The 52,738-nt window shown below is 67.3% G+C and carries 49 protein-coding genes, 1 tRNA gene, 2 pseudogenes and 1 riboswitch; of the genes and pseudogenes, 24 read left to right on the forward strand and 28 right to left on the reverse strand.

Features of this window, described 5'->3' with window-relative positions; translation table 11 throughout:
• Window positions 1-650 (reverse strand): annotated as a pseudogene (locus tag M3C25_RS05655) (hypothetical protein); the annotation flags it as partial.
• Window positions 651-1,123: 473 nt separating this feature from the next.
• Here M3C25_RS05655 and M3C25_RS05660 point away from each other — a divergent pair.
• Both M3C25_RS05660 and M3C25_RS05665 read left to right on the forward strand, forming a co-directional pair.
• Window positions 1,124-1,297 carry a CsbD family protein gene (locus M3C25_RS05660; protein ID WP_102160963.1) on the forward strand — a complete coding sequence of 58 codons (174 nt, stop codon included), beginning with the start codon at window positions 1,124-1,126 and terminating at the stop codon, window positions 1,295-1,297.
• Window positions 1,298-1,386: 89 nt separating this feature from the next.
• A complete protein-coding gene (locus M3C25_RS05665) occupies window positions 1,387-1,734 on the forward strand; it encodes a VanZ family protein (protein ID WP_175293264.1) in 348 nt (115 codons plus the stop codon).
• Between the two features lie 24 nt (window positions 1,735-1,758).
• On the opposite strand, the gene M3C25_RS05670 is transcribed toward M3C25_RS05665, so the two are convergent.
• Window positions 1,759-1,986 carry a hypothetical protein gene (locus M3C25_RS05670; RefSeq protein ID WP_102160960.1) on the reverse strand — a complete coding sequence of 76 codons (228 nt, stop codon included), beginning with the start codon at window positions 1,984-1,986 and terminating at the stop codon, window positions 1,759-1,761.
• A gap of 156 nt (window positions 1,987-2,142) precedes the next feature.
• Window positions 2,143-2,538: an ArsR/SmtB family transcription factor gene (locus M3C25_RS05675; RefSeq protein ID WP_375545102.1), complete on the reverse strand. Its 396-nt coding sequence runs from the start codon at window positions 2,536-2,538 to the stop codon at window positions 2,143-2,145.
• Between the two features lie 228 nt (window positions 2,539-2,766).
• On the opposite strand from M3C25_RS05675, the gene arsB reads away from it, so the two are divergent.
• Window positions 2,767-3,825 (forward strand): ACR3 family arsenite efflux transporter, encoded by a 1,059-nt coding sequence (gene arsB / locus M3C25_RS05680; RefSeq protein WP_102161748.1) that lies wholly within the window; start codon window positions 2,767-2,769, stop codon window positions 3,823-3,825.
• Window positions 3,826-3,835: 10 nt separating this feature from the next.
• Window positions 3,836-4,255 carry an arsenate reductase ArsC gene (locus M3C25_RS05685; protein WP_207948751.1) on the forward strand — a complete coding sequence of 140 codons (420 nt, stop codon included), beginning with the start codon at window positions 3,836-3,838 and terminating at the stop codon, window positions 4,253-4,255.
• A 32-nt stretch (window positions 4,256-4,287) separates the two neighbouring features.
• Here the strand turns inward: M3C25_RS05685 and M3C25_RS05690 are convergent.
• The 7 genes and pseudogenes from M3C25_RS05690 to M3C25_RS05720 all read right to left on the reverse strand — a co-directional run.
• Window positions 4,288-5,420 (reverse strand): annotated as a pseudogene (locus M3C25_RS05690) (SulP family inorganic anion transporter); the annotation flags it as partial.
• A gap of 7 nt (window positions 5,421-5,427) precedes the next feature.
• Window positions 5,428-6,084: a Crp/Fnr family transcriptional regulator gene (locus M3C25_RS05695; RefSeq protein WP_259855320.1), complete on the reverse strand. Its 657-nt coding sequence runs from the start codon at window positions 6,082-6,084 to the stop codon at window positions 5,428-5,430.
• A gap of 125 nt (window positions 6,085-6,209) precedes the next feature.
• Window positions 6,210-6,863 carry a class I SAM-dependent DNA methyltransferase gene (locus M3C25_RS05700; protein ID WP_102160956.1) on the reverse strand — a complete coding sequence of 218 codons (654 nt, stop codon included), beginning with the start codon at window positions 6,861-6,863 and terminating at the stop codon, window positions 6,210-6,212.
• Window positions 6,860-8,914, reverse strand: a complete 2,055-nt coding sequence (locus M3C25_RS05705; RefSeq protein WP_259855321.1) for a heavy metal translocating P-type ATPase — start codon at window positions 8,912-8,914, stop codon at window positions 6,860-6,862. The genes M3C25_RS05700 and M3C25_RS05705 overlap by 4 nt, the downstream gene beginning before the upstream one ends.
• Window positions 8,915-9,035: 121 nt before the next feature.
• A complete protein-coding gene (locus M3C25_RS05710) occupies window positions 9,036-9,272 on the reverse strand; it encodes a heavy-metal-associated domain-containing protein (protein ID WP_102160952.1) in 237 nt (78 codons plus the stop codon).
• A 236-nt stretch (window positions 9,273-9,508) separates the two neighbouring features.
• Window positions 9,509-9,599: transfer RNA gene (locus tag M3C25_RS05715), tRNA-Ser, on the reverse strand.
• Window positions 9,600-9,653: 54 nt separating this feature from the next.
• The gene (locus M3C25_RS05720) at window positions 9,654-11,744 is read right to left on the reverse strand and encodes a maltokinase N-terminal cap-like domain-containing protein (RefSeq protein ID WP_259855322.1); all 2,091 of its coding nucleotides are present in this window, start codon (window positions 11,742-11,744) and stop codon (window positions 9,654-9,656) included.
• Window positions 11,745-12,011: 267 nt separating this feature from the next.
• Here M3C25_RS05720 and ilvA point away from each other — a divergent pair, with 267 nt between their 5' ends.
• From ilvA to M3C25_RS05760, 8 genes are all read left to right on the forward strand, one after another.
• Window positions 12,012-13,298, forward strand: a complete 1,287-nt coding sequence (gene ilvA, locus M3C25_RS05725; RefSeq protein WP_170273030.1) for a threonine ammonia-lyase IlvA — start codon at window positions 12,012-12,014, stop codon at window positions 13,296-13,298.
• Window positions 13,299-13,378: 80 nt separating this feature from the next.
• Entirely contained in the window at window positions 13,379-14,416 is a 1,038-nt protein-coding gene (locus tag M3C25_RS05730; protein WP_170273029.1) for an NAD(P)H-quinone oxidoreductase, read from the forward strand.
• A gap of 27 nt (window positions 14,417-14,443) precedes the next feature.
• Complete coding sequence (locus M3C25_RS05735) at window positions 14,444-15,148, forward strand: proteasome activator (RefSeq protein ID WP_102160948.1); 705 nt, start codon at window positions 14,444-14,446, stop codon at window positions 15,146-15,148.
• A 7-nt stretch (window positions 15,149-15,155) separates the two neighbouring features.
• Complete coding sequence (locus tag M3C25_RS05740) at window positions 15,156-15,671, forward strand: hypothetical protein (RefSeq protein WP_102160946.1); 516 nt, start codon at window positions 15,156-15,158, stop codon at window positions 15,669-15,671.
• A gap of 117 nt (window positions 15,672-15,788) precedes the next feature.
• On the forward strand, window positions 15,789-16,673 hold the full coding sequence (locus M3C25_RS05745; RefSeq protein WP_102160944.1) for an HAD family hydrolase: 885 nt from the start codon (window positions 15,789-15,791) through the stop codon (window positions 16,671-16,673).
• A gap of 202 nt (window positions 16,674-16,875) precedes the next feature.
• A complete protein-coding gene (locus tag M3C25_RS05750; protein ID WP_102160942.1) occupies window positions 16,876-18,828 on the forward strand; it encodes a S1 family peptidase in 1,953 nt (650 codons plus the stop codon).
• 120 nt (window positions 18,829-18,948) lie between these two features.
• Entirely contained in the window at window positions 18,949-19,296 is a 348-nt protein-coding gene (locus M3C25_RS05755; RefSeq protein WP_102160940.1) for an META domain-containing protein, read from the forward strand.
• A 53-nt stretch (window positions 19,297-19,349) separates the two neighbouring features.
• Window positions 19,350-19,841, forward strand: a complete 492-nt coding sequence (locus M3C25_RS05760; protein WP_259855323.1) for an META domain-containing protein — start codon at window positions 19,350-19,352, stop codon at window positions 19,839-19,841.
• Window positions 19,842-19,900: 59 nt separating this feature from the next.
• On the opposite strand, the gene M3C25_RS05765 is transcribed toward M3C25_RS05760, so the two are convergent.
• Both M3C25_RS05765 and serS read right to left on the reverse strand, forming a co-directional pair.
• A complete protein-coding gene (locus M3C25_RS05765) occupies window positions 19,901-20,710 on the reverse strand; it encodes an HAD family hydrolase (RefSeq protein ID WP_102160935.1) in 810 nt (269 codons plus the stop codon).
• An 8-nt stretch (window positions 20,711-20,718) separates the two neighbouring features.
• Window positions 20,719-22,008: a serine--tRNA ligase gene (serS, locus tag M3C25_RS05770; RefSeq protein WP_102160933.1), complete on the reverse strand. Its 1,290-nt coding sequence runs from the start codon at window positions 22,006-22,008 to the stop codon at window positions 20,719-20,721.
• Window positions 22,009-22,117: 109 nt separating this feature from the next.
• On the opposite strand from serS, the gene M3C25_RS05775 reads away from it, so the two are divergent.
• The 6 genes from M3C25_RS05775 (at window position 22,118) to M3C25_RS05800 (ending at window position 29,031) form a co-directional block, all read left to right on the forward strand.
• Complete coding sequence (locus M3C25_RS05775; RefSeq protein ID WP_239557117.1) at window positions 22,118-23,281, forward strand: diacylglycerol/lipid kinase family protein; 1,164 nt, start codon at window positions 22,118-22,120, stop codon at window positions 23,279-23,281.
• 67 nt (window positions 23,282-23,348) lie between these two features.
• Window positions 23,349-24,176, forward strand: coding sequence for an LPXTG cell wall anchor domain-containing protein (locus M3C25_RS05780; RefSeq protein ID WP_170273027.1), 828 nt, complete (start codon window positions 23,349-23,351; stop codon window positions 24,174-24,176).
• Window positions 24,177-24,281: 105 nt separating this feature from the next.
• Window positions 24,282-25,631 carry an LPXTG cell wall anchor domain-containing protein gene (locus M3C25_RS05785; RefSeq protein ID WP_102160927.1) on the forward strand — a complete coding sequence of 450 codons (1,350 nt, stop codon included), beginning with the start codon at window positions 24,282-24,284 and terminating at the stop codon, window positions 25,629-25,631.
• Between the two features lie 171 nt (window positions 25,632-25,802).
• On the forward strand, window positions 25,803-27,440 hold the full coding sequence (locus M3C25_RS05790; protein WP_102160925.1) for an SLC13 family permease: 1,638 nt from the start codon (window positions 25,803-25,805) through the stop codon (window positions 27,438-27,440).
• Window positions 27,441-27,490: 50 nt separating this feature from the next.
• Window positions 27,491-28,270, forward strand: a complete 780-nt coding sequence (locus M3C25_RS05795; RefSeq protein ID WP_102160922.1) for a maleylpyruvate isomerase family mycothiol-dependent enzyme — start codon at window positions 27,491-27,493, stop codon at window positions 28,268-28,270.
• A gap of 32 nt (window positions 28,271-28,302) precedes the next feature.
• Entirely contained in the window at window positions 28,303-29,031 is a 729-nt protein-coding gene (locus M3C25_RS05800) for a hypothetical protein (protein ID WP_170274803.1), read from the forward strand.
• Between the two features lie 219 nt (window positions 29,032-29,250).
• Here the strand turns inward: M3C25_RS05800 and M3C25_RS05805 are convergent, their stop codons facing one another.
• The 6 genes from M3C25_RS05805 to M3C25_RS05830 form a co-directional block, all read right to left on the reverse strand.
• Window positions 29,251-29,757, reverse strand: coding sequence for a heat shock protein transcriptional repressor HspR (locus tag M3C25_RS05805; RefSeq protein WP_102160917.1), 507 nt, complete (start codon window positions 29,755-29,757; stop codon window positions 29,251-29,253).
• 15 nt (window positions 29,758-29,772) lie between these two features.
• Window positions 29,773-30,849, reverse strand: coding sequence for a DnaJ C-terminal domain-containing protein (locus M3C25_RS05810; protein WP_102160915.1), 1,077 nt, complete (start codon window positions 30,847-30,849; stop codon window positions 29,773-29,775).
• Between the two features lie 228 nt (window positions 30,850-31,077).
• Window positions 31,078-31,866 carry a nucleotide exchange factor GrpE gene (locus M3C25_RS05815; RefSeq protein ID WP_102160914.1) on the reverse strand — a complete coding sequence of 263 codons (789 nt, stop codon included), beginning with the start codon at window positions 31,864-31,866 and terminating at the stop codon, window positions 31,078-31,080.
• Window positions 31,866-33,728, reverse strand: a complete 1,863-nt coding sequence (gene dnaK / locus M3C25_RS05820; protein WP_102160912.1) for a molecular chaperone DnaK — start codon at window positions 33,726-33,728, stop codon at window positions 31,866-31,868. The genes M3C25_RS05815 and dnaK overlap by 1 nt, the downstream gene beginning before the upstream one ends.
• Window positions 33,729-33,904: 176 nt before the next feature.
• Window positions 33,905-34,234, reverse strand: a complete 330-nt coding sequence (locus M3C25_RS05825; protein ID WP_102160910.1) for a biopolymer transporter Tol — start codon at window positions 34,232-34,234, stop codon at window positions 33,905-33,907.
• A 112-nt stretch (window positions 34,235-34,346) separates the two neighbouring features.
• Window positions 34,347-35,051: a CPBP family glutamic-type intramembrane protease gene (locus M3C25_RS05830; protein ID WP_102160907.1), complete on the reverse strand. Its 705-nt coding sequence runs from the start codon at window positions 35,049-35,051 to the stop codon at window positions 34,347-34,349.
• 21 nt (window positions 35,052-35,072) lie between these two features.
• Between M3C25_RS05830 and M3C25_RS05835 the strand changes: the two genes are divergently transcribed.
• Entirely contained in the window at window positions 35,073-36,047 is a 975-nt protein-coding gene (locus M3C25_RS05835; protein ID WP_259833165.1) for an NAD(P)H-binding protein, read from the forward strand.
• Window positions 36,048-36,053: 6 nt separating this feature from the next.
• On the opposite strand, the gene pdxR is transcribed toward M3C25_RS05835, so the two are convergent.
• Window positions 36,054-37,442: a MocR-like pyridoxine biosynthesis transcription factor PdxR gene (gene pdxR, locus M3C25_RS05840; RefSeq protein WP_146004297.1), complete on the reverse strand. Its 1,389-nt coding sequence runs from the start codon at window positions 37,440-37,442 to the stop codon at window positions 36,054-36,056.
• Between the two features lie 193 nt (window positions 37,443-37,635).
• On the opposite strand from pdxR, the gene pdxS reads away from it, so the two are divergent.
• Complete coding sequence (pdxS, locus tag M3C25_RS05845) at window positions 37,636-38,598, forward strand: pyridoxal 5'-phosphate synthase lyase subunit PdxS (RefSeq protein WP_259793922.1); 963 nt, start codon at window positions 37,636-37,638, stop codon at window positions 38,596-38,598.
• Between the two features lie 40 nt (window positions 38,599-38,638).
• Here pdxS and M3C25_RS05850 read toward each other — a convergent pair whose 3' ends face one another.
• Window positions 38,639-40,165 carry an outer membrane protein assembly factor BamB family protein gene (locus M3C25_RS05850; RefSeq protein WP_102160899.1) on the reverse strand — a complete coding sequence of 509 codons (1,527 nt, stop codon included), beginning with the start codon at window positions 40,163-40,165 and terminating at the stop codon, window positions 38,639-38,641.
• A 162-nt stretch (window positions 40,166-40,327) separates the two neighbouring features.
• Window positions 40,328-40,470, forward strand: a riboswitch (FMN riboswitch).
• Window positions 40,471-40,571: 101 nt separating this feature from the next.
• On the opposite strand from M3C25_RS05850, the gene ribD reads away from it, so the two are divergent.
• Entirely contained in the window at window positions 40,572-43,058 is a 2,487-nt protein-coding gene (gene ribD, locus M3C25_RS05855) for a bifunctional diaminohydroxyphosphoribosylaminopyrimidine deaminase/5-amino-6-(5-phosphoribosylamino)uracil reductase RibD (RefSeq protein WP_257995023.1), read from the forward strand.
• A gap of 75 nt (window positions 43,059-43,133) precedes the next feature.
• The gene (gene ribH, locus M3C25_RS05860) at window positions 43,134-43,622 is read left to right on the forward strand and encodes a 6,7-dimethyl-8-ribityllumazine synthase (protein ID WP_102160897.1); all 489 of its coding nucleotides are present in this window, start codon (window positions 43,134-43,136) and stop codon (window positions 43,620-43,622) included.
• A gap of 11 nt (window positions 43,623-43,633) precedes the next feature.
• On the opposite strand, the gene M3C25_RS05865 is transcribed toward ribH, so the two are convergent.
• Entirely contained in the window at window positions 43,634-44,641 is a 1,008-nt protein-coding gene (locus tag M3C25_RS05865) for a baeRF3 domain-containing protein (RefSeq protein WP_146004296.1), read from the reverse strand.
• A 286-nt stretch (window positions 44,642-44,927) separates the two neighbouring features.
• On the opposite strand from M3C25_RS05865, the gene M3C25_RS05870 reads away from it, so the two are divergent.
• A complete protein-coding gene (locus tag M3C25_RS05870) occupies window positions 44,928-45,227 on the forward strand; it encodes an amphi-Trp domain-containing protein (RefSeq protein WP_102160893.1) in 300 nt (99 codons plus the stop codon).
• Here M3C25_RS05870 and M3C25_RS05875 read toward each other — a convergent pair.
• The 6 genes from M3C25_RS05875 to M3C25_RS05900 all read right to left on the reverse strand — a co-directional run bounded on the left by M3C25_RS05875 (window position 45,214) and on the right by M3C25_RS05900 (window position 50,856).
• The gene (locus tag M3C25_RS05875; protein ID WP_102160891.1) at window positions 45,214-45,459 is read right to left on the reverse strand and encodes a hypothetical protein; all 246 of its coding nucleotides are present in this window, start codon (window positions 45,457-45,459) and stop codon (window positions 45,214-45,216) included. The two genes, M3C25_RS05870 and M3C25_RS05875, sit on opposite strands and share 14 nt — an antisense overlap.
• A 73-nt stretch (window positions 45,460-45,532) precedes the next feature.
• On the reverse strand, window positions 45,533-46,561 hold the full coding sequence (locus M3C25_RS05880; RefSeq protein WP_102160890.1) for a glycine betaine ABC transporter substrate-binding protein: 1,029 nt from the start codon (window positions 46,559-46,561) through the stop codon (window positions 45,533-45,535).
• Window positions 46,558-47,307: an ABC transporter permease gene (locus tag M3C25_RS05885; protein WP_102160888.1), complete on the reverse strand. Its 750-nt coding sequence runs from the start codon at window positions 47,305-47,307 to the stop codon at window positions 46,558-46,560. Before M3C25_RS05885 ends, M3C25_RS05880 begins: the two co-directional genes overlap by 4 nt.
• On the reverse strand, window positions 47,304-48,743 hold the full coding sequence (locus M3C25_RS05890) for an ABC transporter ATP-binding protein (RefSeq protein ID WP_102160886.1): 1,440 nt from the start codon (window positions 48,741-48,743) through the stop codon (window positions 47,304-47,306). The genes M3C25_RS05885 and M3C25_RS05890 overlap by 4 nt, the downstream gene beginning before the upstream one ends.
• Complete coding sequence (locus tag M3C25_RS05895) at window positions 48,736-49,377, reverse strand: ABC transporter permease (RefSeq protein ID WP_102160884.1); 642 nt, start codon at window positions 49,375-49,377, stop codon at window positions 48,736-48,738. The genes M3C25_RS05890 and M3C25_RS05895 overlap by 8 nt, the downstream gene beginning before the upstream one ends.
• A 282-nt stretch (window positions 49,378-49,659) precedes the next feature.
• A complete protein-coding gene (locus M3C25_RS05900) occupies window positions 49,660-50,856 on the reverse strand; it encodes an IS110 family RNA-guided transposase (RefSeq protein ID WP_259855324.1) in 1,197 nt (398 codons plus the stop codon).
• A gap of 450 nt (window positions 50,857-51,306) precedes the next feature.
• Between M3C25_RS05900 and M3C25_RS05905 the strand changes: the two genes are divergently transcribed.
• Window positions 51,307-51,573, forward strand: a complete 267-nt coding sequence (locus M3C25_RS05905; protein WP_259855325.1) for a hypothetical protein — start codon at window positions 51,307-51,309, stop codon at window positions 51,571-51,573.
• 118 nt (window positions 51,574-51,691) lie between these two features.
• Here the strand turns inward: M3C25_RS05905 and M3C25_RS05910 are convergent, their stop codons facing one another.
• On the reverse strand, window positions 51,692-52,585 hold the full coding sequence (locus M3C25_RS05910; RefSeq protein ID WP_375545101.1) for an IS3 family transposase: 894 nt from the start codon (window positions 52,583-52,585) through the stop codon (window positions 51,692-51,694).
• Window positions 52,586-52,738: the final 153 nt, after the last annotated feature.

Below are 52,738 nucleotides of genomic sequence, written 5' to 3' on the forward strand. Positions count from 1 at the left end.
GTGCGACGATCCCGGACCTGCTTGGCGCGCTCCTCACGTGTGACGAGTGTGGCGATCAGTTGGGTGACGGCGCGTTTGAACGCCGCCATGTCTGACACCCGGATCCAGGTGAGCCCTGCATCGAAGTCCGCCAGATGCTCAGGCTCCAGACTCGTGGCACGTGTCGCGCCGTAGAGATACCTGTCATAGCCGATCACCCCGGCCCGGGCTTGGGACGTGAAGGCCGGCAGGCCGACGAGTCCTGCTGCAGCAACCTGTACACGTGAACGGACCTGCTTGACGGTCGTGTCGAGGGCGTCTGCCATGTGCATCAGCGACGTCGACGCCGTTCGTTCAACCAGCCAGGCGTAGGCGTCCCGGCGCTGGCCGGCCTCGTTTCGGAAATCAGTCCCGTCACGGTCCGGCCGGCCCAACGCACGCGGATCGGCTGCCAGTTCACGCACCGCATCAACTTGCAGGGAGACATCCTCAGGTGAATCGGAAGCTGCCCGGGCGAGGAAGGCATCGAAGAGGAACCCGAGCCCAGTCATACGGCGCTCGTCGATGTCCCGGTTGGCAGATTCCAGCCGGTAGAGGCAGTCAGCGAAATCCGACGAATCGGCCACCGTGTCGTTGCGGCGGGGTGTGATGACCTGTTCTTCGACGAGCATCGCGGTCACCTCCTTGTGATCTACCGCGATCGTTCTGGTTTCAAGTCTAAGCGTGTTCGATATGATGTGACAATAGTTTCGACTGCGTTCACATGCAACTCACATGAACATGTGCGTGCTGCGAGTTCTGGTTCCAGTCTGCCAGCAGCCATGGACAACACTCCCCCGCGAGCGCCACCGAGACGACCACCTCGGGCCCGGCCACCACCTCGGGAACGGCAACCACAGCACACGCACGGTGCGCAACCCGCCCTGCAAACGCAACCCCACCTCGGGCACGGCAACCCCAGCACGCACACGGCGCGCAACCCACCCAACCACCACCTCGGGCACGGCCTGCGGCACGGCCACCCGCAGTCGCGTCACTGATCTGCGGCAACGCCGCAGGACACTCTTTCCAGGAAGGCTGCTTGTCACTAAGATGGAAGTGCGTCGCCTCCACCCGAGGCGATACCCAACCCGAGGAGGTTCCTATGAGTGCAGATGACAAGTTCGGAAACAAGGCTGACGAAATGCTCGGCAAGGCCAAGTCCGGCATCGGCAAGGCGACCGACGACAAGAGCATGGAAGCCGAAGGCAAGTCTCAGCAGTCCGGTGCGAACCTCAAGCAGGCCGGAGAGAAGGTCAAGGACGCGTTCAAGAAGTAAGAGCGTCTCTTCTCGGTCAGATGCGATTTGTCGCGCACCTGATCCTCTCGACACGGGCGCGGAAGTGGACCTGGTCCACTTTCGCGGCCGTGTTCTTTGTGCACCTGTTCCTCCTCTACTCCCCCAGCTCCGGCATGGCCTCGCCGTTCGCCGGGTTCGACAAGCTCATGCACGCCGTGGGCTTCACCGCACTCACCACACCCCTGCTGCTGCTCGGGTTCCGGCCGCTGGCGACGATGCTGGCGATGTCGGCCTACGCAGCCATCAGCGAGTTCATCCAGGCGTTCGCGGTGCCCGGCCGGTCCGGCGAGTTCGGCGACTGGATCGCCGACTGCCTCGGCATATTGCTGGCATTCGGCATCTGGCGGGCACTGCCAGCCGGCGATCCGCTCCTCGGTGAGAACGGAGAACCGCCGCGGCCGCCGCAGTGGCCGTGAATCCGCACCGCCACGCAGCAGCCTTCAGCGCACCGCGCTGTCGACGGGGACATCGAACCGGTAGAGCACGGGCGACCCATGCGTGAGACCGACGAAGACCGGGCCGCCCACCGGGGTGCGGCCGGAGCGCCAGACCGCATCGAGCACCTCGTCTTCGAGCCTGCTGTGCCGGTCACCTTGGCGGTAGATCGCCTCGACGCGACGCGCCTCGACCTGGTCGGTCGCCTGAATCTCAACTCTCTGCACTGCCATGCCCCGACGCTAACCGCCCGGCGCCTGAGAGTTCCCGCGGGGCATTCCTGGGAAGATCTTGGGTGCGCGTGAGCATGCTGTCTCGGCCGCTCCCGAGGCGCGGGCCGCCCTGCCCGCGATGCTCACCTGAGGCGTGGGCCGCCTCGCCGGCGATGCTCACCCGAGCGCGAGGAACGCCTGCAGTTCGGAGAAGGCGCTGCCGACGACGGTGTAATGCGCCCACTTGCCGCGCTGCTCACGCTGCAGCAGACCGGCGTCGACGAGCTTCTTGAGATGGTGGCTGACCGTCGGCTGGGTCACGTCGAGGGCTTCGAGCAGATCACAGGCGCACACCGACTCGCAGCCGCGGGCGGCGATGAGCGAGACGATGCGCAGGCGGGTCGGATCAGACAGCGCCTTGAGAGTGCCGGCCATCCGCTCGGCTTCGGCTGCCACCAGAGGACCCGTGGCGAGCGGACAGCACGAGGCGCCGGTCTGCCCGCCGCCCCGCGCGGCACCGGGGGCAGTTCCCGGGGCTTCTCCTGGCTCGCCTCCCGGCAGATCCCCCGGCACGTCTCCCGGCAGACCCCCCGGCACCTCTCCCGGCGCCTCCTCCCGCGCAACCGCAGCAGTCGCAGCAACCGCAGCGGACACCGCGGGTTTCCGAAGCTCAGTCATAGCAGCATCTTACATTGACACTCATCGATACGACCCATTACGCTTCCGATTGACAGTCATCGATATGAGGAGTTCTGCGTGCGTCAGACCGCCGATGCCACAACCCCGACCGCCACACCTGTCATGCAGGAGATGTCGTTTCTCGACCGCTGGCTGCCCGCGTGGATCCTGCTGGCGATGGCAGCAGGCCTGCTGCTCGGCCGCCTCGTGCCCGGGCTCAGCAGCGCACTCGACGCGGTGAAGATCGGGCAGGTGTCGTTGCCGATCGCCTTCGGCCTGCTCGTCATGATGTACCCGGTGCTCGCAAAGGTCCGCTACGACGAAACCCATCGTGTCACCGGCGACAAGCGTCTGCTCATCCTCTCCCTCGTCCTCAACTGGCTCGTCGGCCCGGCCCTCATGTTCACCCTGGCGTGGATGCTGCTGCCGGACTTGCCGGAGTACCGCACCGGGCTCATCATCGTCGGCCTGGCCCGCTGCATCGCGATGGTCTTCATCTGGAACGATCTGGCGTGCGGCGACCGGGAGGCCGCAGCGGTGCTCGTGGCGATCAATTCGGTCTTCCAAGTCGTCGCCTTCGGCGCCCTCGGCTGGTTCTACCTGCAGATCCTGCCCTCATGGCTGGGACTGCCGACCACCTCGGCGGATTTCTCTGTCTGGACGATCGTCGTCTCCGTCCTCGTCTTCCTCGGCATCCCGCTCATCGCCGGCTTCCTCACCCGCGTGCTCGGCGAGAAGGCCAAGGGCCGCGCGTGGTACGAGGGCACATTCCTGCCGCGCATCGGACCGTTCGCACTCTACGGACTCCTCTTCACCATCGTGCTGCTCTTCGCGCTGCAGGGCGATGCGATCATCTCCCAGCCGCTCGATGTCGCCCGCATCGCGGTGCCGCTGCTGGCCTACTTCGTCGTCATGTTCACCATCTCGCTGTTCGCAGCCAAGGCCACGGGCCTCAACTACGCGAAGTCGACGACGGTGGCGTTCACCGCGGCCGGCAACAACTTCGAGCTCGCCATCGCTGTGGCCATCGGCACCTTCGGCATCACCTCGGGTCAGGCGCTCGCCGGGGTCGTCGGCCCGCTCATCGAGGTGCCCGTCCTCGTCGCACTCGTCTACGTTGCGCTGTGGGCCGGCCGACGCATGTTCCCGCACGATCCGACCCTGCCGGACCGCATCCGCTGAGGAGACCGCCATGACCGCTGACCCGATTTCCGACACCCCCAGTGTGCTCTTCGTGTGCGTCCACAACGCCGGGCGCTCGCAGATGGCCGCCGGTTACCTCGCGGCGCTCAGCGGCGGGCGGATCGAGGTCCGCTCGGCCGGCTCGGAGCCTGCTGAGCAGCTGAATCCTGCCGCCGTCGAGGCGATGCGCGAGGACGGCGTCGACATCACCGCGGCGTCGCCGCGGATCCTCACGCCCGAGGCGGTGGAAGCCTCCGATGTCGTCGTGACGATGGGCTGCGGAGACACGTGCCCGATCTTCCCGGGCAAGCGCTACGAGGACTGGCAGCTTGCCGATCCGGCCGGGCTCGGAGTCGAGGCGGTGCGCCCGATCCGCGATGAGATCAAACGACGCGTCGAGGCCCTCATCACCGAGCTGCTGTCCGCTTAAGTGCAGCGGCGGCGATGCCGCGCACATGCGCGTCAGCCGCCGGATCGGGTCATCCCTGCCAGCCGCGCACGCATGCGCCGGCTGGCGGTGTTGAGCCCGACGATGTCGACAGACGCGCCGTATGCCGCGTATTTGTCGGTCACCGAATCGAGTGCCGCCACCGTCGAGGCGTCCCACAGATGGGAGCGATGCATATCGATGACGATGTGCTCGGGGTCGCCGGCGTAGTCGAACATCGTGTACAAGTCGTTCGATGAGGCGAAGAAGAGCTCACCTTCGACGGTGTAGTACGCGGTGGCCTGTCCGTCGACATCGCGCAGCTCCCGGTCGACGCGCACGAAGTGCGCCACCCGATTGGCGAAGGCGATCATGGCCACAAGAACTCCGAGCACCACGCCGATCGCCAGATTGTGGGTCCAGACAGTCGCCACCACGGTGACGAGCATGACCGTGGTCTCCGACTTCGGCATCCGCGACAGCGTGGACAGGCGGATCGAGTGCCAGTCGAACGTCGCCCACGACACGAAGATCATGACGGCGACGAGTGCGGCCATGGGGATCTGAGCTACGACTCCGCCGAGAGCGACGATGAGGATGAGGAGGAACACGCCGGCGAACAGCGTCGAGATCCGGGTGCGGGCGTTGGCGGCCTTGACGTTGATCATCGTCTGACCGATCATCGCGCAGCCTCCCATTCCGCCGAAGATGCCGGAGACGATGTTGGCGGCGCCCTGCGCCCAGGATTCGCGGGTCTTGTTCGACCGCGTGTCAGTAACATCGTCGACGAGCTTGGCGGTCATGAGGGACTCGAGCAGTCCGACAATGGCCATCGCCAGCGCGTACGGCGCGATGACCTGCAGGGTCTCCAGATTCAGCGGGACATCGGGGATGAAGAGGGCCGGCAGCGCGTGGGGAAGCTCGCCCTTGTCTCCGACTGAGGGCACGTCCCAGCCGAAGACGACGACCAGGAGTGTGAGCACCACAATCGCGGCCAGCACCGTGAGCGCCGCGGGCGTCAGACTGGGCAGGACGAACACGATGATGGGGCGAGCAGACACAGCGGATGGACGAGCCACGTCACTGCGACGAGCTCGGGCAGTTGCGAGAGGAAGATGAGAATCGCCAGCGCGTTGATGAAGCCGACCATCACCTGCCGCGGAATGAAGCCTTACTCAGCTGTGCATCGAGAGCGAGCTGAGCGCGGCGACATCCATAATGACGATGCGTCCGCGGCTGCGCTGCGCGATGACGCCGGCATCGGTGAGCCGGCGCAGCTGGCGGCTAAGCGATTCGGGCGTCGTCGACATGAGCGAGGCGATGTCCTTCTTCGACAGCTGCAGGGACACTTCGATGGCACCGTCCGGCCTCGGCCGCGCCGGCAGCGACAGCAGGTAGTCGGCGAAGCGGGAGCTGACGCTGCCCGAGATGACAGAGGCAAGCCGCTTCTCGGTGGCTTCAAGGCGGTTGCTGACCTCTTCGAGCATGCGCATAGCGATATTCGGGTGCTTAGCCAAGAGGCGGGAAAGGTCGGCATGACGGAAGACGCACAGCTCGGTGTCGACGAGAGCCTCGGCCTGGTGGTCGGGCCGGGCACCGGTGAGGAAGGCGGATTCGCCGATGAAGTCCCCGGGGCCGAGGATGCGGATGACCTGTTCACTTCCATCGGCGTTGGAACGGGAGATCTTGACCTGTCCGGTGTGCACGACTATCAGCTGCGAGACATCGGCCCCGGCAGTGTAGAACTGTTCAGCAGAACTCAGGGTCACCGGGCGGGCGAACCCGGCGACCTCCACCTGCTGGGCGCGCGTCAGGCCATAGAAGAGCGGCACACGCGTGACGCAGAGATCTTCTGAGGGTGCTGAACGCACCCGGGTCGAATGAGTCAATCGAAGGCCCTCCTCCTCTTTGTCCAGTGTGGTCCCCTCCCGGCTCCGCGTCACCGGGGTGTTTACGGCTAGCGTTCGATCGCGCGGGCGCTCATGACCGCATGAGCCGAGAACGGGCCCATCTGCTGTGCGACGTCAGCGAAGCCAGCGTCAGCCAGCGCCTGCTCCATGTCCGCCATCGGCCACCGGTACGCAGTGGCGATCGGGTGGCTGAACGCCTCCAGGCGCGGCCCGGAGAAAAACGACAGGAGCAGTGATCCTCCATCGCGCAGCGCGGTGCGCAGGATCGCCAGGGCCTCTGGAAGTTCTCCAAGTCCCATATGGATGAGAGAGTACCAGCTGAGAATCCCGTCCCACCGACGGTCGGCCTCAACCAGGTCTGCGATGGCCCCGTGATGGAACGTCACCCCGGGGAAGTGAGCGCGGGCGAGGTTGACGAGCCGCTCGGCTGGTTCGAGCCCTTCGACCGTGTGCCCGAGTGCGTCGAGGTGGGCGGTCCAACGGCCAGTGCCGGAACCGACGTCGAGAATCCGTCCGCCGACACCCGACGCCCACGGTTCGATGATCGCGCGGTCGGGATCGGCCGGGGAGATCGCCGTCCCGAGGATGCCGGCGACATCGACGACCTGGGTTCCGTACGCCTCGGCTGCACTGGCCTGCGCCCGCGCACCGAACGATCCCCTCAGTGCCCGGTTGCCAGAGGCGTACCTCCGTGCCCTCATGCTGAGTGCCCAGAGGTACGGGTCTGGGCTGGCTCGGCATCCGCGCCCGAGGCAGTCGAGCCGTGGCCTGTCAGGCCCGCCTGGTCTGGTCGCTGGGCTGGTGCTGCTGTGCCGTCGTGGGTATTGCGCAGCAGGCGCATCGCGTTGAGGATCACGATGAGCACCGAGCCCTCGTGCACGAGCATGCCGACTGCCATGGTGACCCCGCCTGCGAAGACACCGGCGAGCAGCAGGATCACGGTGATGAGTGCAATCGCGATGTTCTGCCGCATGACCCTCGCAGTGCGTTTGGCCAGCCCGATCGCCTCGGGCAGTTTCAGGAGGTTGTCGCCCATGAGTGCGATGTCGGCGGTCTCGACGGCCACGGCGGATCCTGCCGCACCCATCGCCACTCCGATGTCGGCGGTCGCCAACGCCGGCGCGTCGTTGACTCCGTCGCCGACCATCGCGACCGTGTGGCCTTCGCGTTGAAGACCTGCCACAGCGTCAAGCTTGTCCTCGGGCAGCAGCGACGCGTGGATCGCGTCGATACCGACCTTCTGGCCGATCGCTTCGGCCACGGGCTGGGTGTCGCCGGTGAGCATCACGACCTTCTGCACACCGTTGGCGTGCAGCCGCTGCACCATCTCCGGGGCGTCTTCACGGATCGTGTCGGCGACCGCGATGACGCCGATCACCTGGCCATCGACTGCGACGATCATCGGCGTCTTGCCTGCCTCTGCCAGCTCTCCGGCTGCCGTGGTTGAGCCCGCGTCGTCGGTGATGCCGTACTTCTCCAGCAGCTGGGCGTTGCCGACCAGCACGTGATGCCCGTCGACGTCGCCTTCGATGCCTCTGCCGATGACGGGAGTGACCGAACCGGGTACGCCGTCTGGGGCGACGCCTGCGGCGCGTGCTCCGTCGATGATCGGCCGGGCCAGCGGGTGTTCGGACCCCGCCTCGACAGCGGCCGCCCAGCGCAGCACGCCGCGCCGGTCTGCAGCCGGACCGAGGACGACGACATCGGTGAGCTCCGGCCGGCCTTCGGTTAGGGTGCCGGTCTTGTCGACAGCGACGGCCGAGATCTTAGCTGAGGTCTCGAGGTATTCGCCGCCCTTGACGAGGATTCCGTTGCGGGCTGAACGGCCGATGCCGGAGACGATCGCCACCGGGATGGAGATGACGAGTGCACCGGGGCAGCCGATGACGAACAGGGTCAGTCCGAGAACGACATCGCCGGAGATGAGGCCTGCGGCGAACGCGAAGACCATGACCGCTGGCGTGTACCGCTTGGAGAAGCGGTCGATGAACGCCTGCGTCTTGGCCTTGGCGTCCTGAGCCTCTTCAACGCGGTGGATGATGCGCGCGAGCGTGGTGTCGGCTCCGATGCCGGTCGCCATCACCTGGAGGAACCCGCTGCGTGAGATCGAGCCGGCGAACACATGGTCTGCGGTGGTCTTCTCAACCGGAATGGATTCGCCGGTGATCGAGGCCTCGTCGACGGAGCCGGTGCCGGCGATGACCTGCCCGTCGACGGGAACTTTGGCGCCGTTCTTGACGAGGACGACGTCGCCCATGCGGACGTCGTGGGCAGCGACTTCGACCTGCTCGCCGTCGCGCATGACGACGGCAGAGTCCGGGGCGACGGCGACGAGCTCGGCCAGGGCCGAGCGGGTCTTGTTCATGGTGCCGGCTTCGAGCGCGTGGCCGATGGCGAAGAGGGAGGTGACGGCTGCAGCTTCCCAGAAGTTGCCGATGAGCACGGCACCGATCGCTGCGATGGAGACGAGCAGGTCGATGCTGATGAATCTCACCATCAGGGCGCGTGCAGCCTTGATGACGATACCGTATCCGGCCACCACGGCCGCGGCGAGCATGAAGGCGTTGGCCAGGGTGAAGGCGTGGCCGGAGCAGTGGGCGTGTTCGCCCGGATCGATCCACCACTGCGAAGTGAGTTCCAAGTTCCAGGCGCCGGCGACGAGCCGCTCGACGCCGAATGAGGTGAGGATGAGCAGGCCGGCAGCAACAGGGATGAACCAGTTGCTGTACCGCCACCTGCGGAGCGCATTCACGAGTATCCCGCCTTTCGTGCTGAGAATGGGATGGCTGTGCGTTCTGCGCTGGTTGGCCCGCGGCTGCCGATCGGTCTGCGACCGGCGGCCAGGATGCGACGGGCAGCCAGCAGGACCTCAGTCAGAAGGCAGAGGCCTTCGACTTGTACCCGGCCTTGGCGACGGCGGCGATGAGGTCGTCGACGGAGGTCTTCGACGTGTCGTGGTCGACCTCCACACGGCCCGAGGCGAAGTGCACCTTCACGTTGTCGACTCCGTCGAGCTTGCCGACCTGCTTTTCGATCTTGCCGACGCACGAGGGGCAGGAGAAGCCTTCGGCCCGGAGGAGGGTGTGGGTGTTGCCTGTCGTCTGTGGCATGGTGATTCCTTTCCTTACGCCCCCGTTCGGAGGCCCGACCGGAACCTTTCCTGGTCTTCGCTTCTCACCGTATGGAGATTCCAGGCACCGCGCCTTGACGCAGGTCAAGTGCCGCCGGAAACCGCCTGCGTGAGCGCGCGAAGCGACCTGCAGACAACAGACGGGAGCCCCCGCCGCGGATTGGGCGGGGGCTCCCGTGGAGATCCGTGAGAGCAGCGCACGGACAGATTCTCGTTTGGCGGTGAGTGTGGGATTCGAACCCACGGAAGGGGGTTGCCCTTCAACGGTTTTCAAGACCGTCACTTTCGGCCGCTCAGTCAACTCACCTCGACATCCGCGGCGGTTGAGCCGCCCGGAGTCCACATCACAGCATAAACCACTTCAGTCGCGGTTGGGGAACCTCGGCAGGGTCGTCGGGCGGGCTGGAATCGGCGGGAACTGGGTGGCTGCGGCCGCCTCGGCGTCGGCGTCCTCGTCGATGACCGCGTCATCGGGGTCGGCGTTCGCGTCCGTGCCCGAGGCGGTGGTTTCTCTGGCCGCGTCCGTGTCCGAGGCGGCGGTTTCGCTGGCGTCGGATTCCGGCTGGGCAGGTGCCGGGTCGGGGGTCTGTTCCGGTGCTGTCGGCGGGGCTGCCGGTCGGGCCGGTGCCTCTGGCCGCAGGGCCACCTCCTGGTCGGCTGCCGTCTCCGCCGCCGCAGTCTGATCCGCCGCTCCGGGTCCCCCTCCGGTCTTCTCGGCGCGGGCGACCTCGGTGTCGAGGTCGTCGTAGGCATCGGGCACAGGGTCAGCCGGCTGGGCGATCTCCTCGACCGCGCTCTGAGCGAACTCCTCGGCGCTGACAGTCTCCTCGGCGTTCCAGGCAGTTGCCGCACCGGTCGCGCCACCCGCGGCACCACCGGCCGCACCGCCGGCCTCACCAGCAGCCTCACCCTCGGCATCATCCTCAGGCTGGGAGTCATGTTCCAGCCGACCGCCGAGCAGCAGGGTCAGGGTCGCCAGCGGCACGATGAGCCAGGTGGGCCGGTTGCGCAGCTCGGTCACGACCTCGACGAGCAGCCGGTCGATGAGCACGGCCCGCAGCATCGGATCGTGCAGTCCGACCGAGGCGCCGACGGCATGCGAGTAGCCAGTGAGCAGTGAGTTCTGCGCCTGTGAGGACCACAGGTACTCGGGCGAGTCGACGACCTCGCGCAGCGATTCGTGCCCGTCGGAGAGCCCGGACAGCCCGATGAACGTCGGCTGCGCATCGGCCTTAAGGGCACCGGTCCGGCGCAGCCGGGCGTAGCCGGCGGCGTAGTCGATGCTGCGCAGCAGCGCGACGAGGTCGATCGCCGCAGGCTTCGGGAATTCCTGGGTGGCGGCGGAGAAGTTGACGACGGTGAAGCCGACGACCGGGCTGGTGAGCACCTGGTTGAGCGTCAGCTCGCCGTGGATCCGCTGCAGCGCACCGACGGTGTCGAGCCGGCTGAGGTTCGCCCGGTGCTCCTTGAGCTTGGCCTGCAGATCGCCGAGCGCCAGCGGTGCGCGGGCGAGCGCCCAGTCGATGCGCTCCTGCCATTTGGCGACCCAGTCCTCGGTCGGCTCCCCGGCCCCGCGCACCACACCGAACTCAGCAGCGAGATCCAGGTGCAGCTCGCCGATCCGCGCGCCGAGCGCCGAGGCCTTCTTGTTGTAGCTGCCGATCGACCCCGAGTCCACCGCACAGGCGATGTCGACAGCCTCACGCCAGGCCGGCTGCGAGTCAGGATACTGGACCGACAGCATCGCCAGCGGCGCCGACCGGGTCTCCAGCTCCTCGGCGTCGAACCAGCGGCCGGACACCCACCCCATCACCTCGGGCACGGCGCGCGACTCCGCCTCGGTCAGGGCGACGGGAATCCGCACCGCCTGGCTGAGTCCCGGCTGGACGACGCGGAAGAAGGTGAGCACGCAGGGGTTCTCGGGGTCTTCGATGACGACGGTCGACTCGTGTGCGCGGGCCTCCAGCAGCTCCAGGCGCACCGAGGCGGCGTAGTCGAGCATCTGGTGCTCGGTCTGCACGCGGTGGAACTTCGTCATCGCGTTGCTCACTGCGTGTGCTGCGACCTGGCCGCCCTCGAACCGGCGGGCGGTGGCCGCGGCGTGGGCGCAGTTGATGACGAAGACCGGGTCAGCACACCCGTCGTATACCCAGCAGGGGCCGAGCGTGATGTCATCGATGGTGCCGATGAGGTGGGCGCGCAGGGCGAAATTCTCGCTCGTGCGGAAGCTTAAGGGGACGTTGATGCGGCGCAGCGTGCGTCCGTCGCCGACGGAGATGATCGCCTGAGTGCCGCGCACGGTGCCCTCGCCGGAGTCCCATTCGAACAGGCGGGTGACGGACATCGGCGTGATGTCGGGGTCGGCGCCGAGCTCGGTCTCCAGTTTGGGGAACCAGCTCTGCCGGGGCAGCCAGGCAGAGAGCAGACCTTCGAGTTCACTGCTGATGGCCACCGTGTTCCCCCTTGGCGTTGCGTCGGCGCGGGCTCGCATCATGCGCTAGGGCACACTCTACCGAAACCGCGCAGTGCGGCCGGGAGGGCACGCCCGGCATACCCGGCCTGACCAGCGCCGAGGCGGTGCCCGCCGCACCGGCGTCCGGTCCCGAGGCGGGGCCCGCCGAAGCGTCGTTCGTCACCGACTGACACGAAACTGCTCACCATATGGCACGAACTGACTCATGACGTGACACGACCACAGCGGCGGGCACACAATGGGGAGGTGCTCATTCATGAACAGAAGATCTGGAACCTGCCGACCGCCAGCGACGTCGAGGCCGCTGCTGCGCTCATTTCGGATTCCATCATCACCTCTCCGCTGCACATCTCCGAGCGCCTGTCCGATGCGATCGGCTCGACGATCTACCTCAAGCGCGAAGATCTCCAGCTCGTGCGCTCGTACAAGATCCGCGGCGCCTTCAACTTCCTCCTGCAGCTGACCGCTGACGAGCGCGCCCACGGCGTTGTGTGCGCCTCGGCCGGCAACCACGCGCAGGGCTTCGCGAAGGCGTGCAAGGAGCTCGGCGTCAAGGGCCGCATCTTCGTGCCGAAGACGACGCCGCGGCAGAAGATCGACCGGATCCGCTACTTCGGCGGCGATGAGGTCACCGTCGTCATCGACGGCTCGACCTACGACGACGCCTCGGATCTGGCGGCGAACTACGCCGAGACCCACGGCGCGCTGCTCGTCTCGGCCTTCGACCACCCGCGCACCGTCGCCGGGCAGGGCACCATCGCCGCGGAGATCCACGAGCAGCTGTCCGAGGATCCCGACTTCATCATCGTGCCCGTCGGCGGCGGCGGTCTGCTCGCCGGCATCGCCGCCTACGCCGCCGAGCACATGCCCGACACCCAGGTCATCGGCGCCGAGCCCGCCGGGGCGGACTCGATGATCGCAGCCCTGGCCGCCGGCCGCCCGGTCGCCTTGGAGAACATCGACTCGTTTGCCGACGGCGCCGCCGTGCGCCGGGCCGGCGACCTGACCTACCGGATGATCGCCGACCTCGGTCTGCGCATCGACCCGGTGCCCGAGGGCCGGGTGGCCTCGGAGATGCTCGAGCTCTACCAGGTCGACGGCATCATCGCCGAACCGGCCGGCGCGCTGGCCTCGGCGGCAATCGGCGGCAAGCACTCGCGCGCCCCGATCACGATCCCGCCGGGTTCGACGGTCGTGTGCATCGTCTCCGGCGGCAACAATGACATCTCCCGCTACTCGGAGGTCATCGAGCGCTCGCTCGTGTACGAGAACCTCAAGCACTACTTCATCGTCAACTTCCCGCAGGAGCCCGGTGCGCTGCGCCGCTTCCTGTCCGAGGTGCTCGGCCCAGATGACGACATCTCGCTGTTCGAGTACATGAAGCGCTCCGACCGCGAGACCGGCCCGGCGTTCGTCGGCATCACCCTCGGCCAGGCGCAGAGCCTGCCGGGTCTGCTCGCCCGGATGGACGCCTCACCGCTCGAGATCGAGAAGGTCTCGCACGACTCGCCGCTGTTCCGCATGTTCGTCTGAGCCCCGCGCCCGAGGCGGTGCTCGCGTGATCGTGTGGCGATACTGACCGCACACCCAGCCCTGGGCGATAGGCTTGCCTCATGCGAGCTATGACGATTCCTCAGCCCGGCGGCCCAGAGGCCCTGGTGCTCTCCGACGACGTCGAGACTCCCGCAATCGAACCCGGCTCCGTGTTGGTCAAGGTCCATGCCGCCGGCATCAACCGAGCGGATATCCTGCAGCGGCAGGGCCATTACGACCCACCCGAGGGCGCCACCGAGATCCCCGGCCTGGAGGTCTCAGGCACCATCGCCGAGGTCGGTGCCGAAGTGACCGGCTGGAAGACCGGCGACCGCGTCGCCGCCCTGCTCTCCGGCGGCGGCTATGCCGAGTACGTCGACGTGCCGGCCGGTCAGCTGCTGCCCGTCCCCGATCACGTCGACCTCACCGCGGCAGCCGCCCTGCCGGAGGTCGTCTCCACCGTGTACTCGAATGTCGTCATGGAGGCCGGGCTGCGCGCTGACCAGTGGCTGCTCGTCCACGGCGGCGGCTCGGGCATCGGCACCTGCGCCATTCAGCTCGCCCGGGCGCTCGGCGCCCGCGTAGCCGTCACCGTCGGCTCGGAGCGCAAAGCCGCGTTCTGCCGCGAACTCGGCGCTGATGCCGTCATCAACTACCGCGAGGAGGACTTCGTCGACCGGATCCGCGAGATCACCGCATCCGATCCCGCCACCGACCCGGCCGGCGACTCGTGCACCCCGGGCGCGAACGTCATCCTCGACCTCATCGGCGCGAAATACCTCGAGCGCAACATCAAAGCGCTGGCGAACGACGGCCGGCTCGTCATCATCGGCATGCAGGGCGGGGTCAAGACCGAGATCAACCTCGCCCGCCTGCTCACCGGCCGCAAGCACATACTCGGCACAACCCTGCGCGCCCGCCCGGCTGCGCAGAAGGCGCTCATCGTCGCCACGGTCCGCCAGCACATCTGGCCGCTCGTGCTCGACGGCACCATCCGCCCGATCATCCACGACACGCTGCCGCTGGCCGAGGCCGGACGCGGGCACGCGATGCTCGAAGATGGCGATAGCATCGGCAAGGTGCTGCTGCGCGTCGGCGATGACGCCCAGCCCGCCTGACCGCCCCACGAAGGAGACGAGGACGATATGACCGACGAGACCACCCCGCAGGCCCCGCACCTGGAGACTCTCGCGCAGGCAGCCGCCCGCCTCAACGGCGGGCACAGCACCCCCGGCCCCGAGGCGGACCCCGCCTCGGGCGCTGACGAGACCACCCAGCAGGGTGAGCAGGCGGCGCAGCGCCGGGACACCTCGGGGCAGGACACCTCGAGCCGGGACAGTGGTGGCCAGCGAGCCCCCGGCGCCGAGGCGGGCGAGCAGTCGGCGCGCCAGCAGGGTGGGCAGGAGCGCTCGGCGAAGATCTCCGAGCCCGGCAAGATCGTGCGCGTGGGCACGATGGCCCAGCAGCTGCTCGAAGAGGTCCGCAAGACCGATCTCGATGAGGCCGGCCGCGGGCGGCTGGCCGAGATCCACCGGCGCACGATCGAAGAGCTCTCGGCTGGCATGTCCGATGAGCTCATCGACGAGCTCAAGCGCCTCGATCTGCCCTTCGGGGAGTCGGAGACCCCGTCGATCGGTGAGCTGCGGATCGCGCAGGCCCAGCTCGTCGGCTGGCTCGAAGGTCTCTTCCACGGTATCCAGACCGCGCTCATGAGCCAGCAGGCGCTCGCACAGTCGCAGGCCGGTCAGGAGGCCGGTGCACTGCCGCGCGGGGTGGTCGTGATGGGCCAGGAGGACGGCGGTGGGGACAGCGACTCTGAGGCCGAGCAGCGACCCGGCAACTACCTCTGAGACCGGCATGGGCATCCTGTCTCGGCTGACGGGACTGTTCTCCCCGGCCGAGCACGCCGCGCGTGAAGCCGACCGGGAGTTCGGCACCGGGGTGTGGCGTCAGCACCACGACCGGTTCATGCGCGCCGTCGACCGCTTCTACGAGACCGCTGTCGCACTCGGCCGCGAGACCGGGGACTCCACCGAAGCCGCCCAGGATGCCGGCGAGCAGATCGCGGCTCTCACCGCACCGCTGAATGAGGCTGCTGGGCAGGTCACGGAGCTCACCCGCCGGCTGCATGCGCGCTGGCCGGTCGAGGGTCTTGTCGTCCCGGCCGGTGTGCGCAGTGCCTGCGGGCCGCTGCCGGAGAGGTTGTCCCAAGCAGCGACCAAAGCCGCCGAGGCGGGCCAGGCGGCTGCGATGGCCCGGATCGCCGTGCGCACGGGTCAGGACCCGGCCGCCCCGACCGCGGCGGCGACACGGTTCGTCGGCGATGTCACCGCACTCATCGACGAGTGCACCCGCCTCGACGCGGCGAGCTGATAGATATAGAGGTAGGCCGCCCCGCATGTGGGGTGCCGGCAACAGCACCAATTCAATGGGTGCATGCATTGGATAGGTATACGTTTTCAATAGGTATCGGCGAGACGGGGGTCAGCAGTGAGCGAGACGAGCACACCGCAGGCACCGCATGAGCATCCGGAGAACATCCGACTCGTGGCCAGCGATGTCGACGGCACGCTGCTGCAGCGCTTCCAGCCGATCCCCCAAGCCACCGTCGAAGCGGTCAATGCGCTCGTGGCCGCCGGTGTCGACTTCGTGCCGGTGACCGGCCGGCCGGTCCGCTGGCTCGCACCCCTGCAGCGGGACCTGCCGATCGTGCGTCATGTCATCTGCGCCAACGGCTCGATCGTGTACAACCTGCAGCGCGACGAGGTCGTCCATGCCCACCTCATCAGCACCGAGGTCCAGCACGAGCTCATCAGCCGGGTGCGGGCGCACATGCCCGAGGCGAAGCTCGCCTTCGAAACGCTCGATGCCTTCTGCATCGAGCCGGGTTTCGTCACCCGCTGGCCGCAGGAGGCCGTCATCATCGACCCGGCTGAGAGCAGGGACATCCGAGAAGTCGCCAAGATCATGGTGCGCGGGCCCTCGACTGATTCCGATGCGATGCTCGCTGCCGTCAGCGAGCTTATTGGCGATGCGCTGCACGCCACGCATTCGAATCCGACCACTGGGCTCATCGAGCTCGCTGCTGCCGGGGTGACGAAGGCGCATACGCTGGCTGAGTACTGTCAGCGCCGGGGGATCGACGCCGACGATGTCGCCGCGTTCGGCGATATGCCCAATGACATTGAGATGCTGACCTGGGCCGGCTGGGGGTATGCGATGGCCGACGGCCACCCAACCACTCTCGCCGCCGCCCGCGCCGTAGCTCCTGCAGTGCATGATGGGGGGATCACTGAAGCAATCCGGGCCTTCGCAGCGGCAGCACAGCGTCGCACCGATGGGGGTTCTGGCGGGATTGTCCGAATCTCCGACTAATTCTTTCGGTACCCCTGGGGTCATTTCACCTGCGCAGACAGTCATTCGCAAGGTGAATTCGCCATAAACTCACCTGCCCCAGCTTTCACTTCAGGATCACTCAGGCTACTCTGAGACTCGTGTGTTGCGGAATGGTAACGACTTCCTCCCGCCGAGCCCGCAGCCAGCATTGACACTGAACACACCTTTGGAGTACTGACACATGACGAAACGCAATTCGCTGCGGGCCCTGGGCCTGAGCGCTGCGATCATCGTCGGAGCAGGCGGCTCTCTCGCTGCTTCTCCGGCTTTCGCAGCCCCGGAAGCCCTGCCGACGGCAGGCGCTGCATTCAAGAAGTTCCAGAACGACGCCTTCACTGCTGGCGCAGCTGGCGTCGGCGCTGCCGGTCAGGACGTTCTCCTGGCTGTTGATGTGACGGCCGATGACGCTGAGGAAGTTCTCGCACTGGCCGAGGACCACAGCAATGTCGAGGTCATGAAGCTCAACGGACCGATCCAGCCCGCCGCACAGACCGATGTCGTCGGCGGCTCTGGCTATCGGATCAACGAAGCCAGCCTCTGCTCCTTCGCCTTCTCGGCCTGGACCCCAGAGGGCGACGAGGCTGCACTCTCTGCAGGACACTGCGGTTCGGTCGGAGACCAGGTTTCCCGCTCGCTCCCAAGCACCGATGTCGAGTTCACCGGCGACGAGAAAGACAAGATGCCGGAGAACAAATACACCTCTACATACATGGACGATTTCGGTGAGTTTACGTTCTCTCAGTGGGGTGGCAAGGAAGATCCCTACGTCGAGCCGCCAGAAGAGGGCCAGGAACCGTCCGAGGATTTCAAGACGGTCACCGATATCGCGCTCATTGAGAAGACCAATGACAAGCTGAAGATGAAGCCTGAGGTCACTGACTGGACTACGAAGTCCAGCGACGACCTGTCAGCCTCCACCCAGGTCATCACGTCCGTCGGCAAAGCGGCTGAGGGCGACGCCATCAAGAAGTCGGGTCGCACGACAGGGCTCACCGAGGGTACAGTCAAAGGCCACATGGTCTACGCTCTCACCGACACGGTGGACTCGAGCAAGGTGCGTTACGCCACTGGCTTCGTCGCATCGAATACCCTTCGTCCCGGTGACTCCGGTGGAGCTTGGTACAACGACAAGGGTGAAGCTATCGGCATCTCCTCTGGTTACGTTGTCGGCGCTGAGAGTTGCGCACCTAACGTTACAAACTGTTCAGAAGAAGACTGGTCGTTTGTCACCGACATCAACCACGGTCTGAAGCAGATGCCAGCAGGAACCGAAGTTCGTCTGCACGTTGACGCCCCGGAGGTTAAGAACGTTACGGTCGCACCCGGCGCCACCGTATCGGGCACGACGGAGGCCAATGCTACTGCCGAAGTTGCTAAGGAGAGCAAGGATAAGCCGGAGGGCTTCAAGGCTGGGCCGGGAAAGTTCTCGTTCACTGCTCCCAATGCAGCTGGCGAATACGAGTACACGTTCATCGCTCGCAAGGGTAAGTTCAACGTGTCCGAGCCCACTACTATCAAGGTGACCGTTGAGGGCGGCACGTCGCCGTCGCCGACCCCGACTGATGACCCGACGTCGACTCCGACTGACGATCCGACGTCGACTCCGTCGCCGACTACGACTGATGAGCCGACCGCAACGCCGACCGAGGATCCGTCGGATGACCCGGCAGAGCGCGCTCTGTCGATCGACCCGGAGAATATCAAGGCGACCGACTTCGTCAAGAAGGACGCAGTGACGATCGCAGCTTCCGGCTGCACGCCGGGCACCGAGGCCAACCTCGAAGTCAAGCCGCGCGGCTCGAACGTCACCGGCCACACGGACACCGCCACGGTCGATGAAGACGGCAATGTCGGATTCTCCGTCTACGGAGAGAACGCCGATATGCCGAACGCCTACATCGGCGACTACGACGTCACCGTCTCCTGCGACGGCGGCGACGACCTGACCGGCACCTTCACTGTCACCGAAGCCGGTGGCAAGGACGATGACGGCAAGGGCGGCGACGACAAGAAGGATGACAACAAGGACCTTCCGCGCACCGGTTCTGAGGCACTCCGCTCCCTCGGAGCTGCAGCTGCCCTCATCGCCGGTGGTGCAGGACTCTACGTCCTCGCTCGCCGCCGGAAGAACTGAGGCCGCTGACACCGTGACTGCCTAACAGCAGGAACGCGAGCTGATTCGGGCTGTGAACCACAACGGTTCACAGCCCGAATCGCATTCACACGGCAGCAGCAGAACGGCTAGCCTGACAACATGAACTCCGACCCCCGCGAAAATGACGGCAACTCGCTTACGATGCACGACGTGGCCGGCACCTGGCGATCAGACGAACCCGGTCAGCCGTACCTGACATTCAACGACGAAGGCGCTGCATGGGGAACCGACGGCTGCAACGGCATCAACACCTCCTACACGCTCGACGGGTCGACGATCACGATCGAACCGTGGATCGCCACCGCTCGCGCATGCCTGGGCGTCAACGACTGGCTGCGCATGGCCCGCTTCGCTGAAATCCACGGTGACACCATGACCGTTCGCAACCGGAATGACGACGCCATCGGAACCCTGTTCCGATCTGCCGAAGAGGTCACAAAGCCCTGACAATCGGCGACGCTGCGCGTCTGGGCATCAGCCTTCGAAGTATCCTGAAACACATGAGAACATTGAAAACTGGCTCGTTTGCCGCAGCCGGCATCTCGATGCTGCTGCTTTCCGCGTGCGGAGCTGGCGAGGGCAACGGCACTGTCTCCCCGAGTGAATCCCCCAACGCCACAGACACCTCCGGTGCGACCTCCGAGGAAACCAGCACCGCAGATCCGGGTGACCCGTCCGGCGATCTGACACCCGAAACTCTTGAAGGCAAATGGGGCGCCGACCAGAAGGGCGATCCATTCCTCGACTTCAACACCGATGAGACGGTCATCGGCACCGACGGGTGCAACGGCATCAACAGCACCTACACGATCGAGGGATCGACGATTCACTTCGAACCATGGGTGACAACCGCCAAAGGCTGCACCGATATCGACGCCTGGCTCAGCGGTGCCAGCACTGCCGAGATCACAGATTCGAATGAGAACGCCGATGAGATGACCGTCAAGGACAAGGACGGCAAGGAGATCGGCACACTCATCCGAGAGAAGTAGGACTTCCCCAGCAGCCCTCCGCTCTTCCAGCGCCACACGGCCTGGGCGGCTGAGTTACCTCAGCTGTCCAGGCCGAAGTAGTCTTCGAGTGCGGTCGCCAGGCCGTCCTCCTCCACCGTTCCGGTGACGACGTCGGCCTGTGCCTTGAGTTCGTCCTTCGCCTGGCCCATGGCGATGCCGTGGGCGACCCACTGCATCATCTCCATGTCGTTCATGCCGTCGCCGGCGCACACGGTCTCCGATCGTGCGACGCCCAGCCGCTGGCAGACGTATTCGACGCCGCTGGCCTTCGACACTCCGTCAGGGGCGATATCGAGCCAGTTCGACCAGCCGACGGAGTAGGTCACACCGTGCAGCCCGATCCGCTCGACGGCGTCGAGGAACTCCTCATTGCTGCCGTTGAGCTCGCGCATGACGATACGAGTGGCTTCCTTGTCCATAAGCTCATCGAAGCTCACGAGATTGAGCTGCTCATTCGACGCCAGCTCACCGACCGGGAACTCTCCAGACGCCCAGCGCATGAGCTCGGCGTCCTCGACCATGAACAGTGCCATCGGCAGATGCTCGCGCATCCGCGCGAGCATCGGCGCCGGGTCGAAGGTCTCCACGTGGTGGACTTCCCAGCCCTTCTCAGCCTCCGGGGTGATCCGCACGATCACCGAACCGTTGGAGGCGATGAGGTACCCGTCGCGCTGTCCGAGACGGTTGGCCACCTCGAGCGCGCCGCCGACTGAACGGCCGGTTGCAATGACGACATGGTGGCCGGCAGCCTCAGCTGCCTGGATGGCGGAGCGCACCCGATCGGTCATCATGTCGTCGTAGTCGACGATCGTGCCGTCGACGTCGAGGGCAATGATGTGGGGCTTCAATCTTCTCCTCAGTCTTCGTAGCGTGCGCCGTCCGGCCCGTAGCCCGACATGCCGCCGAGATAGGGGCGCAGCGCAGTGGGGATGCGCACCGAGCCGTCGGCCTGCTGGTGGTTCTCCAGCAGAGCGACGATCCAGCGGGTGTTGGCCACGGTGCCGTTGAGGGTGGCGACCGGCCGGGTGCCCTTGTCGGTGCGTTCGCGGATCTTCAGGCGGCGAGCCTGGAAGGTGGTGCAGTTCGATGTCGAGGTCAGCTCACGGTACGTCTCCTGCGTCGGCACCCAGGCCTCGCAGTCGTACTTCCTGGCAGCCGAGTCGCCGAGGTCACCGGCGGCGATGTCGACGACCCGGTATGGCAGCTCGCACTTGGCCAGCATCTCCTCCTGGATCGACAGCATCCGCTCGTGCTCTGCCAGCGCATCCTCCTGCTTGACGTAGGAGAACATCTCGACCTTCTGGAACTGGTGGACGCGCAGGATGCCGCGGGTGTCCTTGCCGTAGGAACCGGCCTCACGGCGGTAGCACGGCGACCAGCCGCCGTAGCGCTTGGGCCCGGCGTCGAGGTCGAGGATCTCGTCCATGTGGTAGCCGGCCAGCGGCACCTCAGAGGTGCCGACGAGGAACAGGTCGTCGGCTTCGAGGCGGTAGACCTCATCGGCGTGCTCACCGAGGAAACCGGTGCCTCCCATCACCTCAGGCTTGACCAGCGTGGGGGTGATGACAGGACTGAAGCCGTGCTTCTCAGCAGTGTCGAGGCCCATCGTCAGCAGCGCCAGCTCGAGACGGGCGCCGAAGCCGGTGAGGTAGTAGAAGCGGGCACCGGAGACCTTCGCGCCGCGGGCGGTGTCGATCGCGCCGAGGCCCTCACCGATCGCGAGGTGATCCTGGGGTTCGAAGCCCTCGGCTGCGAAATCGCGCGGGGTGCCCTCACGGCGCAGCTCAACGGAGTCGTCCTCCCCGCCGGCGGGCACGCCGTCGATGACGAGGTTGGGCAGCTTGCGCACGAGTTTGTCGAAGGCGAAGCCGGCTTCGTCGGCATCGGCCTGCAGTGCCTTGACCTTCTCCGCTTTGCCTTTGGCCTCGGCGACGAGCCTGGCTTTGGCGTCCTTGTCCTTCTCCTTGGCGACCTGCTTGCTGAACGACTTCTGCTCAGCGCGGGCCTCCTCGAAGGACGTCAGCGCTGCGCGCCGGGCCTCGTCAGCGGCGAGGATCTCATCGACGAGTCCCGGATCCGCCTCACGGGCCTGCTGGGAGGCCTTGAACGCCTCGGGGGTTTCTCTGAGCTGCTGTAGATCGATCACACACCTAGCCTATCGCTGCGAGGACAGGACGTCTCCCAGCACCCGTTCACCGGAATTTCGCCCGCTCAGGCTGAGTCAGCTGGACCGGTTCGCGGAGTAGATTGGTGTCATGGAAACTTCAACCGGAATGCTCTTCCTCCTGGCCCTCGCCGTCGTCATCCTATGTGTCGGTCTGTTCATAGGCTACTGGCTCGGTTCCCGCTCACGTGCCGCGGATCGCCGGGCAGCGCAGCAGTCTGCTGCGGGCAGGGATCAGCAGCTCGATGTTGAGGATCTCACGAGCGCAGACAGCCAGTCGGGCCAGAGCGCCGATATCCCGCCGAAGCCGCGCGCGGCCGTCATCATGAACCCGATCAAGGATGTGACCGGTGACTTCGCCGCAGTCGCCTCGGCGGTGTGCCGCCAGGAGGGCTGGCAGCCGCCGCTCATCATCGAGACCACCGAGGACGATCCCGGTGAGGCGATGGCCCGCAAGGCGCTTGACGCCGGAGTCGACCTCGTCGTCGCCGCCGGCGGTGACGGCACCGTGCGCGCCGCCGCCGAGGTGCTGGCCGGCACCGACACCCCGATGGGCATCATCCCGATGGGCACCGGCAATCTGCTGGCCCGCAACATCGGCCTGCCGCTCGACCGGCAGGAATGGGCGATGCGCATCGCCCTGTGGGGCCAGGACAAGCCGATCGACATCGGTCACGCGCAGACTGCCCCCGATGGTGAGGACTCCGCCTTCCTCGTCATGGCCGGGCTCGGCTTCGACGCCGCCGTCATGGCCGACACCGACTCCGACCTCAAGTCGAAGGTCGGCTGGCTGGCCTACTTCGAGGCCGGTGCCCGCAAGCTCGTCGGCTCCCCGACCCGCGTGACGATCACCGTCGACGGCGTGCAGGCGGTGCGGGCCAAAGTCCGCTCGGTGGTGGGCGGCAACTGCGGCAAGATCCAGGGCGGCATCGTCCTCATGCCCGAGGCCGACATCGCCGACGGCATCCTCGACCTCCTCGTCGTAGCCCCGAAGAACGCCTTCCAATGGATCGGTGTGGCCGCCTCGGTGTTCTCCCGCCAGAAGCGCAAGGGCCTGCACACGCAAATTCTGCGCGGCGAGTCCGTCGTCATCGAATGCGAAGAGAAGATCGACATGCAGATCGACGGCGACCCGCTCGGCGAGACGGACTACCTGGCCATGCAGGTCGAACACCATGGTCTCATCGTGCGCACCCCGACCCGGGAGCAGACCCGCCTCATCCGTCAGGAGGGGTGGCCGCTGCCCGTCGCCTGAGCCTCTTCCGCTCAGCTGAACCTGGGTATATCCTGAGTATCTGGTCGCCCGGCTTGAAAGGCACGCCATGAGACTCTCCCGCACCTGCGCAGCAGTCCTCATCGCCTTCACCATGTCCGCCGGTGCCACCCCAGCCCTTGCGCAGCCCGCCGATGACGCCATGCAGGCCACCGGCCCGCGTCCGGGCAGCAGCACTGCTGAGGATCGGAGCCCAGCTCCGGAGCAGACGGTGCCCGACACTTCGGCGACCGCACCGGACAGCACGCAGGAGCACTCAGCCGACGAATCCGGCGGCTTCACTCAGTCACCGGCGACGCCCGAGGCGGAGACCCCGCAGCCTGCCGCCACCGGGGACACGACCGCAACGGAACCGGCGCCCACCACCGAGACCGCGACCGGCACCTCGGGCACGGAAGAGGCGACTGCGGAGAAGACCCTCACGATCGAGCCGGGCAAGCTGAGCGCCTCGGATTTCGTGCGCGAGGACGCCGTCATCATCTCCGCCACCGGCTGCCAGCCGGACGCCGATGCGACGATGACCGTCATCCCGCAGGGCATGAACGTCGGCAACTACTCCGAGACCGCCACCGTCGACGCCGATGGGGTCGTCGCGTTCAGCGTCCACGGCCAGCACGACATGATGGCCCAGACCTATGCCGGCGAGTACGCCGTCACGGTCGCGTGCGCCGGCGATGACCAGCGCACCGGCAGCTTCACCGTCACCACCGATGCCGCACCGACCCCGAGCGCCGAACCGGAGGGCAAGCCCGGCGGGCAGGACAGCCGCGGCGCCCGGCTGCCGCGCACCGGCAGCGACCTGCTGGCCGCAGCCGCAGGCGCGATCCTGCTGGCCGTCGGCACCGCCTCGGTCGTCTTCACCCGCCGCCGCGGCTGAAGCTGCGGGCGCAGAGTTCTCGCTGGATTCATCTGGCCGCCAGTGCCCGGATGCTTCGATCCGCTTGGCTGGGTGTGTATCGATCCTGCTTCTGCGAGGTGTCCTGTGAAGACTCTGCTCTCTGCCCTGTCGCTGCGCGGTCTTGCCGCCGGTGCGGCAGCCCTGCTCGCCGCCGGTGCCGGTGTCGCCGTGGCGGCTCCCGCCCAGGCGGCCGACGTCACCGTCGACATGCCCTACCCGATCCCGGTCTCCGAGCTCGCCGACGGCATCCCCGTCACCGTCACCACTGATCCCGGCGCCGAGGTCGACGTGCGCTCGGTCAACGCCATGTTCAACGGCGGTTACACCCTGCCGATCGAAGACGTCGACCGGTTCAACGGCGCAGCCGATGAGTCGGGTGAGTACTCGTTCACCCTCGCCGCTGATGACGCGTTCGTCTCCTCGTTCAAACCGGAGCGCAATGCCACGGTCGGCGAACTGCAGCCCAATGAGGCCGTCGTCGTGCAGGTGAGCAGCGCCAGCAAGAGCACCTCGAAGACGACAGTCGTGACCTACGATGCCGGACACATCGCTGGGCCGGAGACGGCGACCGTCGCCGAGGCGCAGGCTGGCCTGGCATTCTCGGTCCAGGAGGGCCCGGCAGAGGGCTACAGCTACTCCCCTGCCGCGGCACTCGGTGATGAGCCGATCACAGACGTCGCACCGGAGAGCGTAGGACCGGCAGAGGAGTTCACCGTCACCGCGCCGGATTCGGTGGCTGTCGGCGATGAGATCACCGTCAGTGCAGAGACGGTCAAGGGCTCCAACCGGCTGCCGGACACGCTGCCGGTCACCCGGCACACCGTGCGCATCGTCGAGGAGCCGACCGAGGATCCCACTGAGGACCCGACGGACGATCCAACGGTCGACCCGACGGACGATCCCACGGTTGACCCGACCGATGACCCGTCGACCCCGGCCGAGCGTGAACTGATCGTCGATCCCGAGAAGATCGCGGCGGCCGACTTCGTCAAGGCGGACGCCGTCACGATCGTCGCCACCGGATGCGAGCCCGGCAAGGACGCAGAGCTGACCGTCACGCCGGAGAGCGAGAACATCGGCACTCACGTCGACACCGCGACCGCCGATGCCGACGGCACGGTCCCTTTCACCGTCTTCGGCGACAACCCCGAAGCCGCCGAGTCTTACATCGGTGCCTATGACGTCGTCGTCGCCTGCCCCGGTGGAGATGACCTCACCGGTGCCTTCACTGTCACCGCTGGCGACGGCTCGGACGATGACGGGTCCGGCGGTGACGACAAGGGCAAGGATGACAACGGCAAGAACGGCGACGACAAGCGCGATGATCGCAGCCGCCTGCCGCGCACGGGCTCCGAGTTCACCGCTGCCGGCGCCGGTCTGGCGCTGCTGGCGATCGGCACGGCTGGCATCATGCTGACCCGCCGCCGCAGCTGAGCCCGTCATCACAACGCATCACCCCCGGCGGCGCAGGCCACCGGGGGTGATGTGTTCCACGCCAGGTGACCGGGCGCGATCCTCGCGCCTGAGGATCAGATGCCGATACTCTGGAGGCAGAGCCTGCGGTGACGCCCATCCCCGACGTGCAGCTGAGGAGCAGCATTTCCCATGAATGATCGCCCCACTTCTGACAAGACCGCAGAGCGCCGGTCAGCCCTGCGCTCCCGAGCGGAGAAGCGCTCGAAGCAGCAGGCCGAAGCGCGTGCAGATCAGCGCGCCGTCGCCGAGCACGATGGCGGCTCGAGCACTGCAAGCTCCAAGCATCACGACGGATTCTTCGCCCACCTCGGGCTCAAGCCGATCTGGTTCGCCGCCGCCTGGATCGCCCTCATCGTCGTCCTGCTGCTGCCTGGCGATCCCGAGCTCGGCGTGGCCGGTCAGCGGGCGCTGGCGATCCTCGCCTTCGCCGTCATCCTGTGGGTCTCCGAGGCCGTGACCTATCCGGTCTCCTCCGTCATCATCATCGGCCTGACCGCGATCCTGCTCGGCTTCGCCCCTGCGTTGGAAGAAGGCGCCGGCCCCGAGCCGATGGGCTCGACTGAGGCGCTGAAACTCGGCCTGGCCGGCTTCGCCTCCCCGGCCGTCGCGCTGGTGGCAGCCGCGCTCGCGCTCGCTGCGGCGATGCAGGCGACCGGCCTGCACAAACGACTGGCGCTGTGGGTGCTGCGGTTCTCCGGCGAGAAGACCAGCAGCATCCTCATCGGTGCGATCGTCATCTCGATCGTGCTCGCGTTCTTCGTCCCGTCTGCCACCGCTCGCGCCGGAGCCGTGGTGCCGATCCTCCTCGGCATGGTCGCCGCGTTCGGCCTAGCCAACAACTCGAAGCTCGGCGCACTCCTCGTCATCGCCGCCGCGCAGGCGGTCTCGATCTGGAACGTCGGGATCAAGACGGCTGCCGCGCAGAACTTCGTGGCCACCGGTTTCATCTCCTCGGAGATGGGCGTCGACGTCGCCTGGGGTTCGTGGTTCCTGTGGGCAGCCCCATGGTCGGTGCTCATGTCCATCACCCTGTACTTCGTCATGCGCTGGGCGATCAAGCCCGAGGCCGACACGATCGACGGCGGCCGCGAGATGATCCGGCAGAACCTCTCCGAGCTCGGCCCGATCTCCGCCCGCGAGATCCGCCTCATCATCATCGCCGTGCTGCTGCTGATCCTGTGGTCGACTGAGGAGGTGCTGCACCCGTTCGACTCCTCGACGGTGACGATCGTCGCGATCGCGGTGATGCTCACCCCGAAGATCGGCGTGTTCTCATGGAAGGCCGTCGAGAAGCTCATCAACTGGGGCACACTCGTCGTCTTCGCCGTCGGCATCTCACTCGGCTCCCTGCTGCTCAAGACCGGTGCGGCCGCGTGGCTGTCGTCGAAGACCTTCGGGGCGGTCGGCCTGTCGGAGATGCCGATGCTGGCGATCATCGCTGTCGTGTCGGTGTTCACCATCCTCATCCACCTCGGCTTCGCCTCGGCGACCTCGCTGGCCTCGGCCCTCATCCCGGTCTACATCGCTCTCGCGATGAGCCTGCCGGGTGCCGCGCAGGGCGGATTCGGCTTCGTCATCATCCAGCAGTTCGTCATCAGCTTCGGCTTCCTGCTGCCGATCTCGGCACCGCAGAACATGCTCGCCTACGGCACCGGTGCGTTCACCGCCAAGCAGTTCCTCAAGACCGGTATCCCGCTCACCATCGCCGGCTACCTGTTCGTGCTGCTTCTCTCGGCGACGTACTGGAAGTGGCTGGGACTCGTCTGAGGCTCGGGTTCAGGCAGGCACGCTCCGAGGTGGGACGTTAAGCTGAGGACATGGCACTCGATGCAGATCAGCTTCAACGCGACCTCGACCTGCGACTGCTCGGCGAGCAGTTCTTCCTGCAGGCACTCGACCAGCTCTCCCGCGCCGATCTCGACCAGCCCTCATTGCTGCCCGGCTGGACCCGCAAGCACGTTGCGGCACACGTCATCCACAACGCAGAGGCGTTCATGCGGCTGCTCGAATGGGCCCGCACCGGCGAGGAGAACCGGATGTACCCCTCGCGGCAGGCCCGCGATGAGGAGATCGACTCGACTGTCGCCCTCATCTCCAACGGTGATGTCATGACGATGGCCCATGAGGTCGTCGACGAGCTCAGCGACGAGTTCGACGACATGGACGATGAGGCCTGGAACGCAACGGTCGTCAACGGGCGGGGCGAGGACATCCAGGCCGCGCAGATCCCGTGGTCGCGGGCGCGGGAGGCCTGGATGCATTCCCTGGACCTCAACATCGGGATGACGACCCTCGACTTCCCGGCTGCGATGGTCAACGCACTGCTCGATGAGATCACCGACACGTGGATCGCCCGCGACGAACCGGTCAACTTCACGCTCAACATCACCGACCGCGACGACTCCCCGCGCACGGTCGTCGCCGGGCCGAAAGACAGGCGTCCAGCTGAGCCGATCGAGGTGACCGGCGAGGCAGCCGAGATCGTCTCCTATCTCACCGGGCGCGGCTGGCCGAACTCCGGGCTCGAGGACAACGACAAGGGCGCCTCGGGAACGGCGACTCCGCAGGACCTCCCCCAACCGCCGCCCTGGATCTAGCACCGACAACGACGAGGAAGAGGACGAGCGTCATGAGCTACCCACCCCAGCCGCCCCCGCCGAACGGCTCGCCAGCAGGCGGGCCGCCTCCGGGAGGTCAGCAGCCGCCGGGTGGCCAGCCGCCGGCACCGCAGTACGGCAGCCAGGCACCTCAACCGGGCCAGCAGCCGCCCCAGTATCCCGGCCAGGCGCCGCAGTACGGCGGCCAAGATCCGTATGCCACCGGGGCTGGTGCCCCGAAGCCGAAGTCGAAGATGACGCTGATCGGCAAGATCCTGACATTCATCGGTGCCGGCATCCTCGCACTCACCATCATCGGCGGCATCATCATGACGATCGCCGGCGTTTCGTCCCTGTCAGGGTTCTCCGATGAGGCGATCCGCGTCAACGGCACTACGAGCCAGTTCTTCGAGGCGGAGTCTGAGTGGCAGGTCTACGCGCCGGAGGACTCCGGCTTCACCAGCTGCACGATCACAGGGCCCACTCCGGTGGGCAAGGGAACGAATCAGACGTCGTCCTACTCCTTCGACGGCAGGACCTATGAGTCGATCGACGGGTTCTCGGTCCGGGAAGCGGGCACCTACTCGATCACGTGCAACCAACCCGATGTCATCATCGCCCCACCCCTGTCGGTCGGCGGGATCTTCTCCACCGTCGGCGGCATTCTCATCGCTGTGTTCGGCGGCCTGCTCGGCGTGGGATTGACGATTCTCGGCATCATCCTGTGGATCGTCGGCCGGAAGCGAGCACAGCGGGCATGACCGACGCCCCGGTTCGACACGGGCCGACTGTCGTGCTGCTCAAGTGGTTCGCGTTGGCACCACTGTTTCTCGACACCCTCATCTGAGGCGATCAAGTCCGGGCGGTACGACCTGGGCAGCGGGGCCGCACCACCGGGACAGCGCAAACGGCGCCCAGCTTCTGAGCTGGGCGCCGCTTCGCATGGTCAGGTGCGAAAGATCGCCTCGCAGGCTGCCGCGTCACCGGCGGCGGTAGAGGAGGATGTCGCGGGAGGCGCGATCGGCCTCACTGCCGCCGGGCCGGGCGCTGGCTGCTGAGGGAAGAGCCCCGGCGATGCGCACCCGCGGGCGCCTGCCGTGCATGACGGAGACGATGTCGCCGCTCTGCCCGGCGGCGAAGACCCGGGATTCGGCCTGCACGCGCTGCCGCAGTCCTTCGACCTGCTGGCGCAGTTCGTGGACGGCGGCATGCGCCTGGGTGGCGGCGTCGCGGGCTTCGTCGAGGTCGCGGTGCAGGGCGAGGATCTCCTTGATGCCGGCGAGATTGATGCCGTCTTCCTTGCTCAGCTTCTGGATCAGCCGCAGCCGCTCGATGTCGCGCGGTGAGTAGCGCCGTCCGGCACCGGCGGTGCGCTTGGGCACCACCAGTCCCATCCGGTCGTACTGCCGCAGCGTCTGCGGGTGCATGCCCGCCAGCTCAGCGGCAACGGAGATGACGTAGACGGCGGCTGTCGCTCCGATGTTCATCGACGCTCACCCCGCTCATCTCTCCCGGGCCCGGTCGAGCAGCCCGGCTCGCGGATTTTCACCGCTGGTGGCCTCACGGAAGGCCTCGACCGCTTCCTTGGCCTTGGGCGTCAGGTTCTTCGGAACGGCGATCTCGACGGTCACCAGCAGGTCGCCGGTGAGCTTCTTCGTCTCGATGCCCTTGCCGCGCACCCGCAGGGTGCGGCCCGACGGTGTGCCGGCCGGGATCTTCACCCGCACCGGCATCCCACCGAGTGTCGGGACCTCGACCTCGGCGCCGAGGGCAGCCTCGTCGAAGGTCACCGGCAGCGTCATCCGCAGGTTCGCGCCGTCGCGGGTGAACACCGGGTGGGGTTCGACCTGCACGGTGAGGATGACATCACCGGGTTCGCCGCCGTTGGGGCTGGCCTTGCCCTTGCCGCGCAGGCGGATCTTCTGCCCGTCTTTGACGCCGGCCGGGGTGCGCACGGTCAGCGGCTTGCCCCCGGGCATCGACAGTTTGACTGTTGCGCCCTTGGCGGCTTCAGTGAAGGACAGCTTCGTGCTGGCCTTGATGTCCCCGCCCTTGAGCGGGCCGGTGGAGAACCCACCGCCGTACGGGCTGTCATAGGGGCTGCCGCCGTAGGAGCCGCCGAATCCGCCGAACAGATCAGCGAACTCCGGCGGGATGTCCCCGCCAGCCGAGCCAGCCGGCCCGCCACCGGGGCTGCGGGTCGTGTAGCGGGTGCGGGTGCCGCCGCCTCCGGTATTGAACAGGCCGGAGAAGATGTCCTCGAACCCGCCGGCACCGCCGGCACCGCCGGCACCGCCGGGTCCGCCGGCGCCGGCGGAGAACCGGGCACCGCCGCGGCCCATCGCCCGCACCTGGTCGTACTGCTCGCGGGTCTCCTTGTCAGACAGCACCTGGTTGGCCTGCCCGATCTGCTTGAACTTCTCCTCTGCGGCCTTGTCACCGGGGTTGGTGTCCGGATGGTACTTCCGGGCCAGCTTCCGGTAGGCCTTCTTGATCTCCGACTGCGAGGCGTCCTTGGAGACGCCGAGGATCTTGTAGTAGTCCGTGTCGAACCATTCGTTCTGAGGTCCGGAATTCACCTGGCACCTCCTTTCCGGCTCGCGCCGTCATCGTCTGTCGTGTGTGTCTGGATGTCTGTTCCCGTCTGCTGTGCGGCAGCCGCGGCTGCCGGTCTGTCGTTCCTCACGCACCGCATGCGCAGGCCGTCTGCCTGCCCATCCGGTCCGTGCCCGAGGCGGTGGCCGCCTCGGGAACGGAATCCGCAGCTCACGCCGCGCTCGGCTCATGCCGGGTGCCGGCTGTGCAGATCAGTCTGCCGGGGCCTGCACGCCGACGCGGGCGGCGCGCAGCACCCGCTCGCCGAGCATGTAGCCCGGCTGCATGACGAGGAACACCGTGGGTGTCTCGACCTCGTCGCTGGGCTGCTGCATGAGCGCTTCGTGGATGTTGGCGTCGAACTCCTCACCGACCTCGCCGTACTGTGTGACGCCGAGCTTGGCCAGCGTGTCGAAGAGCTTCGTCACGTGCGTGTCGAAGGGGCCCTCGACGTCGCCGTTCTCACGCGCCAGGCGGACCTCGTCGAGCACCGGGAAGAGCGCCTCGACGACGCTGGCGACACCGGCTTCCTTCGCGCGGTCCTGCTCCCGCTGGGAGCGCATCCGGTAGGCGGCGTATTCGGCGTTGATCCGCTTGAGGTGATCGAGCAGCTCGGCCTCCGTGTCGTTGGCCGGGCTGACGTTCTCAGGATCGAGCGCGCCTTCGCCGGTCTCCGCGCCCGAGGCAGTGGGCGCCTCGGCCTGCGCGGTTCCCTGAGCCTGCTCGGCTCCCTCAGACTGCGCGGCAGCCTCGGCCTGCTCGGCTGCCTGGGCGGCCGGGTCGGTCTCGGCGGCGGGTTCGCCGCCAGTGGCGACCTCCGGGCCGTCGCTGTCGAGCCGGCCCTCGGCTGCTGCGGCCTGCGCCTGCTCCTGAGCCTCGCTCGGCTCAGCGGCTCCGGTGTCCCCGGAGCCGGCCTGGGGCTGGCGCACCTGGCCGGTCTCCGGATCCACCCGACGCTTGTCGGTGAACGAGAAGCCCTGTTCAGGATTCTCGGCGGACATCACTTCTTCTCCTCGTCTTCGTCGACCACTTCGGCGTCGACGACGTCGTCCTCAGTCGCATCGGAACCGGCATCTGCGGTTCCCTCGGCTCCGGCAGCACCCTCGGCGCCGCCCTGCTGGTACAGTGCCTCGCCGATCTTCGTCTGAGACTGGCTGAGCTTCTCGACGGCGGTCTTGACCGCCTCGTCGTCCTCGCCCTTGAGCGCTTCCTTCACCGCGTCGACATCGCCCTGCACCTCGGTCTTGACATCCTCAGACAGCTTGTCGTCGTTGTCGGTGATGAGCTTCTCGGTCTGGTAGGCGAGGTTCTCAGCCATATTGCGGGTGTCAGCGGCCTCGCGGCGCTTCTTGTCCTCATCGGCGTGCTCTTCGGCCTCGCGGACCATCCGGTCGATGTCCTCCTGCGGGATCGCCGAGCCGCCGGTGATCGTCATCGACTGCTCCTGACCGGTGCCCTTGTCCTTGGCGGACACGTGCACGATGCCGTTGGCGTCGATATCGAAGGACACCTCGATCTGCGGCATGCCGCGCGGTGCAGGGGCGATGCCGGTGAGCTCGAAGGTGCCCAGCGGCTTGTTGTCGCGGGTGAACTCGCGCTCGCCCTGGAAGACCTGGATCGACACAGACGGCTGGTTGTCCTCAGCCGTGGTGAAGGTCTCGGACTTCTTCGTCGGGATCGGGGTGTTGCGCTCAATGAGCTTCGTCATCACACCGCCCTTGGTCTCCAGTCCGAGGGACAGCGGGGTGACGTCGATGAGCAGCACGTCCTTGCGCTCGCCCTTGAGGACACCGGCCTGCACGGCGGCGCCGATCGCCACGACCTCATCGGGGTTGACGCCCTTGTTGGGCTCCTTGCCGCCGGTGAGCTCCTTGACGACCTCGGCCACGGCCGGCATGCGGGTCGAACCGCCGACGAGCACGACATGGTCGATCTCGTCGACCGAGATGCCGGCATCGGCGATGACGGCCTTGAACGGAGCCTTCGTGCGCTCGAGGAGGTCCTTGGTGAGGTCCTCGAACTTCGCGCGGGTGAGGGTCTCATCCAGGTGGACGGGCCCGTTGTCGCTCATCGACAGGTACTGCAGAGAGATGTTCGTGCTGGTCGCCGAGGACAGCTCCTTCTTCGCCTGCTCCGCGGCCTCCTTGAGGCGCTGGACAGCGGCGGCGTCCTTGGTCAGGTCGACGCCGTAGCCGTTCTTGACCTGGCTGACGAGCCAGTCGACGATCTTCTGATCCCAGTCGTCGCCGCCGAGCTCGTTGTCGCCGGAGGTCGCACGGACCTGGATGGTCGAGAAGTCATCGTCATCCTTGCCGACTTCGAGCAGGGACACGTCGAAAGTGCCGCCGCCAAGGTCGAAGACGAGGATGAGCTCGTCCTCCTTGCCGCGCTCGAGGCCGTAGGCCAGTGCGGCGGCAGTGGGCTCGTTGATGATGCGCAGGACGTTGAGGCCTGCGATCTTGCCTGCGTCCTTGGTGGCCTGGCGCTGCGAGTCGTTGAAGTAGGCCGGGACGGTGATGACGGCGTCAGTGACCTCTTCCTGCAGGTACTCCTCAGCATCGTGCTTGAGCTTCTGCAGGATGCGGGCAGAGATCTCCGGTGCAGTGAATGTCTTGCCGTCGAGTTCGGTGGTCCAGTCGCTGCCCATGTGGCGCTTGACCGAGGCGACGGTGTTCTTGACGTTGAGCACGGCCTGGCGCTTGGCGATCTCACCGACGAGGAAGTCGCCGTTCTTGCTCACCGCCACGACCGAGGGGGTGGTGCGGCCGCCTTCTGCGTTGGCGATGACCTTGGGGTCGCCGCCTTCAAGCACGGCCACAACCGAGTTGGTGGTGCCGAGGTCGATTCCTACTGCACGAGCCATAGTGTTTCTCCTTCTCTTCTGAGTCAGGCCCAACCCGGCTGGCGCCGGCATTGAGCGCATCTGACTCAAGTCTGGTCACGCTGAATTCGACTGTCAAACCCAGCATCATGAAAGTTGCGTACACCAGACTCAACTTTGCGGGAGGGGAGATTATTCCGCAGGCAGGCAGAATTCTTTCAGCGACCCCCGTCGCGCACTGCGCCATCCCGGCGTGTCAGTCGTTGCAGCCGGTCGCGTGCGCGGGCGAGCCGCTCATCCTCGGTCAGCTCCCACCACGGGGTGCCGCGCTCACCGAGGCCCTCTTTGGCCCAGGTGACGCGCTGCCGCAGCACTGCAGTCTGCTCGTCGTTCAGCTGGTGACGGCGGGAGAGCTGCGAGCGGGCAGTGCCGAGGGCACTCAGCAGCGGGGCGGTCAGCGCCTCGGGCAGCACAGGATCCTGGGCTCGCCAGCGCCTGCCCCTGACGATGATGTAACGGCCGTCTGCGGTCCGCTCCGGGGTGCTCATATGCGGCTCCACGCGCTCACGCTGCCCACCTCGGCGCGACCCGCCTCGGCGCGACCCGCCTCGGCGCCGGGACGCCGCGGCGCGGCCGGTGGTGGGGCGATCCAGGCGACCATCAGATGCCTCCCGGCACGGGGGCTGCGAGCGGGAAGATCCCGACCATGGCGATCGACCACAGGCCATGGACGATGAGCGGAGCGAACCAGCGGCCAGTCGATTCGCGGGCCCAGGCTGCGGCGAGTCCGACGACGGGGGCGGCGGCGATGAGGCCGGGGTTGAGCGTTGCGAAGGTGACGAGCGTGTAGATGACGGTCGGGGCGATCCAGCGGGCGTGGCCGCGGAACAGGTCGGCCAGGCCGAGGCGGAAGAACACCTCTTCCGACAGCCCCGTGACGACAGCCGCCGCCAGCGTCAGCCCGGCCGCCGAGCTCCCGGCAGTCACGAGGGCGGCGGTGATCCATGGCGCGGTCACCGGGATGAGGCTGAGGATCCAGCCACCGAGGAGCGACACACCCGCCAGCACCGCACCGATAGCCAGCGCCCGCCACCCGGCCGAGGCGGCAGTACGGTGCGCCGGCGGGCCGGGCGCCGGATCAGCGGAGCGGTGACGTGTGAGATGCGCTCGCGTGAGCAGCAGGAGGGCGATCCCGCCGAGCGTCCACACCGCGGCGAGGGCAAGGCTCCACAGCGGCAGTGCCGCGGTGCCGGCAGATGTGCCGAGGCCGAAGGCCTTGCGCAGGATGAGCCCGCCGAGGACAATGGTGGCGGTCGCCGGCGCCCAGACAGCCGCACGTGAGGTGAGCACCAGCTGCGACGTCATGGCACCAGTCTAGGAGATGACATGCGAGTTCTGCTCATCGGCGCCACCGGATACGTCGCCTCGCGCACGATCCCCGTCCTGCTCGGTGCCGGGCACACCGTCACCGCTGCTGCCCGCTCACCGGAGAAGCTCAGGGCGTTCTGGTGGGCAGACCGCGTCACCGCCGCCCGACTCGACGTCACCGATGACGCATCCGTGTCTGCGGCGGTGGCTCACAGCGCTGCCGATGCCATCGTCTACCTCGTCCACGGGATGGGCGGGTCTGACTTCCGCACAGTTGACCGGCAGTCAGCTCAGCGCGTGCGCCGGGCAGCCGATGCTGCAGGCATCAACCGAATCGTCTACCTCTCGGGGATCATCCCGGCTGTCGGCGAGGAGCGCCTGTCCGAGCATCTGATCTCGCGGCTCGAGGTCGAACAGGAGCTCTCCCGGGCCAGCGCCACGGTCATCACGCTGCGTGCGGCGATGATCATCGGGGCGGGCTCGACGAGCCTGGCACTCATCCGGCAGCTGGTGACCCGGCTGCCGGTCATAGTGGTGCCGTCGTGGATGCGCCACCTCGTCGAGCCGATCGCCATCACCGATGTGGCCGCCGCGATCGAGGCGGCGCTGCGGGTCGATCTGCCGACCGGGCAGTTCTCGATCGGCGGCGGGACGGTGATGTCGTACCCCGAGCTCATCGATCTGCTCACCGAGCTCAGCGGGCTCATCCGCCCGCAGCTGCCCGGCGGACCGCTGCCGGAGCCGCTCGTGGCGAAGGCTGCAGCAGTGCTGACGGATCTGCCGGGATCGACAGTCGAAGCGCTCATCGAATCGCTCCAGGAGGACATGGTCTCCTCCGGTGACAGCTGGCGCAGCGAGCTGTTCGCAGGCGCGCCTGCCCATCAGCCGCTGACACCGCGGGCCGCCCTGGCGCGGGCGCTGGCGCAGCCGGATCTCAACCTGCCGGCCGCCGAACGGGATCCGCTTGCAGTGATGCCCGGCGACCGCTGCTGAGCGCCATCAGCGCTGGCTGAGCTCGGCGCGCAGAGCCGCCAGGACAGCAGTCAGCTCCGGGCTGGTGAGCGAGCTCAGCGCGATCTCGATGCCGGTCTGCTGCCCGCCGGTCCATTTGCCGGCCAGGTCGTCGACGAGGATGCCGCGCTCAGCGAGTGCGCGCCGCAAACGCCGCGCATCCCCGGCCGGCCGCTCGAGGATCACCCGCCCGCGCACCTGGGTCACCGGCAGGCCTGCGGCATCGACCGCCTCGGCGGCGGCTGCCAGCCGCTTGCGCATCCGCAGCATCCGCCTGCGCAGACCGCCGGAGTCCAGGTAGTCGGCGAGCGCTGCCTGGATGAGCGGTGAGGCGGCGGGACCGAGCATCCGGCGGTGGGCGGCGATCCCAGCGCTGAGCGGGCCGGTGGCGATGATGTAGCCGATGCCCAGGCGCGTACCGAGCAGGGTGGCGAAGGATCCGAGGTGCAGCACCCGGCCGCTGCTGTCGAGGTCGGCGAGAGTCGGCGGCAGGCTGCCGGCGTAGCGGGCTTCGGTGTCGTAGTCGTCTTCGATCAGGTGGCCGCCGCACGATTCGGCCCAGCGCAGCAGCTGCACGCGCCGGGTCGCGCTCATCGAATCTCCATGCGGATGCAGGTGGTTGGGCGTCAGCAGCAGGGCGCGCAGCTGCATCGGGATCGCAGCGGGGTCGATGCCGTCGGTGTCGACGGGCACATCGACGGTGGCGGTGTTCGCCAGTGCCCGGCGCAGACCGGGAAAGCCCGGGCTCTCGACTCCGAGCGCTGCGGGAGCGAGGACGTTGAGGACGGTGCGCAACCCGTCGCGGGCGCCGGCGGTCAGCACGATGTCGGCGGGCTCGACCTGCATGCCGCGCACCAGCCGCAGGTGCCCGGCGATCGCCTGGCGCACCGTCTGGGTGCCGCAGCCGTCATCGCTGACGTCGCGGGTGTCGAGTCCGCGGCGCCAGGCAGCCCGGAAGTCGGGCTCATCGCGCGGGTCGGGGCGCACGCTCACACCCCGGGCATCGATGCGCACCTCCGCCGCGATGTCAGTGGAGTGGTGGGAGGGCATCGCTCGGCCCGTCACGGCCCGTGACCCCGAGCGGCGCGCGGCCGAAGCGCGACCAGTCCGCGCCGTCTGCAGTGCCGGGTTGACGCGTGTGCCCGAACGGGCGGCTGTCACGAGCTGCCCCTCGGCGATGAGATGCTCATACGCCGTCTGCACGGTGCCGCGGGCGACACCGAGCTGCGCGGCGAGCACCCGGCTGGAGGGCAGACTGTCGCCTGGGCGCAGACGGCCGGTGACGATCTCGGCCCGGATGCCGGCGACGATCTGCAGCGGCAGACCGATGCGCGAGCTGCGGTCGAGCCGCACCGTGAGATCCGCGTCGTGCGCCATGAGCACCCCTCCCCCACCTGGTCTCTGGTCTCGCGGCCATCCGGAACCGCGCAACTGGACTACAGAATACCCCTGGATCTGGACTATATCTGCAGTCCAATGCTCGTTAGGCTCACGAATACCCCGTCGGGCGCCTGGACGTCCGGTTCACCACCAGCGGGTGTCCGGCACCCGCCACAACCCAGGAGACTGCATGACTGCCACACTGACCGACACCACCGCCAACGCCGCTGCGGACACGCACACTGCCGGGACTGCCGACGGCGCCGCGCAGCAGCGCGCCACCGGCGCCCAGCTGAGCTCCGAGCTCGCACGCTCACTGGCCGGCGGCGTCATCATGGACGTCGTCACCCCTGATCAGGCCCGCATCGCCGAAGATGCCGGAGCAGTGGCGGTCATGGCGCTCGAGCGGGTGCCCGCCGATATCCGCGCCCAGGGCGGCGTCGCCCGGATGAGCGACCCGGACCTCATCTCCGGGATCCTCGATGCCGTGTCGATTCCGGTCATGGCCAAGGCGCGCATCGGCCACTTCGTCGAAGCGCAGATCCTGCAGTCTCTCGGCGTGCACTACGTCGACGAATCCGAGGTCCTCTCCCCTGCCGACTACGTCAACCACATCGACAAGCGTGCCTTCGAGGTGCCGTTCGTGTGCGGGGCCACCAACCTCGGAGAGGCGCTGCGCCGCATCAACGAAGGTGCCGACATGATCCGTTCGAAGGGTGAGGCCGGCACCGGCGATGTCTCCGAGGCGACCCGCCACATCCGCACGATCAGCGGTGAGATCCGCCGCCTGGCTGCGCTGAACGAAGATGAGCTCTATGTTGCGGCCAAGGAGCTGCAGGCGCCGTTCGACCTCGTGCGCACGGTCGCCCGCGACGGCCGCCTGCCGGTCGTCACCTTCGTCGCCGGGGGCGTGTCCACGCCTGCCGATGCGGCGATGATGATGCAGCTCGGTGCTGAGGGCGTATTCGTCGGCTCAGGCATCTTCAAGTCCGGCAACCCGGAGGCACGGGCCAAAGCCGTCGTCAAGGCCACGGCGAACTACGACAATCCCGAGGTGCTCGCCGAGGTCTCCCGCGGACTCGGTGAGGCGATGGTTGGCCTCAACGTCAGCGACCTGCCGGCCCCACACCGCCTGGCCGAACGCGGCTGGTAAGACGCAGCGCAGCTTTACCGGCGCCGCACAGCGGCATCGTTCAGCCGCCGGTGACGGTCCACAGCGTGGTGGACTCACCGGCGGCTGCTGCGAACCAGCGGCCGGTGGCACTCGGCTCGGCATACTGGCCGACGGCGTGGGCCTCGGCGTGCTCCTTGCCGTCAAGGGTGAAGAAATGCACCGCATCGTTGAGCAGCACCGGGATGAGGCCGAGCTGCGGGAATGCGCCGTTGCCGCCGAATCCGTAGCTGCCTTCGACCGGATCGAGCGGGTCGAGGTCTTCGCCTGCCTCCCAGAGCGTCGATCCGTCAACGGCGCTGACGGCCCGGACACCGGCGTCGAGACCGGGCATGATGACCAGTGGCGCGTCGGTGCCGTCGACGGGTGTGTGGAGGCGACCGTACTGCTCGTTGAACAGCCCGAATTCGAAAGCGTCCTCGGAGATGTCGGTGTGCCAGGCCTCGCCGTCGAGCAGTGAGCCGAGCACCAGGATCCGGGAGGCGAACAGCTGGGTGCTCGCGCACACGAAGGTGCCCGAGGCGGTAGAGACGGGCCGGGCGGCACAGTAGTCGACCGGCTCCTCACTGAAGTCGATGCCCGCGGCGAGGCCAGGATCGTCGGCAGCGCTGAGCGGGGTGAGCGCCTCAGAGCTCTCCGGCAGGTCCATCGGCAGCCTCAGCAGTGCGGTGCGGGTGACGGACCCGGAGTACGGTGCGTCAGGATCGGCGGTGCCGAAGGCGTAGACAAGCGTTCCGGGTGCCTTCTGCGGGTAGATCCCGAAGCCGAGGTCCTGCTCCCCGTACTCACTGAGATCGACTGTGGCATGCTGACCCGATGCCAGGTCGAGGCGGGTGAGGAAACTGCCGTCGCCATCGCGCCACGGCAGGTAGGCGTGCGTGCGGTCCGGGGTGATCTGCAGGTTCGCCCCGCCCATGGGCTGCGCATCGGCGGTCGCCTGCACGGCCGGCCAGGCAGGCTGGCCGGAGGCAGGATCGAGGCCGAGGACCATGGCCTTCTGCTCATCACCGGTGCAGCTGCCGCGATCGGCGTCGATCATCCCGTATTCGAGCAGGATGATCCCATCCTCGCCCAGGGCGCTCGTTCCGGTGGAGGAGGAAGAGTAGTAGTCACCCGGTTCGGTGCAGCCGAGATCGGCATCGGCAGGCGTATAGGTCCAGGCTTCGCTGCCATCGCCCCAGTCGAGTGCCCGCAGACGGCCGGTCCCGTCGTCGACGATGACGGTCTCACCGTGGGAGTAGGCGGCCACACTGTCGGGCCGGTCCATATCGACCTGCGCCTGGTGGGTCCACAGCTCGGCACCATCGGCGCCGACGGCGACGAGCCTGCCGCCCATCGCGTCGGCGACCAGCGCCCGGTCGGTGTCGTTGTCGGCCAGCAGGCTGGCGTAGAAGTCGAGGGTGATCGCCTCGCTCAGCTGCGGCGGTTCCGGTGTGCTGGGCGCAGGTGAGCTGCCGGGCGCGTCCTCTGCGGCTGTGCATCCGGCGGCCAGTGTGAGAGCGGCGCCTGCGGCGATGAGGGCGAGCGCGGGGTGGGAGAACGGGTGCATGACTGTTCCTTCGCAAGCAGGGACACCGTGATGATCTCCCTGGTGAGCGTCCTGTCTTCACTATGCCAGACGGGCCGGACAACGGTGCTGGCAAAGCACGGGAGGCGCCCACCGCCTCGGGTGCGGTGACCGGTGTGTCTGTGACGCGTGCTACGGTGTGGGCAGATGTTCCGGGGACGGTGAGATTCCGTACCGGCGGTGACAGTCCGCGACCCGAACGCCGAGGCCCAGACGGGCGGAGGGGTTCGGCTGACTCGGTGCGATTCCGAGACCGACAGTGAAAGTCTGGATGGGAGGAACACACGGTCCAGGGCACCCGTGTCTGCCTGGACCGGCAGCGGCGCACCCGTGTCTGCGCGGACGCCTGCCGCCTGTCTCCCGTCTCCCCGGTAGGAGGAGAGGGAGAATGCACCGCTCATCTGCACCCGCCGCGCCTGCCGCCGGGATCACTGCCCGTGAACGCCGGGCCATGTCCGCTGCCCTCACCGCCGCCCGCCGCGGCCAGCGCGGGGCCACCCCTCTCGTCGGTGCGGCCGTCATCGGCGCCGACGGGACGATCGTCACCGGCTACCACGCAGGTGCTGGGCACCCGCACGCCGAACCGGCAGCCCTGGCAGCCGCCGTCGCAGCCGGCATCGACCTCGGCACCGCCACGCTCGTCGTCACGCTCGAACCGTGCGCCCATGTCGGCCGGACCCCGTCGTGTGCGCATACGATCGTCAGGGCCGGGATCCCGCGCATCGTCTACGCGGCAGCCGACCCGAATCCGGTCGCCACCGGTGGCGCCGAGGTGCTGCGGGCGGCCGGACGCGAGGTGGTCGCCGGGCTGGCAGCCGATGAGGCGGCGGTGCTCAATCACCGGTGGGTGGCCGCGCAGCGTGAGGCCCGGCCATTCGTGACGGCGAAGCTCGCCCAGAGCCTCGACGGGCGGATCGCCGCTGCCGACGGCACCAGCCAGTGGATCACCTCCGATGAGACCCGGTCCCGCGTGCACGCGCTGCGCGCCCGGGTCGACGCCGTCATCGTCGGCACCGGCACCGCCCGGGCCGACAATCCGCGGCTCACCGCCCGCATAGACGGCCGCGCTGCGGCCCGGCAGCCGGTGCCGGTCGTCATCGGCACCCGCGATCTCGACGCCTCCAGCCACCTCGCCGCCGACCCGCGCACCATCCACCTGCGCACCCACGACCTGCTGCACGCGCTGCGGCAGCTGCGGGCGCGCGGGATCGAGCACGTGCTCATTGAGGGCGGGGCGCACCTGCTCAGCGGCTTCCTGACCGCCGGGCTCGTCGACGAGCTGTTCCTCCACCTCGGCCCGCAGCTGCTCGGCACCGGCGGGCTCGCCGCCACCGCCGGCCTTGAGGTGCCGACACTCGCAGCCGCCCCGCGCTTCATCCCCGACGACCTTGCCGCCCCTGCCGCTGCCGCGAGCGGGACCGACACCATCCTGCACCTGAGACCGGCACCCGCCGCCCCGGCCCCGGCACCGCCAACCCCATCCACCACCGACCACAGGAGTCACCACATGTTCACCGGCATCATCGAAGCCACCGGCACCGTCCTGTCCGTCACCTCCGTTCCCGGCACCGACACCGCCCACATCAGCATCAGGGCCGGCAGCCTCATCGACGACCTGCCAGCCGGCGGGTCCCTGGCCGTCAACGGCGTCTGCCTCACCGCCACCCGCACCTCCGCCGAAGCCGCGCCGGCAGATGAGAACCCGGCCAGCACCTCGGGCCCGGGGATCTTCACCGCCGACATCATGGGCGAGACGCTGGCGCGCACGAGCCTGGGTGCGCTGAGGGCGGGCACGCAGGTGAACCTCGAACGCTGCATGCCGGCCAGCGGGCGCTTCGACGGGCACATCGTCCAAGGTCACGTCGACGGGGTCGGGCGGATCAGCGTCTTCGAGGACTGCGGGGCGTGGACGCGGATGCGCATCGAGCTGCCAGCCGCGCTCGCCCCGCTGTGCGTGGAGAAGGGTTCGATCGCACTCGACGGGACCTCGCTGACGATCACCGCCGTCTCCCCGGCAGGTGCCGGGCAGCCGTGGTGCGAAGTCGGGCTCATCCCGGCGACCCTGGCCGCGACGACGTTCGGGCAGGCGAGCGTCGGGGACCTCGTCAACATCGAAACCGATGTGCTGGCCAAGTACGCCCAGAGCCTCGCCGGACGCCACGTGCGACGTGCCGATCCCGTGCAGGCGCCGCCGTCGCCGTGGCAGGACAAGCCGTGGGAGACCACCGCAGCCGACGCGTCCCCGGCACACGGGCTCGACTCGATCGAGGAGGCGATCAGCCGACTGCGCCGCGGTGTCCCGACGATCGTCGTCGACGATGCCGACCGCGAGAACGAAGGCGACCTCATCGTGCCGGCCGAGCTGCTGAGCCCGGAGTGGATGGGCTTCATCGTCCGCCACACCTCCGGCGTGGTGTGCGCGCCGATGACCGCTGAGATCGCAGCCCACCTCGATCTGCCGGCCATGACCGCGGTGAACGAGGACCCGAAGGGCACGAACTACACCGTCAGCTGCGATGCCCGCGGCCTGGACACCGGCATCAGCGCCGGTGAGCGCACGACAACCCTGCGCATGCTGGCCGACCCGCAGGCGGGCCCGGAGCAGCTGACCCGGCCGGGGCATGTGTTCCCGCTCATCGCCGCCGCCGGCGGGGTCCGCGAGCGCGCCGGGCACACCGAGGCCGGAGTCGAACTCGCCCGGCTGGCCGGCTGCCGGCCGGTCGCAGCGATCGCCGAGGTCGTCGACGACACCGGCGAGGTCATGCGCCTCGACGCTCTGCTGGCCTTCGGGACCCGGTTCGGGCTGCCGGTCATCTCGATCGCCGACCTGCGCACATGGCTCGACACGCACACCCCGGCCGCCCACCAGAACTGAACCGGACACCGCACCAGAACTGAACCGGGCACTGCACCGGACACCGCACCGAACACTGAGAGAAGGGATCACATCATGGCATCGAGCGGAGCACCGACGATGAAGCCGCAGGCCGCACCGGGCACCCGCGTGGCGATCGTCGCCTCCTCCTGGCACACCGAGGTGATGGACGGGCTCCTCGCCGGCGCCCAGCGCGCCCTCGCCGAGGCCGCAGCTGAGACGACTGGGATGGAGGTCAGCGTCTTCCGGGCGCCGGGCAGCTTCGAGCTGCCGCTGCTGGCCCGTGCGGCGGCGGAACGCTTCGACACCGTCGTCGCACTCGGCGTCGTCATCCGCGGCGGCACCCCGCACTTCGACTACGTCTGCCGGGCCGCCACCGACGGGCTGGCCAAGGTGGCGGCCGAGACCGGCACACCGGTCGGGTTCGGGCTGCTGACCTGCGATGACGACGAGCAGGCTCGCAACCGGGCCGGGCTGCCGGGCTCACGGGAGGACAAGGGACACGAAGCGGCGAGCGCAGCCCTTGCCGCACTCGCCGCTCTGACAGAGATCAGGACCGCCTGAGCGGCCGGGGGTCAGTACCGCATCAGTGCTGCGACGTTCTCGACCCGGCCGTCGGAGATGATGACGATCGTGCCGGAGTTCTGCAGCGTCGACAGGATCGCGGAATCGACATCCCCGCTGCCCTCTGAGGCAGAGAGCGACGGGTTGATGAACAGCGTGTCGACCCGCCCCTCGGCGGCTGCCTCGCGGATGACATCGGTCTGGGTAACGCCGCGGCCGGTGCCCTGCGCATCAGCGAAGCGGGCGTAGGCTGCGTCGTCGCGTTCAGCGAAGGCCGGCATGACGACCTCCCACGCATCGGCGTGCAGCTGACCGGGCGTACGGTCGTCGGGGTTGCCGGTGACCATCTCGTCGAGCAGCGCCGGGTAGGTGCACACGGGTTTGAACAGCGGCATCGCCTCAGCGACAGCTGCGAGGATCAGCGGCTGGCTGCGGGCTTTGCCGAGCAGCGTTCCGACACCTTCGCCGACAGCCTTGACGAACTTCTCGACGAAGATCCGGTCGACCTCACCGCCGGCGCCGTGGCCGTGGAACATGGCGCGGTCGCCGCCGATCGACCGGCTCTGCAGCTGCCGTTGCCGCTCATCGGGGTCGACGACATCGTCCATGCTCTGCGGCACGGTCTCACCGAGGTCGAGTTCGACGATCGAGTCCTTCGTCGCGTCGAACAGGCGCACCTTGTTCCGCGACATCGCCAGGATGTAGAAGGCATGGGACTGTGCGAGCGCCGGGGCGATCGGGCGGACCGTCATCGACTCGCCGACGCTGACGTGCTCGCTCAGCGGCACACCGAGGCGGTAGGTCAGCGTCATGCCCGCGGCTGCGTAGAGAGCCAGCCCGTCGGCCTGATGACGCCAGAACGGGCCGTCGTTGACGAGGTCGTTGAGCGGGCCGAGGATCTCCTTGGCTTCCTTCGCCTCGACGCCGGTCTCAGCGAGCTTGCGGCCCGCCTCATCGAGCAGCGACTTGAGCCGGGTGGAGGATTCGCGGGATTGGTGATCCGCTCGCGATGTCGGCATCAGGATGGTCACCTTGGGCCCTGAGGCCTCAGCCATCCTCTTGAGATCAGTTGGGTCAACGTAGTCAAATGAACCGAGAGTATGAGTGACGTCCATACACAGAGCTTAGCGACGCAGGTCACACTTGTGAACTGGCGCCAGCAGGCGAGACCTTTTGATTCTGCTTTCAAGGCGCCCGTATCCCGCAGATGCGGACTCCGATACGATGGATATCCAGCCGGTTGCGCGCTTTTTCGCCGTTGTCACGGCATCTGCGCCGGCGCCCTGTTACTGAAGGGATGTCACTGTGAAGACCGTTCACCTCAAGACCAAAGAGATCCGCAGCCGCGACGAGCTCGCCGACCTGCTCCAGCAGCTCGCCGACCAGATCGCCGAGGGCACGCTCATGTTCCGTCAGGGTGCTGAGGAGACCCGGCTGGAGATGCCGAGCTCGGTGCGCCTGTCCGTCGAGGTCGTCGACGAGGACAAGCCGGCGACTGAGCAGAAGCCGAGCAAGGGCACCAAGCGCGAGGTGGAGGTCGAGATCTCCTGGCGGGTCGGCGAGGACGGCCCGATCGCAGCAGACGAGCCGCTCACTCTCGGCTGAGCTCTGTGTCCTTCGCGCGGCCGAGTCCGCGCTGCTGCCGGTGGCGTGCCCGCACCTGGAAGAACCGCACAACCGCATAGACCGAACCGATGATCGGGGCGAACAGCGCGGCCATGACAGTGAGCGGGTAGCGGGCGGTGTCACCGGGTTCGCGCCGGGTGCCAGCCGCGCAGGCGATGCCGATCAGCCAGATGATGAGCACCGTGCCTTCGGTGAGATTCAGACCCAACATCGCTGCTTCCTTCCGTCACAAGCCGCTTCCTTCCGTCACGAGCCGGCGACAAGCCTACCGTCTGACCGCCGGGTCACCGTTCGGTGACGAAGCCTTCGTCGACCATCCAGCGCAGTGCCACGTCGACGGGGTCGTCACCGTCGACGTCGACCTGCCGGTTGAGCTCCTGCATCTGCTCGGTGGTGAGCTTCTCGGCGATCGGCGCGTAGACCTCTTCGAGCTGCGGGTACTCCTCGAGCGTCTGAGTGAAGAACACGGGGGCTGCGTTGTAGGCGGGGAAGAACTGCCTGTCGTCTTCGAGGACGACGAGGCCCATCGCCTTGATCCGGCCGTCGGTGAGGTAGACATTGCCGAAGTTGCACTGCCCGGCGGCCGTTGCGGAGTAGATCGGGCCTGCGTCGTAGATGCCGATGTTGTCCTCCGGTGTGCCGTCGGCTTCCCCGCGCGGAATGTCGTAGGCCTCGAGCATCGGGGTGAGCCCGTCGGGACGGGAGTTGAATTCGGCGGCCACGCAGATCGTGCGGTCCTCCGGTTTGAGATCGGCCAGCTGCGACATCTTCGTCACCGCGCCGAGCTCGCCGGGGGCGTCGGGCCGGATCGCCATACCGTAGGAGTTGTTGAGCTCGGCAGCCGGTCCCCAGGTCAGGCCGTTGGCAAGGTCGGCATCGTGGACGGCTTGCCACTGCTCGTGCGGATCGGCAATGCCCTCCTCCTCATTCAGGTAGGTCAGCCAGGCGGTGCCGGTGTACTCCCAGGTCAGGTCGGCCTGCCCGCTCGTCATGAGTTTGCGGGCCGAGACGCTGCCGGGCACGTTCGTGAGGTCCTTGACGCTGAACCCGGCTGCTTCGGCGGCGATGACGGAGATCTTGCCGAGGATGACCGCCTCGGTGAAGTTCTTGCTCGTGACGGTGAAGACCTTTCCGTCGGCGGCACCGGGGATCTCCTCGATCGACCCGGGGTTCACCGGCGGGATGTAGGCGGCCGAGGGCTGCAGTCCGCAGGCACCGAGCGCCAGGGTGCTCAGCAGTGCGATCCCGGCGCCGAGGCGGCCGAGCCTCGTGCGTGTGCGGCTGGCTGGGGTGATGATCGGGTGGGGTGTCATGCCAGTCCCTTCGGCCGTACGGCCAGTTCGACGACGCGTCCGGTCCAGTCGACGACGAGGGCGAGCAGGGCAACGAGGATGGCTCCGGCGATGAGCACCCGGGTGAGGTCGAGCGTCACCCCGGTGGTGATGAGCAGGCCGAGTCCGCCGCCGTTGACGAAGGTCGCCAGAGTGGCGGTGCCGACGAGCAGGACGAGTGCGGTGCGGATGCCGGAGAGCATGACGGGCACCGCAAGCGGCAGTTCAACGCGGAAGAGCACGGCGGCAGCGCTCATGCCCATGCCGCGGCCGGCTTCGATGAGCTGCCGGTCGACCTGGGTGAGGCCGACCATCGTGTTGCGCAGCACCGGCAGCAGCGCGTAGACGACGAGTGCTGCGATCGCGGCCTGCAGGCCGAAGCCGAGCCAGAACCCGAAGAGCACGATGATGCCGACGGCCGGGGCGGCCTGGCCGATGTTCGCTACGGCCATGACCGGTCCTGCGGCCCGGCGCAGGGCTGGGCGGGTGAGCAGGATGCCGAGCGGGATCGCCACGGCGAGCACGATGACGGCGGATATGACGGTGAGCAGCAGGTGCTCCACGGTCAGCGACCAGACCGCGCCGGGTGCCAGAGTGGAGGATTCGACCTCGGTGAGGTCGGTGGTCAGCAGCCACCAGATGAGCACGCCGAAGGCCACGACGATGAGCCCGGCCTGCACGAGCAGGTCGCGGAGGTCCCGGCGCTGTCCGACGGTCAGGGTGCTCATGGCCGGTCCTCGTCTGCACGGTGCGCGCCGGCCGGACGATCGGCACGTTCACCGGCGGGCGTGGGGCGTGCCGTCTCGTGGCCAGCCACATCGTCACCGGCGTCGTCTGCATCAGCAGCGGCCGGGTCTTCGCGCTGTTTGGCTGCGATCGCCTCGTCGGTGTTGCGGCCGGTGCGCCCGTCGTCTGCCGGGATCTCGAACTCCTCGGGCGTGTTCGCCCCGCGCGGGGCTTGCGCGGCGGTGTTGTGGGCACGGCCGTTGAGCCCGGAGATGACGTCCATGATCGTGTCGACGGTGACGAGCCCGAGCATCTGGCGGCGCCGGCCGACGACGATCGCCGAGGACGTCGTCGTCACGAGCATCGAATCGAGCGCGTCGTTGAGTGAGGCGCGGTTGTACACCACCGGCAGGTCCTCATTCACCTGCGTCGGCAGGGTGGTGAGACGTTCGAGCTGGCTGGCGATGAGCCAGTCGACGGGCCGGTCCTGGTCGTCGACGACGACCACATAGTCCTCTCCTGCCGCCCGCATCGTCTCCACCGCCTCGGCGGCGGGAGTCCCGGCACGCACACGGACCGGATCAGTCAGCTCGACGTCATCGAGGCGGGACAGGGACAGCTGCTTGAGCCCGGCGCCTGCGCCCATGAAGTCCTCGACGAAGGAGTTCGCCGGCTGGGCGAGGATCCTCTCAGGTGAGTCGTACTGGGCGAGGATGCCGCCTTCGCGGAAGATCGCGATCCAGTCGCCGAGCTTGACGGCCTCGTCGAAGTCGTGGGTGACGCACACGATCGTCTTCTTCAGCTCCGAGTGGATGGCGATGAGCTCATCCTGCAGCCGCTGGCGGGTGATCGGGTCGACCGCACCGAACGGCTCATCCATGAGCAGCACCGGCGGGTCCGCGGCCAGCGCGCGGGCAACACCGACGCGCTGCTGCTGGCCGCCGGAGAGCTCGCGCGGGAACCGGTCGCGGTAGGCGGCCGGGTCAAGGGACACGAGTTCGAGCAGCTCGTCGACGCGGGCGCGGATCCGGCTGGCATCCCAGCCGAGCATCTTGGGCACCAGTCCGATGTTCTTGGCCACCGTCATGTGCGGGAACAGCCCGCCGGCCTGGATGACGTAGCCCAGCCGGCGGCGCAGCTTGTCGGCATCGAGGTCGGTGACGTCCTCACCATCGATGAGCACCCGGCCCGACGTCGGTTCGATGAGCCGGTTGATCATCTTGAGCGTCGTCGTCTTCCCGCAGCCGGACGGCCCGCAGAACATCACGATCGAACCGGCCGGGATCTCCAGATTCAGCCCGTCGACAGCCGGCGGCTTGCCCGAGTCGTAGCGTTTGGTGATCCCCTCCAGGGTGATCGACACGCCCTGGGTGCCGGTCTCATGCTCGGTGCCGGCCGCCTCGGGAGCGGTGGATGCAGTGCGGTGGTTCTCAGACACGGATACCCCTCGGGATGGTCAAGCGGCCGACTGCCACAAGCAGCAGGTCGAGGATGAAGGCGAGGATGATGACGCCGAGGACGCCGATGACGACGGATTCGAGTGAGTTCGCGCCGCCGAGGCGGTCGAGGCCGGAGAAGATGAACGCGCCGAGGCCAGGGCCGAGTGAGTAGGCGGCGATGGTCGCGATGCCCATCACCATCTGCCCGGAGACGCGGACGCCAGCGAGGATGACAGGCCAGGCCATCGGCAGTTCGACGGTCAGCAGGGTGCGCAGGCGGCTCATGCCGATTCCGCGGGCGGATTCGACGACGTCGCCGGGGATGCCGGCGAGCCCGACGAGGGCGTTGCGCAGGATCGGGAGGGCGGCGTAGAAGGTCACGACGATGACGGCGGGGATGACACCGAAGCCGACCGGGGCGATGAGCAGGCCGACGAGTGCGAACGACGGGATCGTCAGGCCGATCGCCGAGACGCTGTTGGCTGCTGCGGTCAGCGCTGAGGAGCGGTACGACAGCACGGCGATGACAACCGCGATGAGGGTGGCGAGCAGGAGGCTCTGGCCCACGAGGCTGAAATGCTGCCAGGAGGCGAAGAGGATCTGGTCAGAGCGCTGCGTGAAGTACTCCCACACGTGTGTGGCTCCCCTCGGCTGCCGTCAGTGGATCGTGCCCTTGGTCCGCGAGTCTACACCTGCCGGTGGATAATCTCAGGCCGCCTTGCCGATTGCGGGGTCTGCTGGGGTGGCTGCCGCTCCCGAGGGGGCGCCGTTGCCCCGATGGGGGCCTCCGCTGCCGAGGTGGCGGCTGAGTCAGGTCTGCCGAGGTGGTGGCTGGCTCGGGTCTGCCAGCCCCTTGCGCAGCACCCGTCGAGTGTATATCTGCTGGTGAGCGAGCAATGATGCTCCTATAGGTTGTCAAGCGATTTGGAGGAGATACCGGCGGTATTCGTGGGTGAAGTCGTCATCTCGGGATTGTCCTCGTTCGATGTTTGAGACCTTTGCTGGCCACACGTTGAAGTGGTGCGCGACATCGGTCAGGGACAGCTTGTGTGCAAGGCGTAGCGGGCGCAGATCGTCAGTGGCTGGTACTGCTGGCGGATCGATGATGAGGGCGTAAACCTCGGCAGCGACGTAGCGTTTGAGGCAGCGCATGATCTCTTTGGTTGTTTTCCCTTCTTGCCGCCGGCGTGCAACATAGGTTCGGGTGCGCTGGTCGAAGGACATTCTGCACTTGACGATGTCGTACAGCGCGCTGTTGGCTTGCCGGTCTCCTCCCCGGTTAAGCCGGTGCCGGATGGTCTTGCCTGATGATGCCGGTAGCGGGCAGGCCCCGCACAGGGCAGCGAAAGCAGCCTTCGACGTGATTCGTTCGGGATTCTCACCGGCAGTGACGAGCAGTTTTGCCGCCGAGATCGGGCCGATGCCTTTCGCCGCTGCTAGGGCTGGGGCGACATCTGCTGTCAGGGCAGCGATCTGGTCATCAGCGGTGGTGATTTCCTCGTTGAGGAACTCGATGCGCCTGGCCAGACGCTTGAGCGCCACACACAGATGATCGTCAGGCTCGGGAGCGGATGCCGCTAATACCGCGTGCAAATCACGGTCTTTCATCCCGGTGTATTCCTCCCGTACTGCAGCTGGGGCGGTGGTGAGGAAATGAACGATCTGGGAGATCGCGGCGGTGCGCGCTTTGACTGCCGTGGCCCGGGCCTTAAGCATCATCCGGAGCCCGTCGACAGCCCCGCCGAGGAGCTTGGGAATCGGCAGGCTATCCCCATCGGCAGCGACCGTCTTAGCTGCAGCATAAGCGTCGATGGGGTCAGACTTTCCACCCCGACGCACTTGCCTATTCGGGCGGATCACTTCTTTGACAGTGATTCCCTGATCCCTCAGATACGCGGTGATCCCAGCCCCGTAGGACGCCGTTCCTTCCACACCGATCGCGATGACCGTACCGAAGGTCAGGACAAAAGACAGCAGATCGGCATAGCCTGCCCGAGTTGCGGGAAACTCGCAGTCACCGAGTTTCCTTCCGACTTCACTGACGATGCCGACGTGATGAGTGCCTTGATGCGTATCGATACCGGCGTACACATTCGCAGCTGATCCTGTCATGATGAAAGTGCCTCTTCCGTTGGACTGGTAGGGGGTGAGGGCCAGTCGGTCGGGCAGACAGGACGTTGACGAGACTCCGGTGTAGCGGAGTCATGCTCCTATAAGGTCATGTCCCCACCGACTGGTTCTCTTCGGTGAAGACGAGGCTCCCAGCGGACTGATCATCACAACGGCATCGCAGCAAGCAGAGCCAGTCCGTGCCCGGGTCACGCCGGGAATCCCGCCCCTTACAAGTATCAACGTCCGTGCCTCGTGCTGTGATGGAAGCAAGGAAGGAGAGTCCTGAGGGCTCCAGTTGGACAGAGGGGTGATGGGCATGACGCGGACGGCGGTGGCGGGCACGGTCGCTCTTGCGCCCATGATTCGGCGTTGTCCCTGGTCAGCCCACGTTGTCCGTGCCTCGTGGTGTGATGGAACCACTGCATCGATAAGCGGAGGGAAGCGACGGCGATGACGGCGACAGTTGAGACTTCCGCGCCGACGCCTGCTGGGGCGTACCGGACCCGGTTCTGCGCCTTCGAGCAGTCCCTCAGCGCGCTCGAGCGGGCACAGTTGCAGGGGTATGAGGAGATGTTCGGCGTCGTGCTCGAACGGGTGCGCGCCGACAGCCGTGACAACATCGACACTCAGGTCGATGCGCTGCACTCTCTCGCCGATGCTGGCTTCGCCGAGACTGCGGCTGAACCGCAGGCAGCCAAAACTGCGGTTGAACCGTAAGCAGCAGGCGGAGTTTCCGATGCAGCGCGCGCAGAGGCGCTGACCTGGCTGCGGGAGCGCATCGGCACACCGACGCTGGGGGCTGATGCAGGAACGGGTGACAGATGCAGTTTCCTGTTCAGGCCGTTAGCGTCAGCGCCTGCGTGAGTAGTTTCTCCTCGTAGGCGACCGGGGTCAATTTCTCCAGCCCCTTCTGCTTCCTCCTTCGGTGATAGGTCCTCTCGATCCAGGAGACGATCCGCATCCGCAGCTCTTCCCTGGTCCGCCACGGCTGCGCGTCGAGCACGTTGTTCTGCAACAGGCTGTAGAAGGATTCCATGGCTGCGTTATCCCCGGCGGCACCGACTCGACCCATGGATCCGACTAGGCCGTGGTATTCCAATGCGCGGAGGAATTTCTTCGCTCGAAATTGCGATCCTCGATCGCTGTGGACGATGCATCCGGCCACCTCAGCCCCGGTGCGGGCCCGGTTGGCAATGGCGTTGTTCAGTGCCCGTACCGCCAGCGAGGCCTTCATCCTGCTATCGATGCTGTAGCCGATGATCCGCCGTGAGCAGGCGTCCTTGACCGCACAGAGATAGAGCTTTCCCTCACCGGTGTGGTGCTCGGTGATATCGGTCAGCCACACCTCGTTCAGAGCCTTCACGGCGCTGAACTGCCGGGCCACTAGATCATCGTGAACCGGTGGCCCGGGGCGAGTGCCCTTACCCTTGCGCCGACGGCTGATCACCGAGAACACCCCCTGAGAGCGGCAGAGCCGCCAGGCGGTGCGGTGGGCCATCGGGTAGCCGGCTGCTTCTGCTTCATCGGCCAGGTATCGATACCCGAACTCAGGATCCTCTCGGTGAGCATCGATCAGGGCATTGAGCCGGTGGGCCTCTTCCCACTCGGTATCGCTGATGGGGTTGGCCAGCCACCGGTAGTAGGGCTGGCGGGCGATCTTCAGCACCCGACACGTCACCGCCACAGGGATTCCCGCAGCGGCGAGATCGCGTACGAGCGGGTACTTCATTTTGACCGAATCTGAGCTTGACCGAAGTAGGCCGCAGCCCGGCGCATCACCTCTAGCTCCTGCTCCAGGCGTCGGATCTTGCGGTTGGCAGCAGCCAGCTGGGACTTCTCATCGGTAGTCGGTCCAGGCTTACGGCGCTCAGTGTTGCCGGAG

Source organism: Brevibacterium luteolum (genome assembly GCF_025147615.1).
In the GTDB taxonomy this organism is placed as follows: Bacteria; Actinomycetota; Actinomycetes; order Actinomycetales; family Brevibacteriaceae; genus Brevibacterium; species Brevibacterium luteolum.

Coding starts and splice junctions, on each gene's coding strand:
- M3C25_RS05660 (WP_102160963.1), top strand. CDS start 1,124: ATGAGTGCAGATGACAAGTTCGGAAACAAGGCTGACGAAATGCTCGGC.
- M3C25_RS05670 (WP_102160960.1), bottom strand. CDS start 1,986: ATGGCAGTGCAGAGAGTTGAGATTCAGGCGACCGACCAGGTCGAGGCG.
- arsB (WP_102161748.1), top strand. CDS start 2,767: ATGCAGGAGATGTCGTTTCTCGACCGCTGGCTGCCCGCGTGGATCCTG.
- M3C25_RS05685 (WP_207948751.1), top strand. CDS start 3,836: ATGACCGCTGACCCGATTTCCGACACCCCCAGTGTGCTCTTCGTGTGC.
- M3C25_RS05700 (WP_102160956.1), bottom strand. CDS start 6,863: ATGAGGGCACGGAGGTACGCCTCTGGCAACCGGGCACTGAGGGGATCG.
- M3C25_RS05710 (WP_102160952.1), bottom strand. CDS start 9,272: ATGCCACAGACGACAGGCAACACCCACACCCTCCTCCGGGCCGAAGGC.
- M3C25_RS05730 (WP_170273029.1), top strand. CDS start 13,379: ATGCGAGCTATGACGATTCCTCAGCCCGGCGGCCCAGAGGCCCTGGTG.
- M3C25_RS05735 (WP_102160948.1), top strand. CDS start 14,444: ATGACCGACGAGACCACCCCGCAGGCCCCGCACCTGGAGACTCTCGCG.
- M3C25_RS05740 (WP_102160946.1), top strand. CDS start 15,156: ATGGGCATCCTGTCTCGGCTGACGGGACTGTTCTCCCCGGCCGAGCAC.
- M3C25_RS05750 (WP_102160942.1), top strand. CDS start 16,876: ATGACGAAACGCAATTCGCTGCGGGCCCTGGGCCTGAGCGCTGCGATC.
- M3C25_RS05755 (WP_102160940.1), top strand. CDS start 18,949: ATGAACTCCGACCCCCGCGAAAATGACGGCAACTCGCTTACGATGCAC.
- M3C25_RS05760 (WP_259855323.1), top strand. CDS start 19,350: ATGAGAACATTGAAAACTGGCTCGTTTGCCGCAGCCGGCATCTCGATG.
- M3C25_RS05775 (WP_239557117.1), top strand. CDS start 22,118: ATGGAAACTTCAACCGGAATGCTCTTCCTCCTGGCCCTCGCCGTCGTC.
- M3C25_RS05780 (WP_170273027.1), top strand. CDS start 23,349: ATGAGACTCTCCCGCACCTGCGCAGCAGTCCTCATCGCCTTCACCATG.
- M3C25_RS05790 (WP_102160925.1), top strand. CDS start 25,803: ATGAATGATCGCCCCACTTCTGACAAGACCGCAGAGCGCCGGTCAGCC.
- M3C25_RS05795 (WP_102160922.1), top strand. CDS start 27,491: ATGGCACTCGATGCAGATCAGCTTCAACGCGACCTCGACCTGCGACTG.
- M3C25_RS05800 (WP_170274803.1), top strand. CDS start 28,303: ATGAGCTACCCACCCCAGCCGCCCCCGCCGAACGGCTCGCCAGCAGGC.
- M3C25_RS05805 (WP_102160917.1), bottom strand. CDS start 29,757: ATGAACATCGGAGCGACAGCCGCCGTCTACGTCATCTCCGTTGCCGCT.
- M3C25_RS05815 (WP_102160914.1), bottom strand. CDS start 31,866: ATGTCCGCCGAGAATCCTGAACAGGGCTTCTCGTTCACCGACAAGCGT.
- dnaK (WP_102160912.1), bottom strand. CDS start 33,728: ATGGCTCGTGCAGTAGGAATCGACCTCGGCACCACCAACTCGGTTGTG.
- M3C25_RS05825 (WP_102160910.1), bottom strand. CDS start 34,234: ATGAGCACCCCGGAGCGGACCGCAGACGGCCGTTACATCATCGTCAGG.
- M3C25_RS05830 (WP_102160907.1), bottom strand. CDS start 35,051: ATGACGTCGCAGCTGGTGCTCACCTCACGTGCGGCTGTCTGGGCGCCG.
- M3C25_RS05835 (WP_259833165.1), top strand. CDS start 35,073: ATGCGAGTTCTGCTCATCGGCGCCACCGGATACGTCGCCTCGCGCACG.
- pdxR (WP_146004297.1), bottom strand. CDS start 37,442: ATGGCGCACGACGCGGATCTCACGGTGCGGCTCGACCGCAGCTCGCGC.
- pdxS (WP_259793922.1), top strand. CDS start 37,636: ATGACTGCCACACTGACCGACACCACCGCCAACGCCGCTGCGGACACG.
- M3C25_RS05850 (WP_102160899.1), bottom strand. CDS start 40,165: ATGCACCCGTTCTCCCACCCCGCGCTCGCCCTCATCGCCGCAGGCGCC.
- ribD (WP_257995023.1), top strand. CDS start 40,572: ATGCACCGCTCATCTGCACCCGCCGCGCCTGCCGCCGGGATCACTGCC.
- ribH (WP_102160897.1), top strand. CDS start 43,134: ATGGCATCGAGCGGAGCACCGACGATGAAGCCGCAGGCCGCACCGGGC.
- M3C25_RS05865 (WP_146004296.1), bottom strand. CDS start 44,641: ATGCCGACATCGCGAGCGGATCACCAATCCCGCGAATCCTCCACCCGG.
- M3C25_RS05875 (WP_102160891.1), bottom strand. CDS start 45,459: ATGTTGGGTCTGAATCTCACCGAAGGCACGGTGCTCATCATCTGGCTG.
- M3C25_RS05880 (WP_102160890.1), bottom strand. CDS start 46,561: ATGACACCCCACCCGATCATCACCCCAGCCAGCCGCACACGCACGAGG.
- M3C25_RS05885 (WP_102160888.1), bottom strand. CDS start 47,307: ATGAGCACCCTGACCGTCGGACAGCGCCGGGACCTCCGCGACCTGCTC.
- M3C25_RS05900 (WP_259855324.1), bottom strand. CDS start 50,856: ATGACAGGATCAGCTGCGAATGTGTACGCCGGTATCGATACGCATCAA.
- M3C25_RS05905 (WP_259855325.1), top strand. CDS start 51,307: ATGACGGCGACAGTTGAGACTTCCGCGCCGACGCCTGCTGGGGCGTAC.
- M3C25_RS05910 (WP_375545101.1), bottom strand. CDS start 52,585: ATGAAGTACCCGCTCGTACGCGATCTCGCCGCTGCGGGAATCCCTGTG.